The 57473-nt window shown below is 70.7% G+C and carries 52 protein-coding genes (1 of these 52 running past the window's edge); 42 read left to right on the forward strand and 10 right to left on the reverse strand.

Annotated elements, in window-relative coordinates; genetic code table 11:
• Positions 1 to 336 precede the first annotated feature (336 nt).
• Entirely contained in the window at positions 337 to 1065 is a 729-nt protein-coding gene (locus tag ACGFU7_RS12440) for a tetratricopeptide repeat protein (RefSeq protein WP_393695587.1), read from the forward strand.
• 73 nt (positions 1066 to 1138) lie between these two features.
• On the opposite strand, the gene ACGFU7_RS12445 is transcribed toward ACGFU7_RS12440, so the two are convergent.
• Positions 1139 to 2416, reverse strand: coding sequence for a DUF1015 family protein (locus tag ACGFU7_RS12445; protein WP_393694938.1), 1278 nt, complete (start codon positions 2414 to 2416; stop codon positions 1139 to 1141).
• A 71-nt stretch (positions 2417 to 2487) separates the two neighbouring features.
• Here ACGFU7_RS12445 and ACGFU7_RS12450 point away from each other — a divergent pair, with 71 nt between their 5' ends.
• Both ACGFU7_RS12450 and ACGFU7_RS12455 read left to right on the forward strand, forming a co-directional pair.
• Positions 2488 to 3516 (forward strand): HAD hydrolase-like protein, encoded by a 1029-nt coding sequence (locus ACGFU7_RS12450; RefSeq protein WP_393694940.1) that lies wholly within the window; start codon positions 2488 to 2490, stop codon positions 3514 to 3516.
• 183 nt (positions 3517 to 3699) lie between these two features.
• On the forward strand, positions 3700 to 4542 hold the full coding sequence (locus tag ACGFU7_RS12455) for an ABC transporter ATP-binding protein (protein ID WP_393694942.1): 843 nt from the start codon (positions 3700 to 3702) through the stop codon (positions 4540 to 4542).
• Between the two features lie 62 nt (positions 4543 to 4604).
• Here ACGFU7_RS12455 and ACGFU7_RS12460 read toward each other — a convergent pair whose 3' ends face one another.
• The gene (locus ACGFU7_RS12460) at positions 4605 to 4952 is read right to left on the reverse strand and encodes an SCP2 sterol-binding domain-containing protein (protein WP_393694944.1); all 348 of its coding nucleotides are present in this window, start codon (positions 4950 to 4952) and stop codon (positions 4605 to 4607) included.
• Positions 4953 to 4995: 43 nt separating this feature from the next.
• Here ACGFU7_RS12460 and ACGFU7_RS12465 point away from each other — a divergent pair, with 43 nt between their 5' ends.
• From ACGFU7_RS12465 to ACGFU7_RS12490, 6 genes are all read left to right on the forward strand, one after another.
• Positions 4996 to 5334: a hypothetical protein gene (locus ACGFU7_RS12465; RefSeq protein WP_393694946.1), complete on the forward strand. Its 339-nt coding sequence runs from the start codon at positions 4996 to 4998 to the stop codon at positions 5332 to 5334.
• A 7-nt stretch (positions 5335 to 5341) separates the two neighbouring features.
• On the forward strand, positions 5342 to 6157 hold the full coding sequence (locus ACGFU7_RS12470; protein ID WP_393694947.1) for a TlyA family RNA methyltransferase: 816 nt from the start codon (positions 5342 to 5344) through the stop codon (positions 6155 to 6157).
• Positions 6154 to 7059, forward strand: a complete 906-nt coding sequence (locus ACGFU7_RS12475) for an NAD kinase (RefSeq protein WP_383977202.1) — start codon at positions 6154 to 6156, stop codon at positions 7057 to 7059. The genes ACGFU7_RS12470 and ACGFU7_RS12475 overlap by 4 nt, the downstream gene beginning before the upstream one ends.
• A gap of 108 nt (positions 7060 to 7167) precedes the next feature.
• Entirely contained in the window at positions 7168 to 8913 is a 1746-nt protein-coding gene (gene recN, locus ACGFU7_RS12480) for a DNA repair protein RecN (RefSeq protein ID WP_393694949.1), read from the forward strand.
• 134 nt (positions 8914 to 9047) lie between these two features.
• On the forward strand, positions 9048 to 9812 hold the full coding sequence (locus tag ACGFU7_RS12485) for a hypothetical protein (RefSeq protein ID WP_393694951.1): 765 nt from the start codon (positions 9048 to 9050) through the stop codon (positions 9810 to 9812).
• Between the two features lie 178 nt (positions 9813 to 9990).
• Positions 9991 to 11088 (forward strand): glycosyltransferase family 4 protein, encoded by a 1098-nt coding sequence (locus tag ACGFU7_RS12490; RefSeq protein ID WP_393694953.1) that lies wholly within the window; start codon positions 9991 to 9993, stop codon positions 11086 to 11088.
• A 27-nt stretch (positions 11089 to 11115) separates the two neighbouring features.
• Here the strand turns inward: ACGFU7_RS12490 and ACGFU7_RS12495 are convergent, their stop codons facing one another.
• Entirely contained in the window at positions 11116 to 12741 is a 1626-nt protein-coding gene (locus ACGFU7_RS12495) for a PucR family transcriptional regulator (RefSeq protein ID WP_393694955.1), read from the reverse strand.
• A gap of 269 nt (positions 12742 to 13010) precedes the next feature.
• On the opposite strand from ACGFU7_RS12495, the gene ACGFU7_RS12500 reads away from it, so the two are divergent.
• On the forward strand, positions 13011 to 13904 hold the full coding sequence (locus ACGFU7_RS12500; protein ID WP_393694956.1) for a sulfurtransferase: 894 nt from the start codon (positions 13011 to 13013) through the stop codon (positions 13902 to 13904).
• 141 nt (positions 13905 to 14045) lie between these two features.
• Here the strand turns inward: ACGFU7_RS12500 and ACGFU7_RS12505 are convergent, their stop codons facing one another.
• Positions 14046 to 15848: a glycoside hydrolase family 15 protein gene (locus ACGFU7_RS12505; protein ID WP_393695588.1), complete on the reverse strand. Its 1803-nt coding sequence runs from the start codon at positions 15846 to 15848 to the stop codon at positions 14046 to 14048.
• A 405-nt stretch (positions 15849 to 16253) separates the two neighbouring features.
• Between ACGFU7_RS12505 and ACGFU7_RS12510 the strand changes: the two genes are divergently transcribed.
• The 14 genes from ACGFU7_RS12510 (at position 16254) to ACGFU7_RS12575 (ending at position 31837) form a co-directional block, all read left to right on the forward strand.
• On the forward strand, positions 16254 to 17939 hold the full coding sequence (locus tag ACGFU7_RS12510; protein WP_393694958.1) for a CTP synthase: 1686 nt from the start codon (positions 16254 to 16256) through the stop codon (positions 17937 to 17939).
• An 89-nt stretch (positions 17940 to 18028) separates the two neighbouring features.
• Positions 18029 to 18655, forward strand: a complete 627-nt coding sequence (locus ACGFU7_RS12515) for an NUDIX domain-containing protein (protein WP_393694960.1) — start codon at positions 18029 to 18031, stop codon at positions 18653 to 18655.
• 250 nt (positions 18656 to 18905) lie between these two features.
• Positions 18906 to 20969, forward strand: coding sequence for a tetratricopeptide repeat protein (locus ACGFU7_RS12520; RefSeq protein ID WP_393694962.1), 2064 nt, complete (start codon positions 18906 to 18908; stop codon positions 20967 to 20969).
• Between the two features lie 143 nt (positions 20970 to 21112).
• Positions 21113 to 22228, forward strand: a complete 1116-nt coding sequence (gene ald / locus ACGFU7_RS12525) for an alanine dehydrogenase (protein ID WP_393695590.1) — start codon at positions 21113 to 21115, stop codon at positions 22226 to 22228.
• Between the two features lie 370 nt (positions 22229 to 22598).
• Positions 22599 to 23717: a ParA family protein gene (locus ACGFU7_RS12530; RefSeq protein ID WP_393694964.1), complete on the forward strand. Its 1119-nt coding sequence runs from the start codon at positions 22599 to 22601 to the stop codon at positions 23715 to 23717.
• The gene (locus tag ACGFU7_RS12535) at positions 23714 to 24328 is read left to right on the forward strand and encodes a hypothetical protein (protein WP_393695592.1); all 615 of its coding nucleotides are present in this window, start codon (positions 23714 to 23716) and stop codon (positions 24326 to 24328) included. Before ACGFU7_RS12530 ends, ACGFU7_RS12535 begins: the two co-directional genes overlap by 4 nt.
• Before the next feature lie 109 nt (positions 24329 to 24437).
• Entirely contained in the window at positions 24438 to 25484 is a 1047-nt protein-coding gene (locus tag ACGFU7_RS12540) for a segregation/condensation protein A (RefSeq protein WP_393694966.1), read from the forward strand.
• Positions 25481 to 26128, forward strand: coding sequence for an SMC-Scp complex subunit ScpB (gene scpB / locus ACGFU7_RS12545; RefSeq protein WP_393694968.1), 648 nt, complete (start codon positions 25481 to 25483; stop codon positions 26126 to 26128). Before ACGFU7_RS12540 ends, scpB begins: the two co-directional genes overlap by 4 nt.
• Positions 26128 to 27237, forward strand: a complete 1110-nt coding sequence (locus ACGFU7_RS12550) for a pseudouridine synthase (protein WP_393694970.1) — start codon at positions 26128 to 26130, stop codon at positions 27235 to 27237. The genes scpB and ACGFU7_RS12550 overlap by 1 nt, the downstream gene beginning before the upstream one ends.
• 304 nt (positions 27238 to 27541) lie before the next feature.
• Positions 27542 to 28195 (forward strand): nicotinamide riboside transporter PnuC, encoded by a 654-nt coding sequence (gene pnuC / locus ACGFU7_RS12555; RefSeq protein WP_393694972.1) that lies wholly within the window; start codon positions 27542 to 27544, stop codon positions 28193 to 28195.
• Positions 28192 to 29271: an AAA family ATPase gene (locus ACGFU7_RS12560; RefSeq protein WP_393694974.1), complete on the forward strand. Its 1080-nt coding sequence runs from the start codon at positions 28192 to 28194 to the stop codon at positions 29269 to 29271. The genes pnuC and ACGFU7_RS12560 overlap by 4 nt, the downstream gene beginning before the upstream one ends.
• Positions 29268 to 30002: an NUDIX domain-containing protein gene (locus ACGFU7_RS12565; RefSeq protein WP_393694976.1), complete on the forward strand. Its 735-nt coding sequence runs from the start codon at positions 29268 to 29270 to the stop codon at positions 30000 to 30002. The genes ACGFU7_RS12560 and ACGFU7_RS12565 overlap by 4 nt, the downstream gene beginning before the upstream one ends.
• Positions 29999 to 31021: an ADP-ribosylglycohydrolase family protein gene (locus tag ACGFU7_RS12570; protein WP_393694978.1), complete on the forward strand. Its 1023-nt coding sequence runs from the start codon at positions 29999 to 30001 to the stop codon at positions 31019 to 31021. Before ACGFU7_RS12565 ends, ACGFU7_RS12570 begins: the two co-directional genes overlap by 4 nt.
• A 3-nt stretch (positions 31022 to 31024) precedes the next feature.
• Positions 31025 to 31837: a DNA polymerase beta superfamily protein gene (locus tag ACGFU7_RS12575; RefSeq protein WP_393694980.1), complete on the forward strand. Its 813-nt coding sequence runs from the start codon at positions 31025 to 31027 to the stop codon at positions 31835 to 31837.
• 286 nt (positions 31838 to 32123) lie between these two features.
• On the opposite strand, the gene ACGFU7_RS12580 is transcribed toward ACGFU7_RS12575, so the two are convergent.
• On the reverse strand, positions 32124 to 32828 hold the full coding sequence (locus ACGFU7_RS12580; RefSeq protein WP_393694981.1) for a DNA polymerase beta superfamily protein: 705 nt from the start codon (positions 32826 to 32828) through the stop codon (positions 32124 to 32126).
• A gap of 698 nt (positions 32829 to 33526) precedes the next feature.
• Here ACGFU7_RS12580 and ACGFU7_RS12585 point away from each other — a divergent pair.
• The 6 genes from ACGFU7_RS12585 (at position 33527) to der (ending at position 38672) form a co-directional block, all read left to right on the forward strand.
• On the forward strand, positions 33527 to 33958 hold the full coding sequence (locus ACGFU7_RS12585; RefSeq protein WP_393694982.1) for a YidB family protein: 432 nt from the start codon (positions 33527 to 33529) through the stop codon (positions 33956 to 33958).
• Between the two features lie 238 nt (positions 33959 to 34196).
• Entirely contained in the window at positions 34197 to 34559 is a 363-nt protein-coding gene (gene aroH, locus ACGFU7_RS12590; RefSeq protein WP_393694984.1) for a chorismate mutase, read from the forward strand.
• Positions 34556 to 35641, forward strand: a complete 1086-nt coding sequence (locus ACGFU7_RS12595; RefSeq protein ID WP_393694986.1) for a prephenate dehydrogenase — start codon at positions 34556 to 34558, stop codon at positions 35639 to 35641. Before aroH ends, ACGFU7_RS12595 begins: the two co-directional genes overlap by 4 nt.
• A gap of 124 nt (positions 35642 to 35765) precedes the next feature.
• On the forward strand, positions 35766 to 36482 hold the full coding sequence (cmk, locus tag ACGFU7_RS12600) for a (d)CMP kinase (protein WP_393694987.1): 717 nt from the start codon (positions 35766 to 35768) through the stop codon (positions 36480 to 36482).
• Entirely contained in the window at positions 36479 to 37135 is a 657-nt protein-coding gene (locus ACGFU7_RS12605; protein WP_393694989.1) for a lysophospholipid acyltransferase family protein, read from the forward strand. The genes cmk and ACGFU7_RS12605 overlap by 4 nt, the downstream gene beginning before the upstream one ends.
• Before the next feature lie 67 nt (positions 37136 to 37202).
• Positions 37203 to 38672, forward strand: coding sequence for a ribosome biogenesis GTPase Der (der, locus tag ACGFU7_RS12610; RefSeq protein ID WP_393694991.1), 1470 nt, complete (start codon positions 37203 to 37205; stop codon positions 38670 to 38672).
• Positions 38673 to 38741: 69 nt separating this feature from the next.
• Here der and ACGFU7_RS12615 read toward each other — a convergent pair whose 3' ends face one another.
• Both ACGFU7_RS12615 and ACGFU7_RS12620 read right to left on the reverse strand, forming a co-directional pair.
• Complete coding sequence (locus tag ACGFU7_RS12615; protein WP_393694992.1) at positions 38742 to 39092, reverse strand: hypothetical protein; 351 nt, start codon at positions 39090 to 39092, stop codon at positions 38742 to 38744.
• Positions 39093 to 39229: 137 nt separating this feature from the next.
• On the reverse strand, positions 39230 to 40021 hold the full coding sequence (locus ACGFU7_RS12620; RefSeq protein ID WP_393695594.1) for a hypothetical protein: 792 nt from the start codon (positions 40019 to 40021) through the stop codon (positions 39230 to 39232).
• Positions 40022 to 40378: 357 nt separating this feature from the next.
• Here ACGFU7_RS12620 and ACGFU7_RS12625 point away from each other — a divergent pair, with 357 nt between their 5' ends.
• The 4 genes from ACGFU7_RS12625 to ACGFU7_RS12640 all read left to right on the forward strand — a co-directional run bounded on the left by ACGFU7_RS12625 (position 40379) and on the right by ACGFU7_RS12640 (position 44160).
• The gene (locus tag ACGFU7_RS12625) at positions 40379 to 41662 is read left to right on the forward strand and encodes a glycosyltransferase family 4 protein (RefSeq protein ID WP_393694994.1); all 1284 of its coding nucleotides are present in this window, start codon (positions 40379 to 40381) and stop codon (positions 41660 to 41662) included.
• Entirely contained in the window at positions 41659 to 42513 is an 855-nt protein-coding gene (locus tag ACGFU7_RS12630) for a transferase (protein ID WP_393694996.1), read from the forward strand. Before ACGFU7_RS12625 ends, ACGFU7_RS12630 begins: the two co-directional genes overlap by 4 nt.
• A 56-nt stretch (positions 42514 to 42569) precedes the next feature.
• Positions 42570 to 43529: a helix-turn-helix transcriptional regulator gene (locus ACGFU7_RS12635; RefSeq protein ID WP_393694998.1), complete on the forward strand. Its 960-nt coding sequence runs from the start codon at positions 42570 to 42572 to the stop codon at positions 43527 to 43529.
• A 415-nt stretch (positions 43530 to 43944) separates the two neighbouring features.
• Positions 43945 to 44160: an I78 family peptidase inhibitor gene (locus ACGFU7_RS12640; RefSeq protein WP_393694999.1), complete on the forward strand. Its 216-nt coding sequence runs from the start codon at positions 43945 to 43947 to the stop codon at positions 44158 to 44160.
• Between the two features lie 110 nt (positions 44161 to 44270).
• On the opposite strand, the gene ACGFU7_RS12645 is transcribed toward ACGFU7_RS12640, so the two are convergent.
• Positions 44271 to 45314: a phosphatase PAP2 family protein gene (locus ACGFU7_RS12645; RefSeq protein WP_393695001.1), complete on the reverse strand. Its 1044-nt coding sequence runs from the start codon at positions 45312 to 45314 to the stop codon at positions 44271 to 44273.
• A gap of 545 nt (positions 45315 to 45859) precedes the next feature.
• Here ACGFU7_RS12645 and ACGFU7_RS12650 point away from each other — a divergent pair.
• Both ACGFU7_RS12650 and ACGFU7_RS12655 read left to right on the forward strand, forming a co-directional pair.
• A complete protein-coding gene (locus ACGFU7_RS12650; RefSeq protein ID WP_393695003.1) occupies positions 45860 to 47560 on the forward strand; it encodes an MFS transporter in 1701 nt (566 codons plus the stop codon).
• A gap of 73 nt (positions 47561 to 47633) precedes the next feature.
• Complete coding sequence (locus tag ACGFU7_RS12655) at positions 47634 to 48845, forward strand: acyl-CoA dehydrogenase family protein (RefSeq protein WP_393695005.1); 1212 nt, start codon at positions 47634 to 47636, stop codon at positions 48843 to 48845.
• A 22-nt stretch (positions 48846 to 48867) separates the two neighbouring features.
• Here ACGFU7_RS12655 and ACGFU7_RS12660 read toward each other — a convergent pair whose 3' ends face one another.
• Positions 48868 to 49311: a cell division protein SepF gene (locus ACGFU7_RS12660; RefSeq protein ID WP_393695007.1), complete on the reverse strand. Its 444-nt coding sequence runs from the start codon at positions 49309 to 49311 to the stop codon at positions 48868 to 48870.
• A gap of 308 nt (positions 49312 to 49619) precedes the next feature.
• Between ACGFU7_RS12660 and ACGFU7_RS12665 the strand changes: the two genes are divergently transcribed.
• The gene (locus tag ACGFU7_RS12665; RefSeq protein WP_393695596.1) at positions 49620 to 50861 is read left to right on the forward strand and encodes a DUF5685 family protein; all 1242 of its coding nucleotides are present in this window, start codon (positions 49620 to 49622) and stop codon (positions 50859 to 50861) included.
• Positions 50862 to 50922: 61 nt separating this feature from the next.
• Here ACGFU7_RS12665 and ACGFU7_RS12670 read toward each other — a convergent pair whose 3' ends face one another.
• Complete coding sequence (locus ACGFU7_RS12670; RefSeq protein ID WP_393695008.1) at positions 50923 to 51867, reverse strand: ABC transporter substrate-binding protein; 945 nt, start codon at positions 51865 to 51867, stop codon at positions 50923 to 50925.
• Between the two features lie 494 nt (positions 51868 to 52361).
• Between ACGFU7_RS12670 and ACGFU7_RS12675 the strand changes: the two genes are divergently transcribed.
• The 5 genes from ACGFU7_RS12675 to ACGFU7_RS12695 form a co-directional block, all read left to right on the forward strand.
• Positions 52362 to 53228 carry an amino acid ABC transporter permease gene (locus ACGFU7_RS12675; protein ID WP_393695010.1) on the forward strand — a complete coding sequence of 289 codons (867 nt, stop codon included), beginning with the start codon at positions 52362 to 52364 and terminating at the stop codon, positions 53226 to 53228.
• Positions 53225 to 55081, forward strand: coding sequence for an FAD/NAD(P)-binding protein (locus ACGFU7_RS12680; protein ID WP_393695012.1), 1857 nt, complete (start codon positions 53225 to 53227; stop codon positions 55079 to 55081). Before ACGFU7_RS12675 ends, ACGFU7_RS12680 begins: the two co-directional genes overlap by 4 nt.
• Positions 55082 to 55142: 61 nt before the next feature.
• A complete protein-coding gene (locus tag ACGFU7_RS12685) occupies positions 55143 to 56042 on the forward strand; it encodes an amino acid ABC transporter permease (protein ID WP_393695014.1) in 900 nt (299 codons plus the stop codon).
• Between the two features lie 44 nt (positions 56043 to 56086).
• Complete coding sequence (locus ACGFU7_RS12690; protein ID WP_393695598.1) at positions 56087 to 56839, forward strand: amino acid ABC transporter ATP-binding protein; 753 nt, start codon at positions 56087 to 56089, stop codon at positions 56837 to 56839.
• 32 nt (positions 56840 to 56871) lie between these two features.
• Positions 56872 to 57473: the 5' portion of an ABC transporter substrate-binding protein gene (locus ACGFU7_RS12695; RefSeq protein ID WP_393695016.1), read on the forward strand. Its footprint extends 373 nt past the window's final position; only the first 602 of its 975 coding nucleotides appear in the window; it begins with the start codon at positions 56872 to 56874; its stop codon lies beyond the right edge, outside the window.

Genomic DNA, 57473 nt, shown 5'->3' on the forward strand with positions numbered 1-57473 from the left:
CGTGATGACGACCGTGGTGGGCGTCCTGCGGGTGGGTTCGAGCGGCGTGATGACCGGCCGCGTGGGCCCCGCCGTGACGACGACAGCCGTGGCGGCGGCTACCGGCGCGACGACAGCCGTGGCGGATCCGGTGGTGGATTCCGGCGGGATGACAGCCGTGGCGGGGGTTACCGCGGGCAGCGGGACGATCGTGGTGGCGAGGGTGGCTACCGCGGGCGCGACGACCGTGGTGGGTACGAGCGGCGTGACGAGCGGGACCGTGAGCCCATCAAGCGGCTTCCGATTCCTGACGACGTCACCGGTGACGAGATCGACAAGGATGTCCGGCAGGAGCTGATGAGCCTGCCGAAGACCCTGGCCGAGGATGTCGCCAGGAACCTCGTCATGGTGGCCCGGCTGATCGACGAGGACCCCGAGCAGGCGTACGCCTACTCGCGGATCGCGTTGCGGCTGGCCTCGCGGGTTGCTGCCGTGCGTGAGGCGGCCGGGTTCGCCGCGTACGCGACGCAGAAGTACTCGGAGGCGCTGGCGGAGTTCCGGGCGGCCAAGCGGATGACCGGTTCCGTGGAGCTGTGGCCCGTCATGGCCGACTGCGAGCGCGGACTCGGGCGGCCCGAGCGGGCGATGGCCATGGCCGGCGAGCCCGAGGTGCAGAAGCTGGACAAGGCCGGTCAGGTCGAGATGCGTCTGGTGGCTGCCGGGGCCCGCAGGGATATGGGGCAGATCGATGCCGCCATCGTCACGCTGCAGAGCTCCGAACTCGCCTCGAACGCCGTGCACCCGTGGACTCCGCGACTGCGCTACGCGTACGCGGATGCGCTGCTGGCGGCGGGGCGCGAGGACGAGGCGCGTGAGTGGTTCGGGAAGGCGCTGGAGGCCGACAAGGACGGCGCCACCGATGCCTCGGACCGGCTCGCCGCGCTGGACGGTGTCGAGTTCGTCGATGCCCTCGGTGAGGACGAGGAAGAGGAAGCGAACGACACCGCTCAGGCGCCGGCCGCCGCTGCGGATGAGGACACGAGCGACGGCGAGAGCAAGGACGAGGACGGTACGCCCGAGGCGTAAGGCATGAGAAAGGGCGGCACTCCGGAAGGGGTGCCGCCCTTTTTTGTTGCTGTGCTTTTTGTTGCTGTGGGGGTCAGCCGAGGGTGAGGCTTCGCAGGACCAGGCCGGTGGCCGGCTTGGGGCCGAAGGAGGTCGATTTGCGGGGCATGGTGACGCCCTGTCGGGCGAGGTCCCGGACGATTTCCTCGCGTACCGGATGCATCAGGACAGCCGTGGCGTTGTGACGTTCGGCCTGTTCGACGGCGGCCGCGGTGTCGTGGATGTACGCGATGTGCTCCGGGGCGTCGGGGATCTGCCAGACATGGTCGAGCAGAGCCGCGTGCAGGACCGTGGCGTCGAGGGTCTGCCAGGCGGTAGGGCGGTCGGCCGGAATCGTACGGGACAGCAGGCCGGCGTCGGGGCGGTCGATGAGGTGGAAGCCGCCGTCGCCCGCGAGCAGGAACGCGTTGCCTTCCGCGGCCGCCTCGGCGAGTGCGTCCAGGGCGCGGGGGAGCGGGCCCTCGATGTCGCGGATGCGGAACAGGCCGTTCAGGGCGGCGAGCGCGTCGGAGACCGGGAGGCGGTGCAGCAGCCGGTGTATGGCGCGGACCCGGAGCGGGTAGCGGGCCGTGTCGACGAGGAGGACCAGGCCGAAGTCCCAGGGGCCGGGAGCGGTGTGCTCCTGCTGGAGGCGGAGATAGGTGGCCCAGCGGTGATGGCCGTCGGCGATCAGGGCCTGGTGGTGGGCCAGATCGGTCTCGATCTCGGCCCGGTCGGCCGGGTCGGTGACCGCCCAGAGCCGGTGGCTGTAGCCGTCCTCGGTGGTGGTGGCGAGCAGCGGCGGGTGCTCGATGGTCCGCTCGATGACGGCCGTCGCGCCCGAGGCGTCGCCGTCGCCGCGGTAGGTGAGCAGCAGCGGTTCGAGGTGGGCGGCCGTGGTGCGCATCAGGTTGGCCCGGTCCTCGACGACATGGGCCATCACGTCCTCGTGGGGCAGCACGATGCCGTCGGCGGGGGCGGAGAGCGCCAGCGCCCCGACGATGCCGCGCTGCAGGATCTCGGCGTTGCGCTGCTCGTAGACGTACAGCGCGGGCTCAGGATCGGGAGCGAGTATGCCCTCGGCCAGCCAGCGGTTCAGGGTCTCGGCGGCCTGCGCGTGGCGGGCCGCGGCCGTTTCGGCCTGCGGCAGGATCAGCCGGACGATGTTGTGCGGATCCGCCGACTCCAGGTGGTGCAGCCCGTCGGGGCGCACGACGACGTCGTACGGCGGTGAGGTCACCGCAGCAAGACTGCCGACCCGCTCGGGTACGTATCGCAGCCCGCGGAACGGGATCAGACGCAGTCCCTGGCCGGCCGGACCTGATGTGTTCATTTCTGCATCGTATGTGCGCGGCCGGGATGCGCGATGATCGGGACAGAAGCATGGAGTGAGGAGCGCAAAGAATGAGTCAGGCGAGCAGGACCAGGCCGAGCGGCAGCAGCACCGCGTTGAACGAGGCGTACGACACGGCGCTGCTCGATCTCGACGGGGTGGTGTACGCGGGCGGCCATGCGATCGTCCACGCCGTCGACTCGCTGGGAACCGCGCGGGACGGCGGGATGCACCTGGCGTATGTGACCAACAATGCCCTGCGGACCCCGGCCGCAGTGGCCGAACACCTGACCGAACTCGGGGTTCCGGCCGAGTCCGCTGATGTGATCACCTCGGCACAGGCGGTGGCCCGGTTGATGGCCGATCAGCTGCCGGCCGGGGCGCGGGTGCTGGTGGTGGGCGGCGAGGGGCTGCGCGTCGCACTGCGGGAGCGCGGTCTGGTGCCGGTGGAATCGGCGGACGACGAGCCGGTCGCGGTGGCGCAGGGGTACGGCGGGCCCGATATGACGTGGGGGCGGTTCGCCGAGGCCGCGTACGCGATTGCCCGGGGGGTGCCGTGGTTCGCGTCCAACACGGATCTGACGATTCCGAGTGCCCGGGGGATCGCGCCGGGGAACGGTGCGGCGGTGGAGGTCGTACGGATCGCGACCGGGGCCGAGCCGCAGGTCGCCGGGAAGCCGTTGCCTCCGATGCACCGGGAGACGGTGCTGCGGACCGGGGCCGAGCGCCCGCTGGTGGTCGGGGACCGGCTGGACACGGACATCGAGGGCGCGTTCAACGGCGGTGTGGACTCGCTGCTGGTGCTCACCGGGGTGACGGACGCGGCGCAGCTGGTGGCCGCCGGGCCGAAGCACCGGCCGACGTATGTGGACGCGGATCTGCGGGGGCTGCTGACCGGGCAGCCCGAGGTGACACGGACGGGCGACGGGTTCGGCTGCGGTGGCTGGACGGCGTCGGTGCGCGGTGACGACCTGGTGCTCGAAGGAGACGGGGACACACTCGACGGGCTGCGGGCGCTCTGCGGGGCGGCGTGGTCGTACGCCGGAGACGGCTCGTGCGGGCTGGACGCGGGGAAGGCGGTCGCCAGGCTGGGGCTGTGAAAGGCTCCTCCCGGTGATTTGAGCCCAAAGGAGGGTAGGCTAACCTAACTTTGTTCTGCTCGGTGTGCCGCCGTCCGGATGGCCGACCTGCAGGGCGGGTGGGACCGGGCTGGGCCCCGGCCTCCGCTCGTGGCGAAGGACGGTCCTTCGCACCCGATCGCCTCAGACTCCGGGAGTACGACCATGCAGCGCCTCACCGCGGACTCGGTGACCCTCGGCTACGACCAGCGGGTCATCGCGGAGAATCTCTCGGTCGAGATCCCCGACAACTCGTTCACGGTGATTGTCGGCCCCAACGCCTGCGGCAAGTCGACCCTGTTGCGCGCGCTCTCGCGGATGCTGAAGCCGAACAGCGGGCGGGTGCTCCTGGACGGGCAGACGATCCACGGGATGCCGGCCAAGAAGGTCGCCAAGACGCTGGGGCTGCTGCCGCAGTCCTCCATCGCGCCGGACGGCATCACCGTCGCCGACCTCGTCGGGCGCGGCCGGTATCCGCACCAAGGACTGCTGCGTCAGTGGTCGCCGGACGACGAACGCATTGTCGAGGAATCGATGGCGGCGACCGGAGTCGGTGCGCTTGCCGATCGCTATGTCGATGAATTGTCCGGCGGGCAGCGGCAGCGTGTCTGGATCGCCATGGCGCTCGCCCAGCAGACGCCGCTGCTGCTGCTCGACGAGCCGACGACGTACCTCGACATCCAGCACCAGATCGATGTCCTCGACCTCTGTGCGGAGCTGCACGAGACGCAGGGGCGCACTCTGGTGGCCGTCCTGCACGATCTGAATCACGCCGCGCGGTACGCCACGCACCTCATCGCGATGCGGGAGGGCGAGGTGATCGCCGAGGGCGCGCCCGGCGAGGTCGTCACCGCGGAGCTGGTGGAGCGGGTCTTCGGGCTGCGCTGCCAGGTCATCGACGATCCGGAGACCGGGACGCCGTTGGTCGTGCCGGCCGCGCGCAAGCCGCGGAGCGGCGGCGTGGGCGTGCAGGGCAAGGCGTCTGCCGGGGTATCGGCGAAGGGCTGACCGAACGGGCCCGCCCTCAGCAGCAGGGCGGGACAGGCCGGGAAAGCGGACCCGCCCCGCGGCTACAGCAGCGACCTGAGCTTCAGCAGGTCACGGAAGCCGGCCTCCAGGCGGACCCGGCCCGCACTCCATGCCCTGGCGAAGTTCAGCTCGCCGTTCACCATGGCCACCAGGTCGTCGCCGGTCATCGCGAGCCGGATCTCGGCCTTCTCCCCGGGCGGGCCGTCGACCGTGTCCAGGACCTGGATCCGGCCATTGGCCAGCCGGCCGGTGAACGTGATGTCGAGGTCCTTGATGTGGCAGCTCAGCGAGCGGTCGAGGGCAGCCGCGCTGCGCACGTCGCCGTCGGCCCCCGCGAGGTTGTCGGACAGTTTGTCGAGTGCGCTGCGGCACTCCGCCATGGTCGCCATCGTGACCGACGGTACCGCAGCCCTTCGCGGTAGCGTTTCCCGCATGAGCGACTCGATGCCGGGGCCCGGGACGGCAGCCGGAACAGCGCCCGGAGCGACACCTGTGGACGTGGCGGAAGACCCGTCCGACGAGAGCGCGGCCCCGGCCGCGGCGACCCTTCTCGACCCCGCCGTACCCGCGCCCCTCGGGGTCGGACGTACCCCCACCGGCAACGCCGAGATCGACGCGCGGCTGGAGCGTCTCGCCGATGCGGACCACCTCCCGGCGGACGGACACATCGAGGTGTACGAGGATGTACACCGTGGGCTGCGCGACGCGCTGAGCGCGCTGGACGCCAGGCCCGCACCCGCACCGATGCCCTCGTACAACAACAGGAGCTGAACCGAACGTGGCAGGAGTGGCACGTCGCCGCCTCGACGCCGAGCTGGTACGCCGTAATCTCGCCCGCTCGCGCGAGCATGCGAGCCAGCTGATCGCCGCAGGGCGGGTGACCGTCGGCGGCAACACCGCGACCAAACCCGCCACCCAGGTCGAGACCAGCGCAGCTGTCGTCGTGATCAAGGACGACAGCGACCCCGAGTACGTCTCGCGCGGCGGGCACAAGCTCGCCGGCGCCCTCGCCGCCTTCGTACCCCTCGGGCTGAAGGTCGAGGGGCGGCGGGCGCTGGACGCCGGGGCGTCGACCGGTGGCTTCACCGACGTACTGCTGCGGGCCGGCGCCGGTCATGTCGTCGCCGTCGACGTCGGCTACGGGCAGCTTGCCTGGTCGCTCCAGTCCGATGAGCGCGTCACCGTCAAGGACCGTACCAACGTACGGGAGTTGACGCTGGAAGCCATCGACGGGAGGCCGGTGGACCTGGTCGTCGGCGATCTGTCGTTCATCCCGCTGGGTCTTGTCCTGCCCGCTCTGGCGCGCTGCGCCGCCCCCGACGCGGACCTGGTCCTCATGGTCAAGCCGCAGTTCGAGGTCGGCAAGGAGCGGCTCGGCAGCGGCGGTGTGGTGCGTAGCCCAGAGCTGCGGGCCGAAGCGGTACGGGAGGTGGCGCGCCGGGCCTGGGCGCTGGGCCTCGGAGTGCAAGGGGTGACGGCGAGTCCGCTGCCGGGGCCCTCGGGAAATGTCGAGTACTTTCTGTGGCTGCGGGCCGGATCACCTGAACTGGATCCCGCAGATGTCGACCGTGCAGTGGCGGAGGGGCCCCGTTGACGACGAATGCGGCACGAACTGTCTTTCTATTGGCACACACCGGCCGCCCGGCCGCGATCCGCAGCGCCGAGCTGGTCGTACAGGGACTGCTTCGCAGCGGCCTCGGCGTACGGGTGCTGGCCACCGAAGCGGCCGATCTGCCGCTGCCGCCGTCCGTCGAGACGGTCACGGACACCACGCCCAAGGCCGTGGACGGCTGTGAGCTGCTGATCGTGCTCGGCGGGGACGGGACGCTGCTGCGCGGCGCCGAACTCTCCCGCGCTTCCGGGGTGCCGATGCTCGGCGTCAACCTCGGCCGGGTCGGCTTCCTCGCCGAGGCCGAGCGGGACGACCTGGACAAGGTCGTCGACCGGGTCGTCACCCGGGCGTACCAGGTCGAGGAACGGATGACGCTCGACGTCGTCGTGCACAGCAACGGCGACATCGTCCATACCGACTGGGCGCTCAACGAGGCCGCCGTGCAGAAGGTGTCGCCCGAGCGGATGCTGGAGGTCGTCCTGGAGATCGACGGCCGGCCGGTGACCGGGTTCGGCTGCGACGGGATCGTCTGCGCGACCCCGACAGGATCGACCGCCTACGCCTTCTCGGCGGGCGGACCCGTCGTCTGGCCCGAGGTCGAGGCGCTGCTGATGGTGCCGATCAGCGCCCATGCGCTGTTCGCCAAGCCGCTGGTGACCTCGCCGACCTCGGTGCTCGCCGTCGAGGTCCAGCAGCACACCCCGCACGGGGTGCTGTGGTGCGACGGGCGCAGGACCGTGGAGCTGCCCGCGGGTGCGCGGGTCGAGGTGCGGCGCGGTGCGGTGCCTGTACGGCTCGCGCGGCTGCACCACGCCTCGTTCACGGACCGGCTGGTGGCGAAGTTCGCACTGCCCGTCTCGGGGTGGCGGGGCGCACCGCACTGACCGGCGGACATTCCCCCGGAGGCGGTGCGAATGCTCCAGGAGCACACGGGAGAGTGAACCCCGGGGGGCGGGGCCCGTCGCACATCGGGGCCCGGACCTCGTAAGGTCATGTCCGTGTTGGAGGAGATGCGGATACGGTCGCTCGGAGTCATCGACGACGCGGTGGTCGAGCTGTCACCCGGTTTCACCGCGGTGACGGGTGAGACCGGCGCGGGCAAGACCATGGTCGTCACCAGTCTGGGGCTGCTGCTCGGCGGGCGTGCCGACCCCGCCCTGGTACGGATCGGGGCCAAGGCCGCGGTCGTCGAGGGGCGGATCACGGTGTCCGACGGCGACGCCGTGGCCCTGCGGGCCGAGGAGGCCGGGGCCGAATTCGACGACGGCGCGCTGTTGATCAGCCGTACCGTTTCCGCGGAGGGGCGCTCCCGGGCGCATCTCGGCGGCAGATCCGTGCCGGTGGGGGTGCTCGCCGAACTCGCCGACGAACTCGTCGCCGTGCACGGCCAGACCGACCAGCAGGGGCTGCTCAAGCCCGCGCGGCAGCGGCAGGCCCTCGACCGGTACGCGGGCGACGGTGTCGCCGTGCCGCACGCCAAGTACGCGGCGGCGTACCGGCGGCTGCGGGCCGTCGTCACGGAGCTCGACGAGCTGACGACGCGCGCCCGCGAGCGTGCCCAGGAAGCGGATCTGCTGCGCTTCGGGCTGGGCGAGATCGCCGGGGTCGAACCACTGGCGGGCGAGGACGGCGACCTGGCCGCCGAGGCCGAGCGGCTCGGCCATGCCGAAGCGCTCGCCTCCGCGGCGGCCCTCGCGCACACCGCGCTCGCGGGCAACCCGGAGGACCCGGAGGGCGTCGACGCGACGACCGTGGTCGCGGCCGCCGGACGGTCCCTGGACGCCGTACGCGCCCACGATCCGGCGCTGGCCGCGCTCGCCGACAGGATCGGCGAGATCTCGATCCTGCTCTCCGACGTGGCGGGCGAACTGGCCGGGTACGCCGACCAGCTGGACGCCGATCCGCTGCGGCTCGCCGCGGTGGAGGAGCGGCGCGCCGCGCTCACCGGACTCACCCGTAAGTACGGCGAGGACATCACCGCCGTCCTGGCCTGGGCCGAGGAAGGGGCCGCCCGGCTCACCGAGCTGGAGGGCGACGACGACCGGATCGGCGAGCTGACGGCGGAGCGCGATGCGCTGCGCGCCGAACTCTCCGGCCTCGGGCAGGCGTTGACCGATGAGCGTACGGGGGCGGCGGAGCGCTTCGCCGAGGCGGTGACCGAGGAGCTGGCATCCCTCGCGATGCCGCACGCCCGGGTCTCCTTCGACATCCGGCAGACCGAGGCGGCCGACGAGGCGTCCGGCATCGAGATCGGCGGGCGGAGCGTCGTCTACGGGCCGTCCGGCGCCGACGAGGTCGAGCTTCTGCTGGCCCCGCACCCCGGCGCCCAGCCGCGGCCGATCGCCAAGGGTGCGTCGGGCGGTGAGCTGTCCCGGGTGATGCTCGCAGTCGAGGTGGTCTTCGCAGGCTCCGATCCCGTACCCACGTACCTCTTCGACGAGGTCGACGCGGGCGTCGGCGGCAAGGCGGCCGTCGAGGTCGGGCGGCGGCTCGCGAAGCTCGCCAGGTCCGCGCAGGTGGTCGTCGTCACGCACCTGCCGCAGGTGGCGGCTTTCGCCGACCGGCAGCTGCTGGTCGAGAAGACGGTCGACGGGTCGGTGACCAGCAGCGGAGTCACGGTCCTGGAGGGCGAGGACCGGGTACGGGAGCTGTCCCGGATGCTCGCGGGCCAGGAGGACTCACAGACGGCACGGGCCCATGCGGAGGAGCTGCTGGCCGCGGCGCGGGCGGACGGGTAGCGGGGGCTTCGCGGCCGCCGGGCACGCGTGCGTGCCCAGTCTCCGGGCGGGCCTGTCATTCGAGTCCGCCCGGAGATTTGCGGACAGAACGGCCGCCGGACGGTCCCGGCGGGTCGCTGCGTAGCCTGGCCCGCATGGGAGCAACGATCAGCAGAGCCGCAGTGGCCGGTGCCGTCGCCGCCGCCGTCGCAGGGGGTGTGTACCGGGCGCTGCGGGCCCGGCCGCGCGAGCGCTGGCAGCGCACCAACTACGCGGGCCGTACCGTCGATCTGTACGCGGGACCGGCCGTCGCCCTCGGCGCCGCCGCCGGAACCGCCGTCCTCCCGCTGCCTGCCCGTACCCGGTACGCCGCCGTGCTCGCCGTACTCGCGGCCGGCGGCTGCGGTGCGTACGACGACCTCGTCGGTGCGGACGATCCGCGCCGCGGGTTCCGCGCCCACCTGGGTGCGCTGCGGGACGGTGAAGTCACCAGTGGTGCCGTGAAGCTCTTCGGGATCGGGGCCGCCGGGCTCGCGGCCGGCGCGCTGCTCAAGGAGCGGCCCGTCGACCGGGTCCTTGCCGGCGTCGTGATCGCCGGATGTGCGCACCTCGTCAATCTGGCGGATGTACGGCCCGCCGCGGCCGCCACCACCGTGCTCGCCCTCGGGGCCCCGGGTCTGCCCGGGGGCGCACTCGCCGCCGCGCCGATGGGGGCCGTGGCAGCCCTCGTCGCCGACGACCTGGGGGAGCGCACCATGATCGGGGACACCGGGGCCCACGCCCTGGGCGCCGCACTCGGTGTCGCCATCGTCGCGGGCCGCGGCCGGGCCGGGCTCGTCGCCCATGCGGCGGGGCTTGTCGCGGCGACGGTGTACGGGGACCGGGTCAGCCGACTCGCCCACATGCTGTCGGACCGCTGACAGGGTCCACGGACGCGTCAACATAGCGCCGCCTTCCCACCCGTGCGAGTGGTGCGTCACGGCCGGTTGCTGTTGTATGCAGCGGGACAGTGGCTCGACTGTGCCGGAACGTGCGTACGGACTGGCATCCTTGGCGGTGCCATCACCGCCCACTCGGGAGCCCCGGGAGCCATTCAACGTGTCACAGCTGCGTACGGTCCAAGTCCTGGGCGGCGGCAGCGCGGGCAGCAGCGCCCACGTCAGTTCGCTGGCCGCAGGGCTGGTGGCGAGAGGCGTGCACGTCACCGTCTGTGCCCCGGCCGAACTGGACCGCGCCTACGACTACTCCGGTACGGGTGCCCGGTTCGCCCCCGTACCGCGGCGCAGTGATCCCGCAGCCGTCGCCGCGCTGCGTACCGCCTGCCTGACGGCGGACGTGGTCCACGCGCACGGTCTGCACGCCGCCGTGCGCGCCGCTCTCGCGCTCGGCGGCCGCCGTGTCCCGCTGGTCGTCACCTGGCACGCCCGCGCCCACGCCGAAGGCGCCCGCCGTCGGCTGCTTCATCTGATGGAGCGAAGGGCCGCCCGTGCGGCGGCAGTTGTGCTCGGTACGACATCGGACCTGGTCGACCGGGCGCGGCGGCGAGGAGCGCGCGATGTCCGGCTCTCGCCGGTCTCCGCTCCCGTACCGCGCGTGCCCGCCGCCGTCCACGAAGGCAAGGCGCGGGCCGAACTCGGTGTGGTGGAGCGGCCGTTGATCATGTCGTACGGGAGTCTCGTACCGCACCACGGGTACGACATGCTGCTCGACGCCGCACGGATGTGGCGCGGACTCGACCCCGTACCGCTGCTGATCATCGTGGGGGAGGGGCGGGATCGGGCCGCTCTGCAGCGCCGGATCAGGAACGAGGAGCTGCCCGTCCGGATCGTCGGCAGCCGCGACGACACCGCGAAACTTCTCGCCGCCGCCGATCTGGCCGTGCTGTCCAGCCGGTGGGAGGCGCGCTCGGTGCTGGCCCAGGAGGCGCTGCGGCTCGGCGTTCCGCTGGTCGCCACCGCGGTCGGAGGGGTGCCCGAACTCGTGGGGGACGGGGCGGAGCTCGTACCGTACGGAAACGCGGAGGCGCTCGCGCGGGCGGTGGTCAGGCTGCTCGGTGATCCGGAGCGGCGCGCGGAGCTGGCGGCCGCGGGGCGTGTGCAGGCCGCGAGTTGGCCGACCGAGGACGACACGATCGCTCAAGTTCTCAGCATCTACGACGAGTTGACGAAGCCGTTGGCGGTGGCGCGGACGCGGTGAGCGGCTGCTCGTCGAACAAGCCCGGAGCTACGACGTGTGGCGGCGGGCCCGGAGGGCCAGGCTCAGGGCCAGGACCGCCTGGGGATCGTCCAGGTCGGTGCCGAGCAGTTCGCCGATGCGGCCCAGCCGGTTGTACAGCGTCTGACGGTTCAGATGCAGTTCGCGTGCCGTCTCCGCCTTGCGGCCCGCGTGGGCCAGATACGTCTCCAGCGTCGGCAGGAGCACAGGGCGCGAGGTGCGGTCGTGATCGCGCAGCGGACCGATCGCCCGGTCCACGAACGCCGCCAGATCCGGATGGTCCCGCAGCCGCCACAGCAGCAGATCGATGTCCAGACGCCGGGCGTCGTACCAGGGCCGGTCGCTGAGACCGTGCGCGGCCGTCGCCGTCTCCGCGGCGTGCCGCAGCCCCGCTCCGGCCGCCGCCCAACTGCCCGCCACGCCCACCACCACGACCGGCGGATGCGATCCGGCACGCTCCAGACCGGCCCGCTCCACACCCGCCCGCAGCGCCGCCGCGACCCGGTCCGCGACCGCCGTGCGCTCCGTCTCGGACCGCAGCCCCAGCAACACCGGAACCCGGCCCTCCACGGGCCGCACACCGAGCAGCACCGGCACACCCACCGACGAGAGCTCCTCCAGCACCGCCCGCGCCAGCAGCGCCCAGTTCCCCGACACGGACAGCTCGGGGGCCAGCCGCATCACCACCGGCAGCAGCGGCATCTCACCCGGCTTGAAACCCAGCACACGGGCCTGCGCCGGCGCGTCCTCCGGAGTGATCCGGCCCTCCGCGAGATCCGTCAGGAAGTCCCCCCGGCCGCGCGCGGCGAGCTCCTCCTCCTGGCGGGCCTGCATCAGTACGACGGCGAGAATGCCCGCCGCCCGTTCCGCCGCCATCCGGTGCACCGTCACCAGCGGCCCCGCCACGGCCAGCAGCACCAGCCTGGCCCGTACCGAACCGCTCCCCGGGCCGCCGCCCGGCACATCCACCAGCACCGAACCGGTGGGCGGTGTCTCACGGGCCGCCCGGTCGCCGCGCATCCCGTCCCACACCTGGAGCGGATCGGCGGACACCGGGCCGGACCCGGGGCCCGCCGCGTACAGCAGCTGGCCGTCCGCCGTCTCCAGGAAGACCGGGTTGGCCGTGAAGTCCGCCAGGATGCCCAGTACCTGGGGCACCCCACCGCCGCCGAGCAGCGCCTCCGTGCACCGCCGGTGCACCTCCTCGGCCTGCTGCAGCAGCGCGTAGTGACCGTTGACGATCTCGGTGTGGATCTCCTCGGTCACCGTCACGAACGGCACCTCGCGGTGCAGCTGCACCAGCGGCAGACCGGCCGCGCGGGCGGCGTCCACGATCGATGCGGGCAGCCTGCTGAAGCGCGGTCCGAGCTCCACCACCAGGGCGGCGATCCCGCGGTCGGCGAGCCTGCGGACGAAGGCGCGCTGCTCGGCGGGGCGGGTACCGAGCCCCAGACCGGTGGTGAGCAGCAGCTCACCGCCCTTGAGCAGCGAAGCGATGTTCGGGACCTCGCCCGCGTGCACCCAGCGCACCGTACGGTTCAGCCGGTCCGCGCCGGCCACCACCTCCGGGAGCCCGCTGCGCAGCCCCGGCAGCTCAAGGGCCCGCTGCACGGTGATTCCGCCTTGCGTCTCCACTGGCTCTGGCCTCGCGTTTCCACTCGGGTCGGACGGGCAGTCGCCCTGATTCAGGAAGGTACCGGCCCCGGGCGCCGGGGGCGTCGTCGGGGAGTCGTCGGGGGAGTCCGCCGACCGGGGCAAGCGGCATTGATCAGCCGCTTTCGACGTGCCAGGGGGCATGGAACTGCTGTTGACACGGGTCGAGGGCCGCTGCGATCTTGTGACCGCCGCGCGGTTCGGGCCGAACGGCCCTCATACCCGGACCTGGACCTGGACCTGGAGCAGACGTGGGCGACGACGTATTGGCGTACGCAAGCCGGGAGGACATTGCCGGTCCGCTTCCCGGCCCGCTGGTCAAGGCCGACTGGCTCGCGGCGCGGCTGGGCGAGCGCGGGCTGGTGGTCCTCGATGCCTCGGTGGGCGCGCACCGGGGCTCCGAGCAGCGGATTCCGGGAGCGAGGCCCTTCGACATCGACGGGGCGCTGTCCGACCACTCCGGACCACTGCCCCACATGCTGCCCGACGCCGACCGGTTCACCGAAGAACTGCGCTCCCTCGGCGTCGACGACACCGACACCGTCGTCGTCTACGACTGCGCGGGCATCTACTCCAGCGCGCGTGCCTGGTGGATGCTGCGCGCGATGGGCTTCGACCGGGCCGCGGTGCTCGACGGTGGCCTGCCCGCCTGGACCGGCGCCGGGCTGCCGCTGGAGAACGCCCAGCCCGCGTCTGCCGTGGCGCGCGGCGACTTCACAGCCCGGCCGCGCGCGGGGCTGGTCGTCGGCAGCGACGAGGTGGCGGCGGCCCTGGCCGACCCCGCCGCGGCCGTCTTCGACGCCCGCTCCAGGGAGCGGTTCTCCGGCGCGGTCGCCGAGCCACGACCCGGGCTGCGCGCCGGCCATATGCCGGGGGCGGTCAATCTGCCCTTCGGCGAGATCCAGCGCGACGGCCGGATGCGCCCGGCGCAGGAGCTGCGCGCCGCGTACGCCGCCCTCGCCGGGGAGCGGGAGCGGCTGTTCTTCAGCTGCGGATCGGGCGTCACCGCCTGCGTCCTGACGCTGGGGGCCGCGCTGGCGGGGTACCGAGAGCTGGCCGTCTACGACGGGTCCTGGAGCGAGTGGGGGCTGCCTTCGGAGCTGCCCGTCGTGACCGGAGCGGAGAGCGGGGGGCCGCTGCGGTGAGCTGGTCGCCGCAACCCCCACGGGGAGTCGGCAAAGTCCCGCCTGGCCCGCCGGGCGAACGGCGATACTTTGCGGCCCCCCTAGGACCTGACTGGCGCACGGGCGGGCCCCGCATACGCCAGGCCCGCCCCCTCCCCGACGTCAGCCGACGTACGCCCCGCTCGCCGTCAGGCGCAGTGCCGTGTCGATCAGCGGCACATGGCTGAACGCCTGGGGGAAGTTCCCCACCTGGCGCTGCAAACGGGGATCCCACTCCTCCGCGAGCAGGCCCAGATCGTTACGCAGGGACAGCAGCCGCTCGAAGAGCTGGCGTGCCTCGTCGACCCGGCCGATCATCGCCAGGTCGTCCGCCAGCCAGAACGAGCAGGCCAGGAACGCACCCTCGTCGCCCTCCAGGCCGTCGACTCCCGCGTCCTCGCCCTTGGTGGGGTAGCGCAGCACGAAGCCGTCCTCGGTGGACAGCTCGCGCTGGATCGCCTCGATCGTGCCGATCACGCGCTTGTCGTCCGGCGGCAGGAAGCCCATCTGGGGGATCAGCAGGAGTGAGGCGTCCAGCTCCTTCGATCCGTAGGACTGGGTGAAGGTGTTGCGTTCCTTGTCGTAGCCCCGGTCGCAGACATCGCGGTGGATATCGTCGCGCAGCTCGCACAACCGCTCCATCGGCCCTTCCGCGTCCCCGGACTCGATCAGCTTGATGGTGCGGTCGACGGCGACCCAGGCCATCACCTTCGAGTGGACGAAGTGGCGGCGCGGGCCGCGCACCTCCCAGATGCCCTCGTCCGGCTCGTCCCAGTGCTTCTCCAGGTACTCGATCAGCTTGAGCTGGAGGCCCGTCGCGTAGTCGTTGCGGGTCAGGCCCGTCATATGGGCGAGGTGCAGTGCCTCGATGACCTCGCCGTACACATCCAGCTGGAGCTGCCCCGCCGCGCCGTTGCCGACCCGGACCGGGCCGGAATTCTCGTAACCGGGCAGCCAGTCCAGCTCGGCCTCGCCCAGCTCGCGCTCGCCCGCGATGCCGTACATGATCTGCAGGTTCTCCGGGTCCCCGGCGACCGCCCTCAGCAGCCACTCGCGCCAGGCACGGGCCTCCTCGCGGTAGCCGGTGCGCAGCAGGGAGGAGAGGGTGATCGCGGCGTCGCGCAGCCAGGTGTAGCGGTAGTCCCAGTTCCGGGAGCCGCCGATGTCCTCGGGCAGGGAGGTGGTCGGCGCGGCGACGATGCCGCCGGTCGGCGCGTACGTCAGGGCCTTGAGGGTGATCAGGGAGCGGACCACGGCCTCGCGGTAGGGCCCGTGGTACGTGCACTGCTCGACCCATTCACGCCAGAAGTCCGCGGTCGCGTCCAGCGAACTCTCCGGGTCCGGAAGAGCGGGCGGTTCGTGGTGCGAAGGCTGCCAGCTGATCGTGAAGGCGATCCGGTCCCCGGGCGCGACCGTGAAATCGGAGTACGTCGTCAGGTTCTCGCCGAAGGTGTCGGCGGGGGTGTCCAGCCAGACGGAGTCCGGGCCGGCGACGGCGACCGTACGGCCGTCGACCTTGTGCACCCATGGTGTGACGCGCCCGTAGCTGAACCGCATCCGCAGCTCGGAGCGCATGTCCACCCTGCCGCTGATCCCCTCCACGATCCGGATCACCTGCGGCGCACCGTCACGAGGCGGCATGAAATCGGTCACTCTGACCGTTCCGCGCGGTGTGTCCCACTCCGATTCCAGGATGAGGGAGTCCCCGCGGTAACGGCGGCGGTCCGCGGACGGCGGCTCCGCCCCGTCCTCCCGCGCCGGTCCCAGGCGCCAGAAGCCGTGCTCCTCGGTACCCAGAAGTCCCGCAAAAATAGCGTGCGAATCGAAGCGGGGAAGGCACAGCCAGTCCACTGTGCCGTCCCGGCAGACCAGGGCGGCGGTCTGCATGTCTCCGATGAGTGCGTAATCCTCGATGCGCCCGGCCACGTGCATCTCCAGTCGAACGGCCATGTCGCCCCGTAGGGCATTACTGCGGGTCAAGAGGTCGTCGCAAGGGGTTGTTGTGGGGGAACCTGCGAACTCGGTACCTCGCCCGGAGCGAGTGTCCGAGCAGGATACGACGCACCCGGATGATCTGCGCGACGGTCTCAGCAACGCGCCTGAGCCGAACGGGTGGGGCGGGAGGGTCGGCGTTGATCGTGTGTGTTCAGCGTGCGGGGCGTGGCCGGAAGCAGGCCCCCTTTGTCGCTGATACCCTGGTAGCCCGTGGACCGGTGGTCGTCCGCAACAGCAGACGAGGCCCCCGAACCGCAGCGACGGCGCCTCCGGAATCTCCGGACGGCAACGCCGGTACGCACCTCACGATCGCGACCACGGGAGCCCCCTTTGGCTATGCAGCCCACATCCACGACGACCAAGCACATCTTCGTCACCGGGGGTGTCGCCTCTTCCCTCGGCAAGGGTCTGACTGCCTCCAGCCTCGGTGCCCTGCTCAAGGCGCGCGGCCTTCGGGTCACCATGCAGAAGCTCGACCCGTATCTGAACGTCGACCCGGGCACGATGAACCCCTTCCAGCACGGTGAGGTGTTCGTCACCAACGACGGCGCCGAGACCGACCTGGACATCGGACACTACGAGCGCTTCCTCGACGTCGACCTCGACGGCTCCGCCAACGTCACCACCGGCCAGGTCTACTCGCAGGTGATCGCCAAGGAGCGGCGCGGCGAGTACCTCGGTGACACTGTGCAGGTCATCCCGCACATCACCAACGAGATCAAGCACCGCATCCGCCGCATGGCGACCGACGACGTCGATGTCGTCATCACCGAGGTCGGCGGCACGGTCGGTGACATCGAGTCGCTGCCGTTCCTGGAGACCGTCCGCCAGGTCCGCCACGAGGTCGGCCGGGACAACGTCTTCGTCGTGCACATCTCGCTGCTGCCCTACATCGGCCCGTCCGGCGAGCTCAAGACCAAGCCGACCCAGCACTCCGTCGCCGCGCTGCGCAACATCGGCATCCAGCCCGACGCCATCGTGCTGCGCGCCGACCGTGACGTACCGACCGCCATCAAGCGCAAGATCTCGCTGATGTGCGACGTCGACGAGGCCGCCGTGGTGGCCTGCGTGGATGCCAAGTCGATCTACGACATCCCGAAGGTGCTGCACACCGAGGGCCTGGACGCGTACGTCGTGCGCAAGCTCGACCTGCCGTTCCGCGACGTCGACTGGACCACGTGGGACGACCTGCTGGACCGCGTCCACAACCCCGACCACGAGGTCGCCGTCGCGCTCGTCGGCAAGTACATCGACCTGCCCGACGCCTACCTCTCGGTCACCGAGGCCATCAGGGCCGGCGGCTTCGCGAACAAGGCCCGGGTCAAGGTCAAGTGGGTCGCTTCCGACGACTGCAAGACCCCGGCCGGTGCAGCCAAGCAGCTCTCCGACGTCGACGCGATCTGCGTCCCCGGCGGATTCGGCGACCGTGGCGTCAACGGCAAGATCGGCGCGATCCAGTACGCCCGTGAGAACAAGGTGCCGCTGCTCGGCCTCTGCCTCGGCCTGCAGTGCATCGTGATCGAGGCGGCGCGCAACCTCGCCGAGATCCCCGACGCCAACTCCACCGAGTTCGACGCCGCCACCTCGCACCCCGTCATCTCGACGATGGAGGAGCAGCTGGCGTACGTCGAGGGCGCGGGCGACCTGGGCGGCACCATGCGGCTCGGCCTGTACCCGGCGAAGCTCGCCGAGGGTTCGCTGGTCCGTGAGGCGTACGACGACCAGCCGTACGTGGAGGAGCGCCACCGCCACCGCTACGAGGTCAACAACGCCTACCGCGCCGAGCTGGAGAAGAAGGCCGGTCTGGTCTTCTCCGGCACCTCCCCGGACAACAAGCTCGTCGAGTACGTCGAGTACCCGCGCGAGATCCACCCCTACCTGGTCGCCACCCAGGCACACCCGGAGCTCCGCTCCCGCCCGACCCGCCCGCACCCGCTCTTCGCGGGCCTGGTGAAGGCTGCCGTCGAGCGCAAGACGGGTGCCGGGGCCGGTGCCGAGCAGGGCACCACGTCGGGCAAGTAGTCCGGCGGTACGCAGGCATTAACGTTGACCGGGGTACGGATCCACTGTGGATCCGTACCCCGGTTTCTGTTTTTTGTGGGAGGACGTAGATGGGTTTCCAGGACACGCCCGAGGAGTGGCAGGTCACCGCGACCGAGACGCCCTTCACCGGCAACAAGACCAGCGTCCGTACCGATGAAGTGGTGATGCCCGACGGCACGGTCGTACGCCGCGACTACCAGGTCCACCCGGGTTCGGTCGCCGTGCTCGCGCTCGACGAGGAGGGCCGGGTCGTCGTGCTGCGGCAGTACCGCCACCCGGTGCGCCACAAGCTCTGGGAGATCCCGGCGGGACTGCTCGACATCCCCGGGGAGAACCCGCTGCACGCGGCCCAGCGCGAGCTCTACGAGGAGGCGTACGTCAAGGCCGAGGACTGGCGGGTGCTGACCGACGTCTACACCACGCCGGGCGGATGCGACGAAGCCGTACGGATCTTCCTGGCCCGGAATCTCTCCGAGGCCGATGGGGAGCGCTTCGCGGTCTCCGAGGAGGAGGCCGACATGGAGCTGGCCCGGGTGCCGCTCCAGGAGCTGGTACGGGGGGTGCTCGCCGGGGATCTGCACAACAACTGCCTCGTGGTGGGCGTCCTTTCGCTCGCGACGGTGCTCGCCGGTGACGGGATCGAGTCGCTGCGTCCGGCCGAGGCGCCGTGGCCGGCCCGCCCGTTCGAGGTCTGACGGGCCGCAGTCCGACGGGTTGCAGTCGAACGGCCGTGGCCTGACGGTTCGTAAGGATCGTTCGAGGCCGGAGTCTTCGCGGAGGCCGCTGAACGGTTCACTGAAGTCCCCCGATCGGAAAAGATGCTGATCCGATCGGGGGACCTCCACGCCGTGCTCCACGGAAATCGTCCACACGCCTGAACTACGCTCGGAACGCCCTGACCGGAGTCCCGGCGGGCGACGCGTGCAGCGAAGTGGAGCGTGGCCCGTGACGGATCAGGCGGTGGACACCAGCGGCCCGGCCAAGGCAGCGGGAACCGAGGAGCCGTCCGGTACCGCCCCACCTCAATTCTTCGGCCGCGACCGCGAGTTGAAGGCGCTGCGGGCCGACATCGAGCGAGCCGGACTGGATACCCTGGCCGGTCGCAAGGCCGCCCGCGCCCGGGTCCTGCTGATCGCCGGACGCCCCGGCTCCGGACGCACCGCACTCGCCGGCGAGCTCACCCGCCGACTGCTCTCCACCGGCGACCACCCCGACGGTCTTCTCCGGGCCCGGCTCACCGACCCCGGCGGTGCACCGGTCCCCACCGAACGCACCGCCCGCGAGCTGCTCGACCAGCTGGGTGTGACGGGGCCGCCCGGCGCGGACGGGGACGAACTCTCCGAGATGGTCCGCGAAGCGCTCACCGGGCGTCGCGTCCTGCTGCTCCTCGACGACGCCGTGGACGCGGAACAGGTCGACCCGCTGCTGCCGGACAACCCCGACTGCCTGGTCGTCGCCACCTCCGAGGGCCCGCTGACCGGGATCCCCGGTGTCCGTCCCTGCACCATCGGCGGCCTGGACGCGGGCTCCGCCGTCCGGCTCCTCGCCCGCATCATCGGCCAGGTCAGGATCACCGTCGACCCGCGGACCGCCGAGACCCTCGCCGAGGAGTGCGCCGGCCTGCCGGCCGCCCTGGTCATGGTCGGCGGCTGGCTCGCCGCCCACCCCATGGCGTCGGTCGCCGATGTCACCAAGCAGCTGCGCGAGCTGCCGGACGACACGGAGCAGTCCACCGGCGCCCGCCCGCTGGCCCGCGCCTTCCGGCTGGCCCACGACTCCCTGCCGCCGACCGCCGCCCGGATACTGCGACTGCTCGCCCTCGCCCCCGCCGGACTCGCCGACGCCCACACCGCCTCCGCACTGGCCGGCTGCTCCGTCTCCGCCGCCCAGACGACCCTCGACGACTTCGTGGCCCTGGGGCTGCTGCGTACCAATGGGGCGGATCAGCCGCAGTACGAGGTGCCCGGATGCCTCGCCCCGCTGCTGCGGGCGCTGCTGGAGGCCAGGGACCGGCCGGCGGAGATCCAGCTCGCCAGGGCCCGGATGCTGGAGCGGACCGTACGGCTGCTGCAGTCCTGCCGGGCGGTCACCGACCCCGAGGATTCCCAGGCCCGCCGCAAGCTCGCAGGGCTCCCGCGCTCGCTGCGTTTCCCCAACCCCGGCGCGGCCGCCGAATGGCTGCGGATCCGCCGGCCCGCCCTGCTGGCCTCGGCCGGGCTCGCCGTCGAGGACGGTGAACTCGACACTCTGGCAAGGCGGTTGGTGGCCGCGCTGGTACGGGCGCTGGCCGTGCACCAGGGCACCGAGGCGGCCGCGCCCGAGCTGTACGGACTGCACGGTCTGGTTCTCGCCGTCGCCGAGCGGCGCGAGCTGCCGCGCGAACGGGCCGCCGCGCTGCTCAACCTCGCCGACCTCGATGCCAGGACCGGCCGTACGCAGGAGGCGCTGACCCGCTACCGGGCCGCGCTGGACGCCGGACGGACCGCGAAGGATCCGTACGCCACCGGCCGCGCGATGGAATCCGTAGGCGGCGCCTACGCCGAGCTGGGGGACTTCCAGCGGGCCTCCGACTGGTACGGCCGGGCGTTGGCGCAGCGGCTCACCCAGGGCGAGCGGGCCGACGAGGCGCGGCTGTACGGGCGGCTCGGCGCCGTCCATACCTACGCCGGACGGTACGGCGAGGCGCTGCGGAACTGGCGGGCCGCCGCGGCCGGGTACCGCAGGCTCGGCGATGTGCCGGCCCAGGCGCGGGCGCTGAGCGAGGCGGCCCGGGTGCAGGAGTACGCGGGCCGGCCGCACGAGTCGCTGCGCACCTGCCAGGAGGCCGTTCAGTGGGCCAGGCGGGCCGGGGACGTACGGCTGCAGGCGGCGCTGGAGCTGCGGCTGGCCGACACGCTCGACCGGCTCGGTGACTCGGCTGCGGCCCGGCTGCACCGGGGCCTGGCCGACAGATTGCTGGGCGAGGAGGGTGCGGCCTACGAAATCCGTAGTGCAGTGACTGAAAATTAATGCTTTGTAAGGCTAGACAGCGCGAAGCCCTTCATTAGACTGGCTCTGCCGCGTGCGTTCGCGGTGTCTCCATTTACGCTGTGTCTATCCGGGTATGTGTAGCTATGTCCGGGTAACCCTCTGAGCCAAGGACCGTGATCGACGTGAAGGTCGGCATCCCCCGCGAAGTCAAGAACAACGAGTTCCGCGTGGCGATCACGCCCGCCGGTGTGAACGAGCTCGTCCGCTACGGCCACCAGGTCGTCGTCGAGGAGAACGCCGGGGCCGGCTCCTCCATCACGGACGAGGAGTACGTCGCCGCCGGTGCGCAGATCCTCCCCACCGCCGACGAGGTCTGGGCCACCGCCGACCTGCTGCTCAAGGTCAAGGAGCCGGTCGCCGAGGAGTACCACCGCCTCCGCAAGGACCAGACGCTCTTCACCTACCTGCACCTCGCCGCCTCCCGCGAGTGCACGGACGCGCTGCTGGAGTCCGGCACCACGGCCATCGCGTACGAGACCGTCGAGACCGCGAACCGCGCGCTGCCGCTGCTCGCCCCGATGTCCGAGGTCGCGGGCCGGCTGGCCCCGCAGGTCGGCGCCTACCACCTGATGCGCTCGGTCGGCGGCCGCGGTGTGCTGCCGGGCGGCGTCCCGGGCACGGCGGCCGGCAAGGCCGTCGTCATCGGCGGTGGCGTCTCCGGCTGGAACGCCACGCAGATCGCCGTCGGCCTCGGCTTCCACGTCACGCTGCTCGACAGGGACATCAACAAGCTCCGCGAGGCCGACAAGATCTTCGGCACCAAGGTGCAGACGGTCGTCTCCAACGCCTTCGAGCTGGAGAAGGCCGTCATCGAGGCCGACCTCGTCGTCGGTGCCGTGCTCATCCCGGGCGCGAAGGCTCCGAAGCTGGTCACCAACGAGCTCGTCGCCAAGATGAAGCCCGGAAGTGTACTTGTCGACATTGCAATCGACCAGGGTGGCTGCTTCGAGGACTCGCACCCGACGACGCACGCCGAGCCGACCTTCATGGTCCACAACTCGGTCTTCTACTGCGTCGCGAACATGCCGGGCGCGGTGCCGAACACCTCCACGTACGCCCTCACCAACGCCACGCTCCCGTACATCGTGGAGCTCGCCAACCGCGGCTGGGTCGAGGCGCTGCGCCGTGACGCCGCACTCGCCAAGGGCCTCAACACCCATGACGGGCAGGTTGTTTACCGCGAGGTGGCCGAGGCTCACGGCCTGGAGCACGTCGAGCTGAGCTCGCTTCTCGGCTGACGGGTCAACATCTCCCGTCAACCTCATGCGTCCGGCCGGATCTTGCTCAGCAAGGTCCGGCCGGACGCATGCCGGGCCCCCTGTGAGGCCCTCGTTCAACTCGTCTCGAACGTAGCCCTTTAACCGATTCGTGCACCCGTTTAAAGTGCGCCCCGGTGGCTGCATGCCCTTGACAGGGAGGTGTTCGATTGCCGACACATCGGGCCGGGTCCGGCGGATTGTGTTGCTGCGGAGCGGTGACACGCCATAGAGTCGCCAATCGTCGGCATGGTGCCACGCTGACCTATCGATAAGTTTCCTGGTCACGTCCAAGGAGGTAAGACGACTTGTGAATGAGTCGACATTTACTCCCGGGGGTGTTCAACCAGGGATGCCTGCACGGGGCCAGAGCCCGAACGGGCTGGAGGCTGTCGGCTCCGTCGCTGTCCGCACCTTCGCCACCCACCAGCACATGACGACAGCCCCCCAGATGATGGACGGCCTACACGTGAACGCCATGGCCGGCAACGAGAGTGGCCGAGACACCGCCCACTTCGCCGACTTCGACGAGGTGCCCAAGGGGCACTTCTACGACCCCGACGCCGAGTACGAGCCCGATCCGGAGTACGCGGCCACCCTCGCGCCCGACGCTGCCCGCCAGCGCCGCGAGCGGATCGGCCCGACCGGTCGGCCCCTGCCCTACTTCCCGATCCCGGGCCCGCTGACCGATCACGGTCCCGCGAAGATCATCGCGATGTGCAACCAGAAGGGCGGCGTCGGCAAGACCACGTCGACCATCAACCTGGGTGCCGCACTCGCGGAGTACGGGCGCCGTGTCCTGCTCGTCGACTTCGACCCGCAGGGAGCCCTGTCGGTCGGGCTCGGCGTCAACCCGATGGAGCTCGACCTCACGGTCTACAACCTGCTCATGGAGCGGGGCATGTCGGCCGACGAGGTCCTGCTGAAGACCGCGGTCCCGAACATGGACCTGCTGCCCAGCAACATCGACCTGTCGGCTGCCGAGGTGCAGCTGGTCAGCGAGGTGGCCCGGGAGTCCACGCTGCAGCGCGCCCTGAAGCCGCTGATGGCCGACTACGACTACATCGTGATCGACTGTCAGCCCTCGCTGGGCCTGCTCACCGTGAACGCCCTGACGGCGGCCCACAAGGTGATAGTGCCGCTCGAGTGCGAGTTCTTCGCGCTGCGAGGTGTGGCGTTGCTCACCGAGACCATCGAGAAGGTCCAGGAGCGGCTCAACCCGGATCTGGAGCTCGACGGCATCCTCGCCACCATGTACGACTCCCGTACGGTGCACAGCCGTGAGGTCCTCGCGCGCGTCGTCGAGGCCTTCGACGATCACGTCTACCACACGGTCATCGGGCGCACCGTGCGCTTCCCGGAGACCACGGTCGCCGGTGAGCCCATCACCACGTACGCCTCCAACTCGGTCGGTGCCGCCGCCTATCGCCAGCTCGCCAGGGAGGTGCTCGCCCGGTGTCACGCCGAGTGAGTCTGCCCGGCGCCGACGAACTGTTCCGCACCACCGGGGGGATGGGGCTGCAGGCCTCGTCCCCCGCGGAGCGGCGGCGCAAGGCGAACGGCGAGGTCCGGGTGCCCGGTCCGGCCGGGGAGAGCGATCCCGCGGCCGACGGGTCCGGGGCGGGCGCGGCGGAGGCCGCAGCCGGCACCGCGGCCCCCTCGCGGGAGGAGCACTCCGCGGCGGATGCCGACGCGGGGGAGTCGCGCAGCCGGGACGGTGACCGGGTCGCGGTGGCAGGGCAGCCGGGGCGCAGGCCCCAGCAGTCCACGCAGTCGTCCGGGCCGTCGTCCGCGCAGGAGGCGGTTCCCGCCCCCGCTGTTCAGCAGCAGCGCAGGCGCGGAGGCGGGCGCGGGGCCAACCGGCGGCCCAGCGGCCGTGAGCGCCACGACGAGAAGATCACCGTCTATGTCTCGGCCGAGGAACTGATGGACCTCGAACACGCCCGTCTCGTGCTCCGCGGGGAGCACGGCCTCGCGGTCGACCGCGGGCGGATCGTCCGCGAGGCGGTCGCGGTGGTTCTCGCGGACCTGGAGTCGCGGGGCGACGCGAGCATCCTCGTACGGCGGCTGCGCGGCCGCTGACCGGTGGGGCGCCGGTAGCCTGCCCGGAGTGCCGCCGCCGGCCGAGCGGTCCGGACCTTCCCGTACGGGCCACTGCCCGCCGCCCGTATCCCGCTGCCCCTGGACCTTCATGCCGACGACCGACGAGCCCGCCCGTACCCCGCGCCGCCCCTTGGGCCGCGGCCCGGCCGGCCGGCCTGCGCCGGGGCCGACGGGGGACGGGGGCATCGACGGTGAACCCGCCACCCCGCCGCTCCCCGAAGCCGCGGAAGCGTCCCCGGAGCCGTCGGTGGCCGATGCGGCAGTGTCCGGCCCGTCCGCCGAGCCTGCCGGGCCCGAGGAACCCGTAACACCCCCCGAGCCCGCCGACGACGGGCGGTTCACTGTTCGGCTGGCGAACTTCGAGGGGCCGTTCGATCTGCTTCTGCAGCTCATCTCCAGGCACAAACTGGATGTGACCGAAGTCGCGCTGTCCAAGGTCACCGACGAGTTCATGGCGCACATCCGTGCCATGGGGCCGGACTGGGATCTGGATCAGACCACCGAGTTCCTCGTCGTCGCCGCAACCCTGCTCGATCTGAAGGCCGCCCGGCTGCTGCCCTCCGCCGAGGTGGAGGACGAGGCGGACCTGGCGCTGCTCGAAGCGCGGGACCTGCTCTTCGCCCGGCTGCTCCAGTACCGCGCGTACAAACGCATCGCGGAGATCTTCAGCGACCGGCTGGAATCGGAGGGGCGGCGTTTTCCGCGGACCGTGGGGCTGGAGCCGCACCATGCCGAGCTGCTGCCCGAGGTCGTCATCAGCATCGGGGCCGAGGGGTTCGCCAGGCTGGCCGTGAAGGCCATGCAGCCGAAGCCCGAGCCGCAGGTGTACATCGACCACATCCACGCACCGCTGGTCAGCGTGCGGGAACAGGCCGAGATCGTGGTGGCGCGGCTGCGGGAGGCGGGGGAGCTCAGTTTCCGGGTGCTCACCGAGGACGCCCAGGACACCCTCACCGTCGTCGCCAGGTTCCTCGCGCTGCTGGAGCTGTACCGGGAGAAGGCCGTCGCGCTCGACCAGGACGAGGCACTCGGGGAGCTCCTGGTGCGCTGGGCCGGGGGAGAGGGAGCCGAGCCCGTCGTGACGGACGAGTTCGACACCGAGGTGCAGGATGTTCAGGAGGATGTGAAGGCATGAGGCAGCAGGACACCACCGGCTCCACCGTCGCGGATCTTGATCTCAAGCCCGCCCTGGAGGCCGTCCTCATGGTCGTCGACGAGCCCGCCACCGAGGAGCACCTCGCCAAGGTGCTGGAGCGGCCCCGCAGAGCCGTCGCCGACGCGCTGCGAGAGCTGGCCGACGAGTACACCGTGCAGCGCCGCGGTTTCGATCTGAGGCTGGTCGCGGGCGGCTGGCGCTTCTATACCCGCCCGGAGTACGCGGCGGCCGTCGAGGGCTTCGTCCTGGACGGCCAGCAGGCCCGTCTCACGCAGGCGGCCCTGGAGACTCTGGCGGTGGTCGCGTACCGCCAGCCGGTCAGCCGGTCGAGGGTCTCCGCGGTCCGCGGTGTGAACTGTGACGGGGTCATGCGGACCCTGCTGCAGAGGGGCCTCGTCGGGGAAGCGGGCGCGGAACCCGAAACAGGTGCGATCCTGTACAGGACGACGAACTACTTTCTGGAGCGGATGGGCCTGCGTGGCCTGGATGAGCTCCCGGAGCTCGCGCCCTTCCTTCCCGAGGCGGACGCGATCGAGGCTGAGACGCTAGAGGGTGTGCCGTCGTTCGATCCGGACGCACCGGACACCCCGGATACTCACGCAGACGACAAGACGGAATTTTGATGCGAAGCAGTGGCAGGAACAGCGGAAGCGGCAGCGGCAGCGGCAAGAGCGGCGGCAACCGGAATCCCCGGGGTGCCGGCGCCGGGCGCGACGACAAGCAGGAGCAGCGCCCCCGCCGGCCCCGGCCCGAGGAGCGTCGCTACGACGTGGGCGCCGACAAGCCGGGCGGCGACGGCACCCGCAAGGGCCGCGGCGCGGCGGCCCGCGGCGGCGCCAAGGGCGGCCCGAAGCCCGCGCAGGCCGGCAGCGGCAGGAGCGGCGGCCCACGCCGCCAGGGTGCCCCGTCCCGTCCGCGTGAGCTCGACGCCAAGATCGAGCAGCGCAACCGGGACAGGTACGCGAACAAGCCCGACATCAAGACGCCCAAGACCCACCCGGGCGCCGAGGAGGAGGGCGAGCGGCTGCAGAAGGTCCTCGCCAGGGCCGGCATGGGCTCGCGCCGGGCGTGCGAGGAGCTGATCGAGCAGGCCCGTGTCGAGGTCAACGGCGAGATCGTCGTCGAGCAGGGCATGCGCATCGATGTGCACAAGGACGAGATCAAGGTCGACGGTCTGACCGTCGCCGCCCAGTCGTATCTCTTCTTCGCCCTGAACAAGCCCGCCGGTGTCGTCTCCTCCATGGAGGACCCGGACGGCCGCCAGTGCCTCGGCGACTACGTCACCAACCGTGAGACGCGGCTCTTCCACGTCGGCCGGCTGGACACCGAGACCGAGGGCATCATCATGCTCACCAACCACGGCGAGCTGGCCCACCGCCTGACCCACCCCAAGTACGGGGTGAAGAAGACCTACCTGGCCGCCATCCAGGGACCGCTCCCGCGCGACCTGGGCAAGCGGCTCAAGGACGGCATCCAGCTGGAGGACGGGTACGCCCGCGCCGACCACTTCCGGGTCGTCGAGAACACCGGCAAGAACTACCTGGTCGAGGTGACCCTCCACGAGGGCCGCAAGCACATCGTCCGCCGGATGCTGGCCGAGGCCGGCTTCCCGGTCGAGCGGCTCGTGCGCACGTCCTTCGGGCCGATCCCGCTGGGTGACCAGAAGTCCGGCTGGCTGCGCCGCCTCACCAACACCGAGGTGGGCATGCTGATGCGCGAGGTCGGTCTGTAGGAGCGTCCGGCAATTGGGGGCGTCGCGGGGCTGGGCACGCGCATCTGTGGCGTTGTCGTCGGTCGATATGGCTCCTTCCCCAAGCTCTCGACTGCGCTCGAGCAGGGGAGGCCCCATCTGCCTCCCTCCTCCGCCCTGCAGCTGCACGCACTCAGCCCCGATTGCCGGACGCCCCAACCCGGCTCTGTCCGCTCCACGGCCCGCGGCCGGTTCCTGCTTTCGATTTTCGAACAGGAATCTGCCGCGGGCCTTTTGCTGCGGCTGTTCCGCCTTTATAGTCAGAGTGACTATTAAGGAGGCGGGAGTGAGTCTCGCGGATTTCCTCGATCCCCTGCAGCAACCCCTGGTGACCGTCCTTGACACCCCGGTCAGCTGGACCGAGGTGCTCGGCTTCGGCAGCGGAGCGCTGTGCGTCTGGCTCGTGGCCCGCCAGCACCTCGCCAACTGGCCGATCGGCATTGCCAACAACCTCTTCTTCATCCTGCTGTTCACCCAGTCCGGTCTGTACGCCGATGCCGGACTCCAGATCGTCTTCATCGCCCTTGCCGCGTACGGCTGGTGGACCTGGACCCACGGGGGTGGACCGGGGACACCGGACCTGCCGGTGCGGCGCACCACGCGCACCGAATGGGTCCGGCTGCTCGCGGCAGGGGTGGTGGGGACCTTCGCCCTCACCGTCCTGCTCGACCACGCCACCGACTCGACCGTGCCCTTCTGGGACGCCCTGACGACCGCACTGTCCCTGACGGCGACGTACGGGCAGTGCAGGAAGCTCGTCGAGTCGTGGTGGCTCTGGATCGCCGCCGATGTGGTGTACATCCCGCTGTACGCGTACAAGGAGCTCTATCTGACCTCCCTGCTGTACGTAGGCTTCCTGACGCTGTGCCTGATCGGCCTGCGCAACTGGAAGCGTGATCTCGCCGTACAGCAGCACCGGCCCGTGGAGGTGGCGGCATGAAGCGCTTTGCGCACGGGCTCGTCCTCGGCAAGTTCTACCCGCCGCACGCCGGCCACCACCACCTCGTCCGCACCGCGCAGGACCGCTGCGAGCGGCTGACCGTCCTGGTCTGCGCCGCCTCCGTCGAGTCCGTACCGCTCGCCGACCGGGTGGCCTGGATGCGGGAGGTGCACCCGGACGTACGGGTCGTGGGCGCCGTCGACGACATCCGCATGGATCTCCATGACCCGGTGATCTGGGACGCGCACATGGCCGTCTTCACCGGGGCCGTGCCCGAGCCGGTGGACGCCGTCTTCACCTCGGAGTCGTACGGGGACGAACTGGCCCGCCGGTTCGGTGCCGAACCCGTCTGCGTCGACCCCGACCGCACGGTCTTCCCGGTCTCCGGCACCGCCGTCCGCAAGGACCCGGTCGGTTGCTGGGACTTCCTCGAACCGCCCGTACGGGCCGCGCTCACCCGCCGGATCGTCGTCCTCGGCGCGGAATCCACCGGCACCACGACGATGGCCCGCGCCCTCACCGACCACTACCGGCGGCGCGGCGGCGTCTGGGCGCAGACCCGCTACGTCGCCGAGTACGGGCGGGAGTTCAGCGAAGACAAGCTGGCCGCGCTGCGCGCCCGGTGGTCCGGGGCCCAGTGGGAGGACGTCGCCTTCACCACCGATGACTTCCCGCAGATCGCCCTGGTGCAGAACGCCAGGGAGGAGGCGGCCGCGCGCACCGGGTCGCCGGTGCTCTTCTGCGACACCGACTCCTTCGCGACCACCGTCTGGCACGAGCGGTACATCGGCGGCCGCAATCCGCTCGTCGAGGAGACCGCCGACCGGGTCGCCCACCATCTGTGGCTGCTCACCGACCACGAGGGCGTCGCCTTCGAGGACGACGGCCTGCGTGACGGCGAGGAGCTGCGGCCCTGGATGACCGACCGTTTCCGGGCCGAACTCAGTCGTACGGGAAGGGAGTTCATCGAGCTCACCGGAACCCACCAGGAACGCCTGGCCACCGCGATCGCCGCCGTCGACACCTTGCTCGCCGCCGGCTGGAACTTCGCCGCCCCCCTCCCGGAGCACCGATGAGCGCCGGTGTCCCCGCAGGCTACGACCCGTACGCCTTCGAACCCTTCGCGGTCACCGTCGACCTCGCCGTCTTCACGGTCCGCGACACCCGGCTGCACGTCCTGCTCGTCGAACGGGGCGAGGACCCGTACAAGGGCCACTGGGCGCTGCCCGGCGGCTTCGTCCAGCCCCGCGAGTCCGCCGAGGACGCCGCCCGCCGGGAGCTCGCCGAGGAGACCGGGCTCACGGAGGGCACCGTCTCGGCCCTCCACCTGGAGCAGTTGCGTACCTACAGCGCACCGGACCGCGACCCGAGGATGCGGGTCGTCTCCGTCGCCTACGCCGCACTCGTACCCGACCTGCCCGAACCGCACGGCGGCGGCGACGCGGCCAAGGCCCAGTGGTGGGACGCCGGAGCACCCGGACCGCTCGCCTTCGACCACGACCGCATCCTCGCCGACGCACACGACCGGATCGGCGCCAAACTCGAATACAGCTGTCTGGCCACCGCCTTCTGCCCGCCCGAATTCACCCTGGGGGAACTCCAGCAGGTGTACGAGACGGTGTGGGGCGTCGAGCTGGACCGGCCCAACTTCCGGCGCAAGGTCCTCACCACGCCCGGCTTCGTCCAGGCCGTGGAGGGATCACCGCGCCGCACCGGCGGACGGGGGAAACCGGCCGCGCTCTACCGGGCGGGTGCCGCTACCGCCCTGCACCCTCCACTCCTGAGACCGGAAGGAAGAACCACGTGATCGTGACCAGGACCATCACCAAACAGGCCGCCACAGGCGCACTGACCGGGCTCGCGCTCGGCGATGCACTGGGCTTCCCGACCGAGTTCAACAATGTGCCGTCGATCCTCGCCAAGTGCGGGCCGTGGCGCCAGATGCGGCTGCCGAAGCCGGCGATCGTCACCGACGACACCCAGATGACGCTGGCCCTGGGGCGGGGCATCCGTACCGCCATGGACCGCGGGCTGCTCACCCCGCTGCGGCTGGTCCGCCCGGTGCGCGAGGAGTTCGTCGACTGGTACCACTCGCCCGACAACAACCGCGCCCCCGGCCGCACCTGCATGACCGCCTGCCGCCTGCTCGACAGCGACCGGCTCTGGCAGGAGGCCAGCCAGACCGGCTCCAAGGGCTGCGGCGCCAATATGCGGGTCGCGCCGGTCGGACTCGTGCCCGGGCTGAGCGACGAACAGCGCTCCGGCGCCGCCCAGTTGCAGGCGGCCCTCACCCACGGGCACCCGACCGCTCTCGCCGCGTCCGACCTGATGGCCCGCGCGGTGTACCTGCTGGCGCAGGGTACGGAGCCGATGGGCCTGATCGGGCAACTGCGCTCGTACGCGTACGAGAACAGCAGCCGCTACCTCACGCGCTGGCTCGGCGACCTCTGGCGGTACGCGGGCGACTCCTCCCCGGAGCTGTACATCCAGCGCGGCTGGGACGAATGCCTCACCGCCCTGGCCCGCGTCCAGGACGCCCTGCACGACCCGTCCCCGGAGACCGACCCCTGCGAGACCACCGGTGACGGCTGGATCGCCGAGGAGGCCCTCGCCACGGCCCTGCACTGCTTCCTGCTCTTCCCCGAAGAACCCGTCACCGCGCTGCGCCGGGCCGCCTGCACCCGGGGCGACTCGGACTCCCTCGGCTGCCTGACCGGCGCGCTCGCCGGGGCGCACCTGGGAGCGGGGGCCTGGCCCAAGGAGTGGTCGGAGCGGATCGAGTACCGGAGCGATCTGCTGTCGCTGGGGGCGCTCTGGGACTCTTGATCCATGCGTACGGAAACGATGCACCTCCAGGAGGCCGGGCTGCCGGTCACGGACTTCGGCCCGGTTCTCGCCGAAGAGCGCCACCCGCTGCTGTTCGCCACGGTCTCCGGGGCGCATCTGTACGGGTTTCCGTCCAGGGACTCGGATGTGGACCTTCGGGGGGTCCATCTCCTGCCCGCGGAGGATCTCGTCGGGCTGCGCGAGCCGGACGAGACGCGCTCGCGGATGTGGGACCGGGACGGGGTCGAGATGGATCTCGTCACCCACGATCTGCGGAAGTTCGTCCGGCTGATGCTGAAGCCGAACGGCTATGTGCTGGAGCAGCTGCTATCGCCGCTGGTCGTGCACACGAGTGAGCTGCACGCGGAGCTGGTGGACCTGGCGACGGGTGTGGTCACCCGTCACCACGCCCACCACTACCGGGGGTTCGCCAACACCCAGTGGCGGCTCTTCGAGAAGACCGGCGAGCTGAAGCCGCTGTTGTACACGTTCCGGGCGCTGCTCACCGGCATCCATCTGATGCGCAGCGGTGAGGTGCGTGCGCATCTGCCGACGCTCCTCGGGAAGGTGGCGGCTCCGGCGTATCTGCCCGAGCTGATCGACGCCAAGGCCGAGGCCGAGCACGGGGGAGCGGGCGGTGTGGACGGTGCGGTGGTGTCCCGGGACGTCGAGGTGTTGCACGGAGTGCTTGACGAGGCGCAGGCGGAATCGGGGCTTCCCGAGGTGGCCGGCGCGTTCGACGGGCTGCACGATCTTGTGGTGCGTGCGCGGTTGAAGGGGCGGGCGTCTTTGTCCTCAATCTCCCCCATGGCCTGAAGGGCGTGGGGCCCCCTCGACGGGCTTGATTTTCCGCTGGTCCGGGGTGGGACGGCGTTCACGGGGGCACCCCGCCGTGGGTTTCGTCGTGGTGGTCCGGGGCCGCTCCGGGCGTCTCCTCGGGCAACGAACGTTCGGCGGCTACGCAGAGGAGCCCGGGTATCTGTTCGTCGCAGGGACTGACGTAGATGACCGGTTCGCTGTATGTACCGGGGTGCCGCGTCAGTTCCGAGGAGACGGCCCGGAGGGGCCCCGCCCCCCCCACTCACCGGACAGGGCGGGCCGTTCACCCGTGGTCGGGCCACGGCGCGGACGCTCGGCGGGTGTGGATCAGGAAGTCCTCCACCCGGGCCCGGTCCGGGTCGGGCGGCAGCGGTGAGGCGGTGGCCGCCTCGTCGTTCTCCTCGGCCAGGCGGGTCATGCGGCGTTCGACCTCCGGCCATGGCACCTCACCGCGCTTCACCGCCAGCAGCTCCTCCCGGGCCGGGCCCACCTCGATCGTGAGCTTGCCCGTGCGCAGCAGATCCCGGCCGCTGGTCAGCAGCCGCAGCAGATGCATGGCGTGCTTCCAGCGTGGCGCCCCGTACTGCCGGACGTCCGCCTCCAGTTTTCTGCGCTGGCCCAACGCGTAGCGGACGAAGGTCTGATGGGCCAGCCGGGACAGGAACGCCTCGCGCAGGGACAGGAGTTCACGGCCCACGGCGTCGACGTGTTCCACCAGCGGCGAGTGCAGGCACTCCAGCACATTGGGGTTGGCGCGCAGGGCCAGCTCGCAGAAGCGTTCCAGCTCCCAGGAGAACTGCTCCTCCGCCGGGCCCTCGACATGCGTCGGTGGTTTGTCGAACCGCCAGAACAACGGGGTCGGCGCGAGGAAGACGCCGCGCCGGTCGGTGTCGCTGCCGTCCGTGGCGAGCCCGAAGGCGCGTGAGCCCATCACACAGGAGTAGACCGTGTGGTCGCGTACGAGAGCCTCCGGGGCAGGGGTGATCATGCCGGCGAGGGTACGTGAGCGAATATTCGAACACCTGCCGTACCCGGCCCGTGCGTGGGGCATCGCCGAACACACCCGTTCCCTGGACGACGCCGCCTGCCGCGCCGCGCACACGTACGCCGGCATACGTACCGGATCCTCCGGCTGTCCCGCCGGTCCGCGCTCGCAGACCGGCTGCTCCCACAGGTCCGCGAACGGCACGGCGGCGAGGACACGGCCCGGCTGTTCCCCGCCTGTACGCCAGACGCGGCCGAGCAGTGGCTGCCGAGGCTGGTCCAGCGGACGCAGCCGCGACCCGCCCAAGCGCCCGCGATCCGGCAGCCGGGATGCTGCTGCTCGACCGGGTCCCTCATCCGGTCACCGGCACAGTGATGGCCACGCTGCCGCACGCCCCCGCCGCCGTACTGGCCTCGCTGCGACGCACCGGCACCGAACGCCTGGCCCCGGCTCCGGAACCATTGCCGAGGTGGAGCTCGTGGTCCGGGCGGGAACACCCGATGGGCGGACCCCTGGCAGGACGAGCCGGCCGTGCTGCGGGAGAGTGAGCATCCGGATGCGCGGACGCCGCGCTTCTGGCCGATGTCCGCCGGGCGGTCCGGCGACCGCTGTGTGACGGCGGACCCGCCCCGGTCAAGTGGCAGAAGCCCGGGTTCTGATCGACATTGTCGATAAATCATCCCCTCTGGAAAGGCAGAACCATGGCGGGAAACGACCTCGGCAGCCTGCTGGGCAGTTTGCTGGGCGGTGGCGGCCAGGGCAGCGCCTCCGGCGGCGCCGGGAACATCCTCGGCGCACTGCTGGGCGCACTGGGCAACGGCCAAAGCGGTACGGGCGGCAGTGGCAACGCGCTCGAAGGGCTGATCGGGATGCTCACCAAGTCCGGCCTCGTCGACCAGGCGCAGTCCTGGGTCGGCACCGGTGAGAACAAGGCGGTCAGCGGCGCCCAGATCACCGAGGCACTGCCGAACGAGACCCTGCAGAAGGTCGCCCAGGAGACCGGAGTCTCCACGGAACAGGCGGCCGACGAGATCGCCCGGTCGTTGCCGACGGCGGTCGACAAACTGACCCCGTCGGGCGAGGTCCCGGAGGGCCGCTCGATCGAGGACCTGGTCCGGGAACAGCAGCTCTGAGCCCGGGGGCGGCCGCAAGGGCCGCTCACCGTGCGGGAAGGGGTGTTCCTCCGGAACACCCCACGCGGCCGGAGAGCCTTCGCCACCACGGCGGAGCCCTCCGGCCGACGCGCTTCGCCCCGTCTCACTGGGAGAGCACCCCGGCCGCCCGTCGCGCCGCCCCTCTAGGCTGATCGTGCAGAAAGATCACGCAGGCGGACAGCATGCGCGACACGTACGAAAGAGCGAGGAGCACGACGTGGCGGTACGAGCGGTCCGTGGAGCCGTCCAGCTGGATCAGGACGAGGCCGGGCACATGGGCGAGCGGGTCAGCGCCCTGCTCACCGCCGTCCTGGAGCGCAACAACCTCGTCGCGGACGATCTGATCAGCATCTGGTTCACGGCCACCCCCGATCTGCACAGCGACTTCCCGGCCGCCGCGGCACGCGGGATCGGTATCGTCGACGTACCGCTGATCTGTGCCCAGGAGCTGGACATCGTGGGGGCCATGCCCCGCGTGGTGCGCATCCTCGCGCACGTCGAGACGTACCTTCCCAAGTCCGAGATCGCCCACGTGTACCTCGGCGCCACCGCCGCCCTCCGCAAGGACATCGCCCAGTGAGAACCGCCCTCGTCATCGGAACGGGCCTCGTCGGCACTTCCGCAGCCCTCGCCCTGGCCGGGCGCGGCATCCATGTCCACCTCGTCGACCACGACCCCGAATCGGCCCGCACCGCGGCCGCTCTCGGCGCCGGTACGGACGAGGCACCCGAGGGCCGCGTCGACCTGGCGATCATCGCCGTGCCGCCCGCCCACGTGGCCTCGGTGCTGGCCACCGCCATGCAGGACGGCGTGGCCCGCGGCTACCTCGACGTCGCCAGCGTCAAGGGCGGCCCGCGCCGCGAGCTGGAGGCCCGCGGCGTCGACCTCACGCCGTACATCGGTACGCACCCCATGGCCGGCAAGGAGCGATCGGGCCCCCTCGCCGCCACCGCGGACCTCTTCGAAGGCCGCCCCTGGGTCCTCACTCCGACCCGTGACACCGACACCGAGGTCCTCAACCTCGCCCTGGAACTGGTCGCGCTCTGCCGCGCCGTCCCGGTCGTCATGGACGCCGACGCGCACGACCGGGCCGTCGCCCTGGTCTCCCACACCCCGCAGCTCATCTCGTCGATGGTCGCCGCCCGACTGGAGGAGGCCGACGAGACCGCCGTACGCCTGTGCGGGCAGGGCATCAGGGACGTCACCCGGATCGCCGCCTCCGACCCCCGGATGTGGGTGGAGATCCTCTCCGCAAACCCCGGCCCGGTCGCCGACGTGCTGGCCGGGGTCGCCGCCGATCTGGACGAGACGGTACGGGCGCTGCGCGGTCTGCAGTCCGGTGACGACGACAAGCGCCGCGAAGGCACCGAAGGCATCGAGGACGTACTGCGCCGCGGCAACGCGGGCCGGGTCCGGGTGCCCGGCAAGCACGGGACGGCCCCCGCCTCGTACGAGATCGTGTCCGTGCTCATCAGCGACCGGCCGGGCGAACTGGCCGGGATCTTCGCCGACGCCGGCCGGGCCGGGGTCAACGTCGAGGACGTCCGTATCGAGCATGCCACCGGGCAGCAGGCGGGCCTGGTCCAGCTCATGGTCGAGCCGAGCGCGGTCCCCGAACTGAGCGCGGCACTGCGCGACCGGGGCTGGTCGCTACGCCAGTAGGCCCGGGGCGGCGGGCCCGGGAGGCGGTTGTCCACAGGGGTGCAGAGGACCGCTCCGACACTCGGTAACCTTGTGCGGGGCGGGTTCGCGCGTCCCCGTCCCGCCCACCCCGTGTACCAGGAAGGTGTCCACCACCGTGGAAACCGCAAGCGCCGCCGCCCCGACGGCCCCGACCGCAGTGATCGTCGCCATCGACGGGCCCTCCGGCACCGGCAAGTCGAGCACGTCCAAGGCCGTCGCCGCCCAGCTCGGCCTGAGCTACCTGGACACCGGCGCCCAGTACCGGGCGATCACCTGGTGGATGCTGAACAACGGCATCGACGTGCAGGACGCGATGGAGGTGGCGACCGCCGCGGCCAAGCCGGTCATCGTCTCCGGTACGGACCCGGCCGCCCCGACGATCACCGTCGACGGCGAGGACGCCTCGGGGCCGATCCGTACCCAGGAGGTCACCTCCAAGGTCAGCGCCGTCAGCGCGGTCCCCGAGGTGCGCACCCGGATCACCGAGCTGCAGCGCACCATCGCCGCCGCGGCCGAGGGGGGCATAGTGGTCGAGGGCCGTGACATCGGCACCACGGTGCTGCCCGACGCGGACCTGAAGATCTTCCTCACCGCATCGCCGGAGGCGCGTGCCGCCCGCCGCAGCGGAGAGGTAAAGGGCTCCGATCTCGCCGCCACCCAGAAGGCGCTGATCAAGCGGGACGCGGCCGACTCCGGCCGCAAGACCTCCCCGCTGGCCAAGGCGGACGACGCCGTCGAGGTGGACACCACCGAGCTGACCCTCCAGCAGGTCATCGAGTGCGTCGTCACCCTCGTCGAGGAGAAGCGGGCCGCGAAGTGACCCACGCCACGGGCTCGCCCACGCTGCGCGGCGCAGCGGTCGGGCGCGGGATCGGCATCGGGCTGATGTACGGGCTGTGGAAGCCCCGCGTCCTCGGTGCGTGGCGGGTTCCCGCCTCCGGACCCGTCATACTCGCGGTGAACCACTCCCACAACATCGACGGTCCGATGCTGATGGGCACCGCGCCCCGGCCCGTCCACTTCCTGATCAAGAAAGAGGCGTTCGTCGGCCCCCTCGACCCGTTCCTGCGCGGAATCGGTCAGCTGAAGGTGGACCGTACGACCGCCGACCGCACCGCCATCACCCACGCCCTCGGCGTGCTGGAGAACGGCGGCGTGCTCGGGATCTTCCCCGAGGGCACCAGGGGCGAGGGCGACTTCGCCTCCCTGCGTGCCGGGCTCGCATACTTCGCGGTACGCAGCGGGGCGCCGATCGTGCCCGTGGCCGTACTGGGAAGCACCGAGCGCCGCGGACGGTTGATATCGGCACTGCCGCCGTTGCGCAGCCGGGTCGATGTCGTCTTCGGCGATGCTTTTGACCCGGGTGACGGGAGCGGGCGGCGGACGCGCAAGGCGCTGGACGAGGCGACGGTACGGATCCAGGGGCGGCTGAGCGCCCACCTGGACGAGGCCAGGCGTTTCACCGGACGCTAGGTAAGACTTGAGTAGTGGGCCGCGTGGTCGCGGTCCATCGATGATGATGCAAAGAGGAACGGACTTCATGAACGACCAGATTCACTCCGACGGCTCGGACCACGAGCACGGAGCGCTTGGCGACGCCGAGTACGCGGAGTTCATGGAGCTCGCCGCGGAGGAGGGCTTCGACGCCGAAGAGGTCGAGGGCGCGATCGGTGAGGCCGGTCACGGACCGCTTCCCGTGCTCGCCGTCGTCGGCCGCCCCAATGTCGGCAAGTCGACGCTGGTGAACCGGATCATCGGCCGCCGTGAGGCGGTCGTCGAGGACAAGCCCGGCGTCACCCGCGACCGCGTCACCTACGAGGCCGAGTGGGCGGGCCGCCGCTTCAAGGTCGTCGACACCGGCGGCTGGGAGCAGGACGTGCTGGGCATCGACGCCTCCGTCGCCGCCCAGGCCGAGTACGCGATCGAGGCCGCCGACGCGGTCGTCTTCGTGGTCGACTCGACCGTCGGCGCGACCGACACCGACGAAGCCGTCGTCAAGCTGCTGCGCCGGGCCGGCAAGCCCGTCGTGCTGTGCGCCAACAAGGTCGACGGACAGAGCGGCGAGGCGGACGCCACCGCGCTCTGGTCGCTGGGCCTCGGCGAGCCGCACCCGGTCTCCTCGCTGCACGGCCGCGGCACCGGCGACCTGCTCGACGCCGTACTCGAAGCACTTCCCGAGGCCCCGGCGCAGCTCTTCGGCACCGCGATCGGCGGACCGCGCCGGATCGCGCTCATCGGCCGTCCCAACGTCGGCAAGTCCTCGCTGCTGAACAAGGTGGCGAACGAGGACCGCGTCGTCGTCAACGAGCTCGCGGGCACCACCCGTGACCCGGTCGACGAGCTGATCGAGCTCGGCGGCATCACCTGGAAGTTCATCGACACGGCCGGTATCCGCCGCCGCGTCCACCTCCAGGAGGGCGCGGACTACTACGCCTCGCTGCGTACCGCCGCCGCCGTGGAGAAGGCCGAGGTCGCCGTCGTCCTGATCGACGCCAGCGAGTCCATCAGCGTCCAGGACCAGCGCATCATCACCATGGCCGTGGAGGCCGGGCGTGCCCTGGTGATCGCGTACAACAAGTGGGACACCCTCGACGAGGAGCGCCGCTACTACCTGGAGCGCGAGATCGAGACGGAGCTCGCGCAGATCGCGTGGGCCCCGCGGGTCAACGTCTCCGCCGTCACCGGCAGGCACATGGAGAAGCTGGTCCCGGCGATCGAGACCGCCCTCGCCGGCTGGGAGACCCGCGTCCCCACCGGCCGGCTGAACGCCTTCCTCGGTGAGATCGTCGCCTCCCACCCGCACCCCGTCCGCGGCGGCAAGCAGCCCCGCATCCTCTTCGGCACCCAGGCCGGCACCAAGCCGCCGCGCTTCGTGCTGTTCTCCTCGGGCTTCCTGGAGCACGGCTACCGACGCTTCGTCGAGCGCCGGCTGCGTGAGGAGTTCGGCTTCGAGGGCACCCCGATCCACATCTCGGTGCGGGTCCGCGAGAAGCGCGGCCGCAACAAGTAGTACGCAAGGCCCCATGACGGAGCCCCGGACCGTTTCGGATACGAAACGGTCCGGGGCTCCGTCATGGGGTCAGGCCCCTCGCGATCCCGTTCCCGGGGGCAGCGCCGCAGGCTGGGTCCGCGCGGAGTGCCGGCCCACCCGCTGCCAGGAGCTGAGGCTGCCGGTGTGCATGCTCGGGCCGCCGCCGTGTCCGGTGGTCCCGCTGTGGACGGAAAGCCCCGTGGAGAGACCGGAGAGACCGGAGAGACCGGAGCGGCCGCGGCTGCCGAAGAACCCGCTGCCGAAGGCCACGAAACCGAGATCCTCCTCGCCGCTACGATCACCCGGCAGCGCCCGGAACGACCGGCGGTACTCGGAGTACAGCGCGTCGTAGATCGGGGTGTGGGACTGACCGCCCGATGGGTCCGGCGAGGGGCGCATGCCAGGGATCGGGCTCGGGCGCTGGTGGGAGGAGTCGTATGAGTGCACGTATGTGCCAACGACCCCACTGTCCGTCGGATGCGGGCCCGGCGGAGAAATAGCTGTTCGCCGCAGGTGTGAAGGGCCGACGGCCATGATCAGGTCCCGGCCAGTGGCATCGCCGCGGCGACCAGGAGCCCGCCGGCGGCGGCCTTGTCCAGGGCGTCGCGCAGCAGGTCCTCGCGTGGCTGCTGGCCGATCGCCCCCGCCGGGGCGGCGAAGACGAGCACGGTCTGCGACTTGTTGGCCGCGGTTCGCCAGCCCTCGGTGACCTGGAGCGGCGCATGCGCCTGCCACCAGGCGACCGGGGCGCCGCCGCCGGTGCCCGGCTGGAGCACGGCGTGCAGCTGGCCCATGGCGAGCAGGATCGACCAGCCGTGCAGCGCCGCGGGCGTCTGGTCCATCCGGTGGACCGGGTGGAAGCCCTGCTCCAGCAGCAGCTGGAGGAATTCGTCGCCCCGGCTGCCGTCCGTGCCCGGGCGGGCGATCGCGCCGGTCGGCTCGACGACGAGGGCCGGGTGGAGTTCGTCGTCGATCAGGACGAGGCCGCTGGTGATCCCGAGGACGGCCTGTTCGGGGCTGAGGCCCTCAAGGTGCTCAGGGCGCTCCGCGTCGCTGCCGGTGATGCTGCGTACGGCGCCCTGCAGCTGCTCCTCGGCGACCTGGACGACCTGCGAGGGGATGCAGGTTGCGTGGGCGAAGGCGAGGACAGCGGTTTCGTCACCGACGAAGAGCACCGTGCTGGTGCGTTCCTGTTCGGAGTCGCCGGGGGTGCGGCAGGAGGTGCAGTCGTAACTGCCTGGGGTGTTGTCGCCGACGAGCAGCCGGTCGGCTTCGGCGTCGCCGATCTCGGCGCGTACGTCCTCGCTGACGTCGAGCATGCGCGGCACGGGTGGCTCCTCGAACTCGGTGCGTGCGCCGGGCGGTTCCCGGCTCATGAAGAAGACAACGGGCGATCTGCGGCCGGGGTCACGCGAGAAAGGGAACGTAATCGAACCATCCGACGCAGAGGGTGAATCTCAGGATTCGGGGGGTCGATTGCGACCTGTTTCTCCTGATTGGTCGTATGGCGATGTGGTCGACTCGGCCATGGACCGGTTCACCAATACATCGATAAATCAGGAAAACAGGTGAGCATGAAGGTGGCTGAAACTGGCCCATGCCGGGAGTGAACTGCCGACCGGTCTGCGTCGTCCTGGTCAGTGGCGCCCGCCACTGACCAGCCGAACCGGGAGATATGGCGTTTCATGCACATTTCTTTCCTGCTCCACAACGCCTACGGAGTCGGGGGCACGATCCGTACGACGTTCAATCTCGCCGGGGCGCTGGCCGGGCACCACGACATCGAGATCGTGTCGGTCTTCCGGCACCGTGACGTCCCCGCACTGGGCGCACCCGAAGGCGTGCGCATGAGCCACCTCGTCGACCTGCGGAAGAAGAGCCCGGCATACGACGGCGACGCGGCCGAACACGCCCGTCCCGCAACCGTGTTCCCGCGCGGCGACAGCAGGTACCGCCAGTACAGCAGGCTGACCGACGCGCGGGTGGCGGACCATCTGCGTTCCCTGGACGCGGATGTCGTGGTCGGAACCCGTCCCGGGCTCAATGTGCAGATCAGCAGGCAGGCCCGGCGCGGTCCGGTCCGGATCGGGCAGGAGCACCTCACCCTCGACAGCCACAGTTACCGGCTGCGCCGCGAGATCGGGCATCGCTACGCCCTGCTCGACGCGATCACCACCGTCACCGAGGCCGACGCCCGCGCCTACCGGACCGGGCTCAAGCTGCCCGGCGTACGGATCGAGTCCATTCCCAACAGCGTGCCCGCGCCGAGGATCGCGCCCGCCGACGGCGACAGCAAGTGGGTGATCGCCGCAGGCCGGTTGCACAAGGTCAAGCGGTACGACCTGCTCGTCCGGGCGTTCGCCGACGTGGCCGCCGTCCGTCCGGACTGGCGGCTGCGCATCTACGGCGGCGGCGACGCGACCGGGAACGAACGCCAGGCGCTGCTCACGCTCATCGGTGAACTCGGCCTGCACAACCATGTGTTCCTCATGGGTCCGGTCAACCCGCTGGAAGCCGAGTGGCCCAAGGGAGCGATCGCCGCGGTCACTTCGGACCGCGAGTCCTTCGGCATGACCATCGTCGAGGCGATGCGCTGCGGCCTGCCCGTTGTCGCCACCGATTGTCCGCACGGACCCCGCGAGATCATCGAGGACGGCACCGACGGACGGCTGGTGCCGGTCGGTGACACTGCGGCGGTGGCGGACGCTCTGCTCGGTCTGATCGACGACGACGAAGCACGGCACCGCTCGGGACGTGCCGCACTGGCCGCGTCGCAGCGGTTCGACCCGTCACGGATAGCCGAACGCCATGAGCGGCTCTTCACCGAACTCTCCTCCCGAGCCCCGCGCGACCGCTCGCAGGGCGCTCTGCGCACCACATTGCACCGCGCCCGCGGCACCGTGCTGGACGGGGCGTACGCCCTGCGCTACAAGGCCGCCGATGTCATCCGCAGGGGGAAGCCCGCATGACCATCTCCGCAGAGCGACGGGCGCCACGAGCCGACTGCACCGCAGGCCCCGACGGCGGGATCACCTTCGACCTCGGCCTCGGCCGCCGCGAGGACGAGGAGGCGCCCGAACTGCTTCTCCGGCTGCGCGGCGCCAAGGGCACCGGCAGCGACGGCGACACCGTACGGCTGCCCCTGAGCCCGCTCGGCGGGGGACGGCTGCGAGCGGTGCTGCCGGGCACCCTGGCGCTCGCCGAAGGCTACTGGGACGTCTGTCTGCGTGAGCCGGGCGCGGACGACGACGGGGCGGTTGCCGTAGAGCCCGGAATCAGAGATGTGCGGCTCCTCATGGACCGCACACCGGAGACCGGGCGGATCGCGGTCCGTATCCCGTACCCGACCGTCGACGGCCGGCTCGCCGTGCGCTGCTGGATCCGCTCACCGCACGCCGAGGCCGGGCCGGTCACTTTCGGCCGGGGCGGGATGACCGTCGAGGGCAGGCTGTACGGGACCCGCCTCGGCGACGACGCCCGCGTCGAGGCGCGACTGGCAGGCGCCCCCGACCGGGTCTGCCGGGTGCCGGTCGCAGGGAAGGAAGGCACGTTCTCCTTCACGCTCCCGCTCGACGGGCTGGGCACCGGGCCGGTCACCGAGCAGCAGCTGTGGACGCTCTGGCTGGTCCCCGGGACGGGCGCCGGGGAGCCGGCCGACGGCGTACGGATCTCCCGCATCCTCGACGACGTCTGGGACCGCAAGAACAGCTTCGTCTACCCGGGCCGCAGCGCAGGAGAGGGCGCCCGCGCCACCCCTTGCTACTCCGCCGCCAACGACCTGTGCGTACGGCTCGTACCGGATCCGGCACAGGCCCGGTAGACCACCGGCAGGGGTTGCGGACGCAGGCTGTCCGCAACCCCTGGCAGACTCGCCCCATGTTGGAGACCTCGGCACGACTGCTACGCCTGCTTTCACTGCTCCAGGCGCACCGGGACTGGTCGGGCGCCGATCTCGCCGAACGGCTCGGAGTCACCCCGCGGACCGTCCGCCGTGACGTCGACAAGCTGCGTGAACTGGGCTACCCGGTCAACGCCAGCCCCGGCACCGGCGGCGGATACCAGCTCGGCGCCGGCGCCCAGCTCCCGCCGCTCCTCCTCGACGACGAGGAGGCAGTCGCCGTAGCCGTCGGGCTGCGCACCGCGGCGGGCAACGGCGTCGAGGGTATTGGCGAGACCTCCGTACGCGCCCTGGCCAAGCTCGAACAGGTGCTGCCGGACCGTCTCCGGCGCCGGGTGAACGCGCTGAACACCTTCACCGTGCCGCTGCTCCGCGGACCCGGCGCGTCCACCGCCGATCCGGGTGTCCTCACCGAACTGGCCGGAGCCTGCCGGGACAGCGAGCGGCTGCGCTTCGAGTACCGGGACCACTCCGGCTCCGTATCGCGCCGGACCGTCGAACCGCACCGGCTGGTGTGCACCGAGCGCCGCTGGTATCTCGTCGCCTGGGACCTGGACCGCGCGGACTGGCGTACGTTCCGCGCGGACCGGATCACGCCCACGCCGCCGCACGGCCCGAGATTCGTCCCCCGCGAGGCACCGGCAGAGGATCTGGCCGCCTACGTTTCGAAGGGAATCTCGACCACCGTGTACGCGACGCATGCGGTGATCCGGCTGAAGGTGGGGATCGAGCGTGCGGCCGAACGGATCTCGCCGTCCTCCGGGGTGCTGGAGGCGGACGGCGCCGACAGCTGTCTGCTGCGCGCCGGGGCGGCGAGTCTCGATGTGCTGGTCATCCACGTCATGCTGCTGGGGATCGACTTCGAGGTCGTCGAACCGCCGGAGCTCAACGACGCGATCAGGGCGGCCAGGGACCGGCTGTCCCGGGCCCTGGACTGAGCGCTTCCACCGGCGTCCCCATACGGAGACGGTTCGGGTTGTCCGCTATACGGGCGGCAGTGGGCCGGCCGTCCCCGGCCCGTGGCGCGGATTTTGTGACCAAAAGATAAGGCTGCCATAAGGAAGCGTGAATTCCCGGTGGCATGCTCATTTACAGAGGCTATTCAATGCGGAAATTCCAGCTGTTCGATACGGGGTATTCCGTTTTGTTTTCAGACCTTCCGCATGATCATTTCCTGGGCTGTGTGATTACTGTGTGTCCGGTCCTGGACCGCAGGTTCGGGTGGCGTGATTCAGGTGGCACGCGTGTCGTGATCCTGTGACACAAGCGTGACCGCCGAGGGACGTGAGGATGCCGTGCGGCGGTCGGCGCCCCGGCTTCCGTCATGGTCCGCGGCCGCCTACGGTGAGAGGCATGGCACCCATACCGACCCCTCCCGCCCAGCCCGACGACACGCCCGGTGCGTACGTCGGCCTCGCCGTCGACGCGGCCGAACAGCGGGCCCGCAGGCATGGCTGGAGCACCGTCAGATCCCTGCCGCCGGGCGCGATCATCACCATGGAGTTCCGGAGCGGGCGGATCAACTTCGAGGTCGCCGATGCCGTCGTCACCCGCTGCTGGGTGGGCTGAGGATCGCCGCGACCCGCGCCCCGGACATGAGTGAAGGCCCCGACCGAAGTCGGGGCCTTCACTGTGCGGGGGAGCGGCTGTGCGTACCGGCCCAGCCGGTCCTGGGGTGTTCAGCCGCCGGTCATCGGGCGGGACGGGGCCGAGCCGCCGCGTGGCGTACGGTCCGCGTGCGGCGGGCGGCGGCTGCCGGCCGGGGTGACCGGGGTCCGCTCCGAGCGCACCAGATGCGCCTGATGCGACGGGGGCGCCGGATGTGCACGCGAGCGGGCACCCGTGACCGTGCCCGTTGTGGTCGCCGTGTGTCCGCCCGCGGCGACCGGCTCCAGCACCGGGCTCTCCGCCACGGTGCCGCCGCCGTCCAGCTGCGGGAGCAGTACGGTCCGGGGTCCTCCGGCCGCGACGGGCACGGAAGGAACGGGACGGCCGCGTCCCCGCAGGTTCTCGCGCTGGGCGAAGATCCACGCCTCGGCCCGGGTGATCAGCGGCTCGACCCAGGGCAGGCCCAGCAGGATCAGCAGCCCCGCGACCCAGCCCAGCAGCACATCGCTGAGCCAGTGCGTGCCGAGGTAGACGGTGGTGAGCCCGACGCCGAGCGAGACGATCGCCGACGCGGCCGACAGATAGCGCCTGGCCTGCGGGGTGGTGGCCAGATAGGCGAGGATTCCCCAGGTCACGACCGCGTTGGCGGTGTGGCCCGACGGAAATATATCGCCGCCGGCGAAGAGCTCCGCGGAGCCGATCTGGGTCGCGTAGTGCGGGCCGAGCCGCCCCAGGCCGATCTTGACCGCGCCGACCGTCGCATTGAGCAGCAGCAGTGAGGCGCCGAGCGTCAGCAGGGGCCGCAGTGTGTGCTGCCGCCAGGAGCGCCAGCCGAGCCAGCAGGCGACCATGGTGGCGGTGGGGCCGCGCTGGCCGAGCACGATGTAGTAGTCGAGGAAGGCATGGATTTCCGGCCACTGCTGATACGGCCGGAAGAGCATGACCTTCCAGTCCAGGGTCACCAGCCAGGAAGAGACCAGCACGGCAACGACGATGGCGAGATAGAACGCCAACGCCCCGCAGAAGAGAGCGATGCGGTGACGGCTCATCCGCGGTGGCTCTATCTTCGGCGGCTCCGGCTCCCGGTCCAGGCGGGCAAAGATGTCGGTACGCACCCAATCGACGTTACAGCGAGTTAGTGCGCGAACAGGTCGATCCGGTCTCTTTGTGATGACGATGTGATGTGGACTATGTCTCAGCCGGGCCTTAATTCCCGACTCGGAGAAGCGTATCCGAGGGTCTCTGCACTATTGATTTCGCACTCATTTCGGAAGGGTGTTTGGGTGCGGACAGAAATGCGCAGGAGGTGCCGGTATGAATTTCTCCGGCCTCTCGGAGAGGTGAAACGGACGGTGTCTGTCCGGTTACCGACCGCTGTCGATGCAGGCCCGGCGCGTGCTCCGGGAGTGACGCCGAGTACCTTCTGTGCCGGGTGCGGAGGCCGTCCGTGCGATTCCGAGCGGGCTCCGAGCGGCGGCTCGGCGTGGCGTACGCCACACTCCACGGTCCATCGGGGTATGAGGTGGACCACGTGTGAGTGCTCCGAACTCGCGTACGCTGACGGATCACTCGCCCGTCGATGCCGGGCCCCGAGGGACAGCGAACCGCTGCATCCCCGGCTGGCCTGCCGAGCGCGAGGGACCTTTTGGGAGGTACATGCATGTCCGGGACGACCACAGCCCGAATCCGGCTGCGCTCAGCCGCCGACGGTGCCAATCGATGGGTCGTCCTCGTCGTCCTCTGCCTCAGTCTTCTGCTCGTCGCGCTCGACGCGACCGTGCTCCATGTCGCCGTCCCCGCCGTCACCGAGGACCTGCGGCCCAGCGCCGTCGGTCTGCTCTGGATCGTGGATGCCTATCCACTGGTCTGCGCCTCACTGCTGATCCTCTTCGGCACCCTCGGTGACCGGGTCGGACGGCGACGCGTTCTGCTGCTCGGCTACGCCCTCTTCGGTGTCGCCTCCGCGATCGCCGCGATGGCCGACAGCCCCGGCGTACTCATAGCGGCACGTGCCCTGCTCGGTGTCGGCGGGGCGATGATCATGCCGGCGACGCTGTCGATCCTCCGGCAGGTCTTCCCCGACCGGCGCGAACGAGCCGTGGCGATCGGCGTCTGGACCGCGGTCGCCGCCGTCGGCGCCGCCATCGGACCCGTCATAGGCGGCTTCCTCGTCGAGCACTTCTGGTGGGGCTCGGTCTTTCTGATCAACATTCCGCTGATGGCTCTGGTCCTGCCGCTCGGCCGCCTGCTGCTCCCCGAGTCACGCGGCAGCAACGACGGCCCGTGGGATGTGCTGGGTGCACTGATGGCCGCGGCCGGCGTGCTCGGTGTGGTCCTCGGAGTGAAGCGGGCGGGCACCGGTGGGGGATTGCTGAGCCCCGCCACACTGGCCCCGCTGCTGATCGGGGCCGTACTGCTCATAGCCTTCGTGCGCCGCCAGAAGCGCCGCACGCATCCGCTGATCGACATCGGGATGTTCGCCAGGCCCGCCTTCTCCACCGCGGTGGGCTGCATCGTCCTCGCCATGCTGGCCCTGGTCGGGCTGGAACTGATAGCCGTGCAGTACCTCCAGCTCGTCCTCGGCCTGAGTCCGCTTCAGACCGGTCTGCGGCTGCTGCCGCTCACCTTCGCGGCCATGGCCGCGGGCGCCACCGGCTCGTACACCCTGCGCCGCATCGGGCCGCGCCGGATGGTCGGCTGGGGCTTCGTGCTCACGGCCGGCTCCGTGCTGATCCTGACCGCGATGGGGCAGCACGACCGGCCCGGTCTGCTGACCGCGGCCTTCGTCGCACTCGGCTTCGGACTGCAGTCCACGCTCTTCGGGGCGTACGAATCCATGCTCAGCGAGGCCCCCGCCGAACGGGCGGGCGGTGCGGCGGCGATCGGCGAGACCTCCTACCAGCTGGGCGCGGGCATGGGGATCGCCCTGCTCGGCAGCGTCATGAACGCCGCCTACACCCCCGGACTCGCGAAGCTTCCCGAAGAGGGCGTCCCTGCCGGGGACGGTGCGGCCGCCTCCCACTCGCTGGGTGAGGCCTACCAGGTGGCGGACCGGCTGGGCGGTCCGCTGGGCGAGGTGCTGCGCTCCACGGCCCGCCATTCCTTCATCACCGGGCTGCATGTCACGCTGCTGGTCAGTGCGGCGCTGCTGCTGCTCGGAGCGCTTGCCGCGCTGCGGCTGCCGCGGGTGATGGAGTGCCCGTCAATGGAGTGCCCGGCACCGGGTGTCCGTGAACCCCGAGAGGCCGAATTCCATGGTCCGCGCGAGGCGCCCGCCGCGGGCCGTACGCAGCGGCCGCTTTCGCGACCTGCCCGGCGCCGACCCGCTGAGGCGACCGGCTCTGGACGGGCGGGACACTGAGCCGTAACGTCGGTGCGACGCCATGACTAACACTGCTAGTTTTAGCATCGTGTGAGCCGCCGGAGGCACTCTCATGTCCACCACTCCGTCCTCGAAGATCCCGCCCTTCGACCCCGCCGACCCGATCGGCATCGACGATCTGCTCAGCGCCGAGGACCTCGCGATCCGCGACACCGTCCGCGACTGGGCCACCGACCGAGTCCTGCCGCACATCGCCGAGTGGTACGAGAACGGCGAGCTGCCCGGTATCCGCGAGCTGGCCCGTGAGCTCGGATCGCTCGGCGCCCTCGGCATGTCCCTGCAGGGATACGGCTGCGCGGGCGCCACCGCCGTCCAGTACGGACTGGCCTGCCTGGAACTCGAAGCGGCCGACTCGGGAATCCGCTCCCTCGTCTCCGTACAGGGATCACTCGCGATGTACGCCATCCACCGTTTCGGCTCCGAGGAGCAGCGGCAGCAGTGGCTGCCGGGCATGGCGGCCGGCGAGATCATCGGCTGCTTCGGCCTCACCGAGCCGGACCACGGCTCCGACCCGGCCGGGATGCGGACGTACGCCAAGCGCGACGGCGAGGACTGGGTGCTCACCGGCCGCAAGATGTGGATCACCAACGGCTCGGTCGCCGGGGTCGCCGTCGTCTGGGCGCAGACCGACGAGGGCGGCGAGGGCGGCGGAATCCGCGGGTTCGTCGTGCCGACCGGCACCCCGGGCTTCTCGGCGCCGGAGATCAAGCACAAGTGGTCCCTGCGCGCCTCGGTCACCAGCGAGCTGGTCCTCGACGAGGTACGGCTGCCGGCCGATGCCGTACTCCCGGGGGTCACCGGTCTGCGCGGCCCGCTCAGCTGTCTCAGCCATGCCCGCTACGGCATCGTCTGGGGAGCCATGGGCGCGGCGCGGGCCAGCTTCGAGTCGGCCCTCGACTATGCGAAGACCCGGGAGCAGTTCGGCAGGCCGATCGGTGGCTTCCAGCTCACCCAGGCCAAGCTCGCGGACATGGCCGTGGAACTGCACAAGGGCATCCTGCTCGCCCACCATCTGGGCCGGCGGATGGACGCGGGCAGGCTCCGTCCGGAACAGGTCAGTTTCGGAAAGCTCAACAATGTGCGGGAGGCGATCGAGATCTGCCGTACCTCGCGCACGATCCTCGGCGCCAACGGGATCTCGCTGGAGTACCCGGTGATGCGCCATGCGACGAATCTGGAGTCGGTGCTCACCTACGAAGGAACCGTGGAGATGCACCAGCTGGTGCTGGGCAAGGCGCTCACCGGCCTCGATGCGTTCCGGTAGACCGGTCCGGCGAGCGCCCTGCTCAGCTCTGGTTGAAGAAGCCGTCGGCCGGCCGGCCGGCGGCTTCGCCGTTGACCACCTGGGTGTCGGCCGGGGTCAGCAGGAAGACCCGGGTGGCCACGCGGTCGATCGAGCCGCGCAGTCCGAAGATCAGCCCCGCCGCGAAGTCCACGACACGCTTCGCGTCGGAGGGGTCCATGGCCGTGAGGTTGACGATCACCGGGACGCCGTCCCGGAAGAGCTCGCCGATGGCCCGCGCGTCCCGGAAGCTGTCCGGAGTGACGGTGGCGATCCGGCGGCCCGTCTCCACGGCCGCCTCGGAGGCCACCTGCACCCGGGGGTCGGTCACCCAGGCCTGACCGGTCCCGGTCTGCGCACCCTCGGGGTACTCGTCGTCGTCGTAGTACCGCTCGTCGTTGTCCTCTACGAGGCCCAGCCAGGCACTCGCCTTGCGCACCGATCCCATGGACGCCTCCTCTCACCGCGGTTCCGTGGTGTTCCGCATCTCTTTCGTATCCCTATGGTCGTCCATGATGCGGATCGTGCGCCAAGTGGATAGTCGGCGCGCAGGGGATTCGTGACGGTACTGGTGCAGAAGATGTGGCGGTTCGTCAAGGTTCCTCCTGCATTAGGGGCCTGAAAGAAAGAAAATACGATGTGCCGGTCCGTACGGGTGACATGGGGGACGTACGGGTGAATGGGGTGCTCGATACGATGCACGTCGCGCATGCGCACGAGCGCGGCGCACAGGTGAACGACTCCCGGGGGATCGTCGTGTTCGGAATCGTCAGGCCCTGTGCCCACCGGTTGTCCGAGGGGCTCAGGGCCGAGTGGATGGCCCATCTCTGCGGGCTCTGTCTCGCGCTTCGCTCCGATCACGGGCAGTTCGCCCGGATTGTCACGAACTACGATGGTCTGATCGTCTCGGTTCTGACGGAGGCTCAGTCCGAGCGCACCACTGGATGGCGACGTACCGCGGGGCCCTGCCCGCTGCGCGCCATGCGGACCGCCCCGGTCGCCCGTGGCGAGGGAGCCAGGCTGGCCGCCGCTGTCTCCCTGGTGCTGGCATCGGCGAAGGTACGGGACCACGTCGCCGACCGGGACGGCCTGTTGAAGCGCCGCCCGGCCGCCGCCGCAGCGCGCCGGGTCGCCGCGGGCTGGGACCGGGCCGGTGCGCGCACCGGTGCACAGCTCGGCTTCGACACGGCGCTGCTCGTCGACGCCGTCGACCGGCAGACCGGCATCGAGCTGCTCGCCGGGCCCGGCACCCCGCTGCTCACGGTCACCGAGCCCACCGAGACCGCCACCGCGGCCGCCTTCGCCCATACCGCGATACTCGCGGGCAAGCCGCAGAACGCGGAGCCGCTGGCCGAGGCCGGCCGCCTCTTCGGACGCCTGGCACATCTGCTGGACGCCGTGGAGGACCAGGAAGCTGACGCCGCGTCGGGTGCCTGGAACCCGCTCACCGCGACCGGCACCTCGCGGGCCGAGGCCCGACGGCTCTGCGACGACGCGCTGCGCGGCGTACGGCTGGCGCTGCGCGACGCGGAGTTCACCGACGACAAGTTGGCCCATGTGCTGCTGGTGCACGAACTGCGGCAGTCGGTGGACCGGGCGTTCGGCACCACGGCGTGCTCGCACCAGGCGGGCGGCATGGTCCTGGACGGAGTCGTCCCTCCGTCGGGTGTGCGGCAGGCCGGGTCCTTCGGGCCGCCGCCCGGCAATCCGTACGCGCCGGGCCCCGGCAGCCCTGCAGGCCCGCCGCAGCCCCCGCCCGAGCCACCGCGCGACCGGCGCGGTCTGATCGTGGGCTGCCTGGTGTGGGCGGGGCTGGCCTGCACCTGCCAGATGTGCTGCGGCACCTTCAACGACCCATGGAGCCATCAGCGCCGCGAGGGACTGTGCAGTCAGTGCGACTGCGGCGACTGCTGCGACGCGTGTGACTGCTGCAGCAACTGCGGGGACTGCTGCGACTCGTGCGACTGCTGCGACTGCGGGTGCGACTGCAGCTGCTGAGGCGGGGCCCGGCGCGGGCCGGGCCCCGGACTTGGCGGACCCGGCCCCGGTGCCGGCCGGGTCACTTGATCTCGGGCGGCGAGATCTGCGAGGTCTTGATCGCAGACGCGCTGATGCCCCACTTCTTCAGGATCCGGTCGTAGGTGCCGTCCGCCTTGAGGCCGTTCACCGCGGCCTGGAAGGCGGGCGCCAGCGGGGTGCCCTTCTTGAAGGCGAAGCCGACGTCGAGGCGCTTGAACTCATTGAGGAAGCGCACACCCTCCTGCTGATCCACCGCGTACCGCAGCCCGTTGATGGTCGACATCACCACATCGCTGCGACCCTGCTGGAGCGAGCTCCAGACCGCACCCTGGTCGCTGTAGGTCTTCACCTCGTACGGCTTCTTGCCCGCGTCGGAGCACAGGTGCCTGTTCTCCTCCAGCGTCACCTCGAAGGTGGTGCCCGCGCCGGTGCCCACGGTCAGGCCGCAGAGCTGGGTGAGATCGGTGACCTTCTTCAGCTTGCTGTCGTCGCGGACCGCGAAGCCCTGGCCGTCATTGATGTACGTGACGAAGTCGATCGTCTTGCGGCGCTCCTCGGTCACCCCGAAGTTCCCGGTGCCCACGTCGTACTTCCCGCTGCCCAGCGCCGGCAGGATCGCCTCGAAGGAGGCCACCTCGCGCTTCAGCTTCAGCCCGAGCTTCCTGGCCACCGCGTCCGCGAAGTCGATGTCCGTACCGGCCACCGTCTTCCCGTCCTCCAGGTAGGTGGCGCCGGGCGGATTGCCGATGCTGGAGGCGATGGTGAAGGTGCCGGAGGCACGGACATCGGCGGGCAGCAGCTTCGCCGCGGCCTCGTCCTTGTGCACCGACGACACGACATCCGTCGTCGGGACCTTTCCCTTGGCGGCCGCGGTCCCGGCGGCGCCGGCCGGTGCGGCCGCCGGATCGCCGGATCCGCACGCGGTGAGGGCGAGAGTGGCGACAGTGATCAGCGCGAAGGCAGCGGAGTGCCGGGTTCGGGGCATGAGGCGTGGTTCTCCAGGGTCGTCGGCCGTGCACAGGCGCACAAGCGCGGCAGCAGGGCAGCGCGCAGCGACACCACGGTCGTGGCGAAGGAAATCGGCGGAGCTGGGGAAAACAGCGGAGCGAGGGGAGGGGGAAGCGATGTTGTGTACGCGAAGACACGCAGGGAACAGTGCTCAGGCGCCGCACACGGCGCGAGGCAGAGACGCGAGGAAACGCAGGGGGTCAGCTCAACAGGAGGAGGACCACACGCGACCGAAGTCGATGTGGGAGCGCTTGACCAGCCACTGCTGCGAATACATGGCCCAAGTGGAGCAGGCATCCGGTGGTCCGTCAACTGAACTGAGACGTACGACTCACAGTGTGGACAAGCTTGACAACATGCAGTGAACAGCGCTTACCTCGAAGGCGGACCGGTGCTGAGGGGCCCGGTCCACGTTGTGTTTCTGCTGAAGGCACGTCCCGTGTTCGATCTCTGCATCCACGGAGCCTTCGCATGTCCGCGCAGACAGATACCCGCCCTCCGCCTCCCCCCGCCCCACTCACGAAGAGCAACGATGCCGACCGGCTCCGGATCGTCCCGGTACGCCGGACAGGACAGTGGGCGGCAGCCGTCGTCGCCCTGGCGCTCCTCGCCCTGGCGCTGAACTCCGTCATCCGCAACGAAGCCTTCCAATGGGATGTCGTCGGCGACTACTTCACCACCACCGCGGTCCTGCGCGGCCTCGGCCTCACCCTCTGGCTCACGGCGCTGGTCATGGTGCTCGGCTTCGCCCTCGGCACGCTGCTCGCCGTCCTCAGACTCTCCAGCAACCGCGTTCTGCAAGCGGTCAGTTGGGGATACGTCTGGCTCTTCAGGTCCACCCCGATCCTGGTCCAGCTGCTGTTCTGGTTCAACATCGGCGCGCTCTACCCGCAGATCCTCGGCGTCCGTACGGTGAACCTCCTCGGCCCCGTCACGGTCGCCGTCATCGGGCTCACCCTGCACGAGGCCGCGTACGCCGCCGAAGTCGTCCGCGGCGGCATCCTCTCCGTCGAACGCGGACAGATCGAGGCCGCCCAGTCGCTCGGCCTCGGACCCTGGCGCCGGCTCCGCCGGATCGTGCTGCCGCAGGCGATGCGCTCCATCGTCCCGCCCGCCGGGAACATGCTCATCGGCACCCTCAAAGGCACCTCGATCGTCAGCATCATCGCCGTACAGGACCTGCTGTACTCGGTGCAGCTCGTGTACCACCGCACCTACCAGGTCATTCCGCTGCTGCTGGTCGCCACCATCTGGTACGCCGTCGTCACCTCGCTGCTCAGCATCGGCCAGCACTACATCGAGCGGCACTACGCGCGCGGCACGGCCGGCGCCCGATGAGCCCGGCACCGACGCTCGTCGTCATCGGCGCCGGACCGCGCGGCACCGGCCTCATCGAGCGCATCGCCGCCAACGCCCCGGACCTGTACGAGGGCCGCCCGCTGGACATCCATCTCGTCGACCCGTACCCGCCGGGCGGCGGACGGATCTGGCGGCACGACCAGTCGCCGCTGCTCTGGATGAACTCCATGGCCGAGGACGTCACGATGTTCACCGACGACACGGTCCAGCAGGAGGGGCCGATACGCCCGGGGCCCGCGCTCCACACCTGGGCGGCGGACATCCGGGACGGACGCCTCACGCTCCCGGACGAGGCCGGCATCGAACCCGAACTCCGTGCCGAGATAAAGACGTTGGAGGGAGGCGACTTCCCGAGCAGGCGACTGCAGAGCGTCTATCTGCGCTGGGTGTACGAGCAGGCCGTGGCCGCACTCCCGAAGGGCATCACCGTCCACTGGCACCGCGGCCGGGCCGTACGTGTCACCGGGCCGCGCGAAGGCCGCCAGCGCGTCTGGCTGGCGGGCCGTGACAAGCCGGTCCTCGCCGATCTCGTCGCCGTCGCCATCGGCCACCTCGACGCCGAACCCGAGCCGGAACAAGTCGAGTTGGCCGACTTCGCGGACCGGCACGGACTCGTCCACCTGCCGCCCGACTTCACCGCGGACACCGATCTGACCGGCCTGCCCGCGGGTGAACCGGTCATAGTCCGCGGCTTCGGACTCGCCTTCGTCGATCTGATGGTGCTGCTCACCGAGGGCCGCGGCGGACGGTACGAGAACGGCGAGTACGTGCCGTCCGGCAGGGAACCCGTGCTCCACATCGGATCGCGCCGGGGTGTCCCGTACCACTCCAAGATCGGCTATGCCTGGCAGGGCGAACGGCCGCCCCTGCCGCGCTTCCTCGGCCCGGACCGGACCGAGGCGCTGCTGAAGACGGACGAGCCGGTCGACTTCCGGCGCGATGTGTGGCCACATGTCGACAAGGAGCTCGGCTACGCCCACTACCACCGGCTCTTCACCGCGCACCCCGAGCGCACGACGGCCGACTGGCCCGATTTCGAGGCGAAGTACGCCGCCGCGGACCCAGCAGGAACCGAGCTGCGCGCCCTCGTCTCGGCCGCCGTCCCCGACCCCGCCGACCGGCTCGACCTCGAAGCGCTCGACCACCCCCTGGACGGGGTGCGCTACCCCTCGTACGACGCACTGCAGGAGGGGCTGCGCGGCTACATCACCGCCGATCTGGAACGCCGCCACGACCCCGCCCACAGCCCGGACCTCGCCGTCTTCCTCGGACTGCTGTCCGCCTACGGGCAGTTGAGCCGGCTCGGCGACATCGGCGGCTGGTGGCACGGCTTCTTCAGCTACCTCGCCTCCGGCCCGCCGGGACCCCGGCTGCACCAGCTCCTCGCGCTGTCCCGGGCCGGTGTCGTCCGCTTCCTCGGCGCCGGAATGACCGTCGAGGCCGATGAACGGCGCGGCGTCTTCCGGGCCGGCAGCGCCACCGTGCCCGGGCAGCGGATAGAGGCCCGCGCCCTGGTCGAGGCCCGGCTGCCGGACCCCTCGCTGGAACGCACCCGCAGCCCGCTGCTCCAGGGGCTGTACGAGGACGGGGCCACCGCCACCGCCACCGGGCTGCTCTCGGTCGCCCCCGACAACGGCCGGATCCTGGGCCGCGACGGCCGCCCGCACCCGCGCCGCTTCGCACTCGGCCCGTTCACCACCGCGCGCGCCGGCGGAGCTTTCACCCGGCCGCGCACCGGCGGCCCGGCCTTCCGGCAGAACGATGCCACCGCGCGCACGGCGCTCACCTTCCTCCGGGACCTCGCCTGTAGCGACGGCCCCCTCGGCGCCTGACCGCGACCCCGCGCAAAGCCCCCGCCCCCACCCTCGTACACCTGCAGCTCAAGGACCTCTCATGTCCCTCACCAGCGATCCACCCATCGGCAAATCGACAGAACCACCTGCCGCCGCGCCCACTGCCGCCGACCACGACACGCTCACCGTCGTCCCCGTACGCCACCCCTGGCGCTGGGTCGCCGTCGCAGCCACCGCCGTCGTACTCGCCCAGTTCCTGCACGGTCTGGTCACCAACCCCGGCTGGGAGTGGGACGTCTTCGTCCAGTTCTTCACCGGCGAGACCATCCTCAAGGCCGTCTGGGTCACCCTTCAGCTGACCTTCTACGGTACGGTCCTCGGCTTCGCCCTGGGTATCGTGCTCGCCTTCATGCGGCTGTCGGCCAGCCCGTTCCTCAGCGCGGTCGCCTACGCGTACATCTGGGCGTTCCGCTCCATCCCGCTCATCGTCCAGCTGCTCTTCTGGTTCAACCTCGCCTATCTCTACAAGGAGTTGCAGTTCGGCATCCCGTTCGGGCCCGGCTTCTTCTCCTTCGACACGATGAATCTGGTCGGCGCGATGAGCGCGGCCGTCCTCGGACTGGCGCTGCACCAGGCCGCCTATGCGGCGGAGATCGTCCGCGGCGGTGTACTGGCGGTGGACGGCGGCCAGTTGGAGGCCGCCGCCGCGCTCGGGATTCCCCGGCACCGGCAGCTGCGGCGGATCGTGCTCCCGCAGGCGATGCGCTCCATCCTGCCGAACGCCGCCAACGAGATCATCTCGCTCTTCAAGGGCACCTCGATCGTCTCCGTGATGGCGATCGGCGAACTCTTCTACCAGGTCCAGGTCGTCTACGGACGCAACGGCAGGGTCGTGCCCCTGCTGATGGTCGCGACGGTCTGGTACATCCTCCTGACCACCGTGCTCTCCGTCCTCCAGCACTACGTCGAACGTCACTACGCCAAGGGGGCCGCGCGATGAGCAGCACCACCACCGACACCAACGGATCCACGGACGCCAACGCCATGGTCGAGATCCGCTCCGTCCACAAGAGCTTCGGCAGCCTCGAAGTGCTGCGCGGCATCGACCTGTCCGTGCGCACCGGAGAGGTGACCGTCGTTCTCGGCCCGTCCGGTTCCGGCAAGTCCACGCTCCTGCGCACCATCAACCATCTGGAGAAGGTCGACAACGGCTGGATCAGCGTCGACGGCACCCTGGTCGGCTACCGCAGGGACGGCAACAAGCTGTACGAGCTCCGCGAGCGCGAGGTCCTGCGACAGCGCACCCGGATCGGCTTCGTCTTCCAGAACTTCAATCTCTTCCCGCACCTCACCGTGCTGGAGAACATCATCGAGGCCCCGGTCGCCGCCCTCGGCCGCCCGAAGAGGGAAGCCGTCGCCGCCGCGGAGAAGCTCCTCGCCCGGGTCGGGCTCTCCGACAAGGCGGGGGCGTATCCCAAGCAGCTCTCCGGCGGGCAGCAGCAGCGGGTGGCCATCGCCCGCGCACTGGCCCTCGAGCCGAAGCTGCTGCTCTTCGACGAGCCGACCTCGGCGCTCGACCCCGAGCTGGTCGGTGAAGTCCTCGACGTCATCAAGGACCTGGCGCGCCAGGGCACCACGATGATCGTCGTCACGCACGAGATCGGCTTCGCCCGCGAGGTCGCCGACACCGTCGTCTTCATGGACGAGGGACGGATCGTCGAGCAGGGCGCCCCCGGCGACGTACTCGACGATCCGAAGCACGAGCGCACCCGCGCGTTCCTCTCCAAGGTTCTGTGATCCCACCCATGTTCTCTTCAAGGAGTACGCACGTGTCCGTCCGCCGCACCCTTTCCGCCGCGCTCGCCACTCTCACCGCCGCAGGACTGCTCACGGCCTGCGGTGGGGGTGACGCCGCCACCAGCGAGGTGAAGCCGAAGGGGCAGCAGGGCACCGGTATCAATATCGGCCCCGACCAGCACCGGATCAGAGGAACGAAGGCCGACACCATCGCGGCGAAGGTGCCCGAGGCGATCCGTAAGCGCGGCACGCTGCGGCTGGGAGCGAGCGCCGATGCCTCGCCACCGCTGGGGTTCTACGCGACCGACGACAAGACCCGGATCGGCTCGGAGATCGACATAGCGACCCTGATCGCCGACACGCTCGGTCTGAAGCCGCAGTTCGAAGAGGTCTCCTGGGAGAACCTCTTCGTCGGTCTCGACAGCTCCAAGTTCGACGGGGTGCTCTCGAACGTCACGGTCACCGAGGAGCGCAAGGAGAAGTACGACTTCGCGACCTACCGGCTCGACAACATCGCCTTCGAGGCCGAGAAGGGCTCCGGCTGGAAGGTGAAGGAGCCCAAGGACGTGGCGGGGAAGACGATCGCCGTCTCGTCCGGGACCAACCAGGAGAAGATCCTCGTCGATTGGAGCGA

It is taken from the genome of Streptomyces sp. NPDC048473 (assembly GCF_043200155.1).
In the GTDB taxonomy this organism is placed as follows: Bacteria; Actinomycetota; Actinomycetes; order Streptomycetales; family Streptomycetaceae; genus Streptomyces.

Bases quoted from the DNA above. Each gene is read 5' to 3' on its own strand.
- ACGFU7_RS12460 (WP_393694944.1), bottom strand. From the start codon at position 4,952: ATGGCGACCATGGCGGAGTGCCGCAGCGCACTCGACAAACTGTCCGAC.
- ACGFU7_RS12640 (WP_393694999.1), top strand. From the start codon at position 43,945: ATGGCACCCATACCGACCCCTCCCGCCCAGCCCGACGACACGCCCGGT.
- scpB (WP_393694968.1), top strand. From the start codon at position 25,481: ATGAGGCAGCAGGACACCACCGGCTCCACCGTCGCGGATCTTGATCTC.
- ACGFU7_RS12515 (WP_393694960.1), top strand. From the start codon at position 18,029: ATGGGTTTCCAGGACACGCCCGAGGAGTGGCAGGTCACCGCGACCGAG.
- ACGFU7_RS12530 (WP_393694964.1), top strand. From the start codon at position 22,599: ATGCCTGCACGGGGCCAGAGCCCGAACGGGCTGGAGGCTGTCGGCTCC.
- ACGFU7_RS12585 (WP_393694982.1), top strand. From the start codon at position 33,527: ATGGCGGGAAACGACCTCGGCAGCCTGCTGGGCAGTTTGCTGGGCGGT.
- ACGFU7_RS12445 (WP_393694938.1), bottom strand. From the start codon at position 2,416: ATGAACACATCAGGTCCGGCCGGCCAGGGACTGCGTCTGATCCCGTTC.
- recN (WP_393694949.1), top strand. From the start codon at position 7,168: ATGTCCGTGTTGGAGGAGATGCGGATACGGTCGCTCGGAGTCATCGAC.
- ACGFU7_RS12680 (WP_393695012.1), top strand. From the start codon at position 53,225: ATGAGCCCGGCACCGACGCTCGTCGTCATCGGCGCCGGACCGCGCGGC.
- ACGFU7_RS12450 (WP_393694940.1), top strand. From the start codon at position 2,488: ATGAGTCAGGCGAGCAGGACCAGGCCGAGCGGCAGCAGCACCGCGTTG.
- ACGFU7_RS12440 (WP_393695587.1), top strand. From the start codon at position 337: ATGAGCCTGCCGAAGACCCTGGCCGAGGATGTCGCCAGGAACCTCGTC.
- ACGFU7_RS12575 (WP_393694980.1), top strand. From the start codon at position 31,025: ATGCGTACGGAAACGATGCACCTCCAGGAGGCCGGGCTGCCGGTCACG.
- ACGFU7_RS12550 (WP_393694970.1), top strand. From the start codon at position 26,128: ATGCGAAGCAGTGGCAGGAACAGCGGAAGCGGCAGCGGCAGCGGCAAG.
- ACGFU7_RS12635 (WP_393694998.1), top strand. From the start codon at position 42,570: ATGTTGGAGACCTCGGCACGACTGCTACGCCTGCTTTCACTGCTCCAG.
- ACGFU7_RS12690 (WP_393695598.1), top strand. From the start codon at position 56,087: ATGGTCGAGATCCGCTCCGTCCACAAGAGCTTCGGCAGCCTCGAAGTG.
- ACGFU7_RS12455 (WP_393694942.1), top strand. From the start codon at position 3,700: ATGCAGCGCCTCACCGCGGACTCGGTGACCCTCGGCTACGACCAGCGG.
- der (WP_393694991.1), top strand. From the start codon at position 37,203: ATGAACGACCAGATTCACTCCGACGGCTCGGACCACGAGCACGGAGCG.
- ACGFU7_RS12670 (WP_393695008.1), bottom strand. From the start codon at position 51,867: ATGCCCCGAACCCGGCACTCCGCTGCCTTCGCGCTGATCACTGTCGCC.
- ACGFU7_RS12565 (WP_393694976.1), top strand. From the start codon at position 29,268: ATGAGCGCCGGTGTCCCCGCAGGCTACGACCCGTACGCCTTCGAACCC.
- ACGFU7_RS12580 (WP_393694981.1), bottom strand. From the start codon at position 32,828: ATGATCACCCCTGCCCCGGAGGCTCTCGTACGCGACCACACGGTCTAC.
- ACGFU7_RS12685 (WP_393695014.1), top strand. From the start codon at position 55,143: ATGTCCCTCACCAGCGATCCACCCATCGGCAAATCGACAGAACCACCT.
- ACGFU7_RS12630 (WP_393694996.1), top strand. From the start codon at position 41,659: ATGACCATCTCCGCAGAGCGACGGGCGCCACGAGCCGACTGCACCGCA.
- ACGFU7_RS12560 (WP_393694974.1), top strand. From the start codon at position 28,192: ATGAAGCGCTTTGCGCACGGGCTCGTCCTCGGCAAGTTCTACCCGCCG.
- ACGFU7_RS12485 (WP_393694951.1), top strand. From the start codon at position 9,048: ATGGGAGCAACGATCAGCAGAGCCGCAGTGGCCGGTGCCGTCGCCGCC.
- ACGFU7_RS12675 (WP_393695010.1), top strand. From the start codon at position 52,362: ATGTCCGCGCAGACAGATACCCGCCCTCCGCCTCCCCCCGCCCCACTC.
- ACGFU7_RS12510 (WP_393694958.1), top strand. From the start codon at position 16,254: ATGCAGCCCACATCCACGACGACCAAGCACATCTTCGTCACCGGGGGT.
- ACGFU7_RS12650 (WP_393695003.1), top strand. From the start codon at position 45,860: ATGTCCGGGACGACCACAGCCCGAATCCGGCTGCGCTCAGCCGCCGAC.
- ACGFU7_RS12660 (WP_393695007.1), bottom strand. From the start codon at position 49,311: ATGGGATCGGTGCGCAAGGCGAGTGCCTGGCTGGGCCTCGTAGAGGAC.
- ACGFU7_RS12655 (WP_393695005.1), top strand. From the start codon at position 47,634: ATGTCCACCACTCCGTCCTCGAAGATCCCGCCCTTCGACCCCGCCGAC.
- ACGFU7_RS12465 (WP_393694946.1), top strand. From the start codon at position 4,996: ATGAGCGACTCGATGCCGGGGCCCGGGACGGCAGCCGGAACAGCGCCC.
- ACGFU7_RS12615 (WP_393694992.1), bottom strand. From the start codon at position 39,092: ATGCGCCCCTCGCCGGACCCATCGGGCGGTCAGTCCCACACCCCGATC.
- ACGFU7_RS12625 (WP_393694994.1), top strand. From the start codon at position 40,379: ATGCACATTTCTTTCCTGCTCCACAACGCCTACGGAGTCGGGGGCACG.
- ACGFU7_RS12540 (WP_393694966.1), top strand. From the start codon at position 24,438: ATGCCGACGACCGACGAGCCCGCCCGTACCCCGCGCCGCCCCTTGGGC.